We start from the raw sequence: 40,612 nt of genomic DNA, 5'->3' as shown, positions 1-40,612 counted from the left end.
GTTCCACATATTCCGAGAACGGCGGCATTGAGGCTGGACAGAGAGGTTTCGAATTCGGTGCTTCCTACACCTTCGATAAGAACATCGTTGGTAAAGCTCAGTACTTCTGGGGCAAACAGATTGGTCTCGAGAAGGACGATCAGGAGAAGAAAGTTCATGCTATCTGGACAGAGCTCTCCTTCCTGTTCTAATTCCTTCCGGAATAACAGAAGTAAACTCAACAATAAAAGCCTCGGCGAAAGCCGGGGCTTTTTTGCGCGCTTTTTTAGCCAATTCTCCCTCCATTCTGCGGCTCTTAAGCCCCCCCTCTGAGAGGGGGGTGGCAGCCGAAGGCTGTCGGTGGGAGAACACTTGCCAAAAATATATTTGTGTGGCGGCTACGATCCTTTGTGGAGAAGTGCGAAGGGGAAAGTTCTGTCGCAATAAAAATCTATATCCATAAAGCCTCGGTATGCACCGAGGTTTTTTCATGCCCATTTCTAGGTATTTGTCTCAATTTTTGTCTATTAGAATTGACAGAACAATCAATTCGTTTTATGATAATGAACTATCAAGGAACTTTCCCATACAGCGCTATATAATAGAAGGAAAAGATAAAAAGTGACAGACAGATTTTTTCTCGCAGCCCTGCTGGCTGTGCCTAAGCTGAAAAAACCTACGGTGCGTAACATCATTTCGAGATTCGAAAGGGCAGAGGACGTATGGAACGCAGACACCAAAGTCCTTGCACCGTTTATGTGCGGAGAAGAGCTCAGTGCTTTGACAGCATTCCGCTCCAAAAAGAAAAACCTTCCGGAAAAAATCTTCCGTGCCTGTGAGGAAAAGCACATAGATGTATTTGTCGAGGAGGACGAGAAATATCCTGAGATTTTGAAGGAAATATTCAATCCCCCAATGCTTCTTTTCTGCAGAGGAACATTAAAGCCTGATGCACCCCGTATAGCAATGGTGGGCTCGCGAAGGGCTACTGCCTACGGACGTCACGCGGCTGAGGAGCTTGGGGCTGAGCTTGCGTCATACGGGCTTACGATTGTAAGCGGCGCAGCCAGAGGGATAGATACCGCTTCGCACAAGGGCGCTCTCAAAACAGGGCACACAGTAGCTGTTCTCGGCTGTGGAATAGATGTGGCGTATCCTCCCGAGAATGAAAAGCTTCTTGAGCTGATTGCGGAAACAGGCGCGGTGATTTCGGAGTATGCTCCGGGCACGTCGCCACGTCCCGGATTTTTCCCTGCAAGGAACCGCATAATAAGCGGTCTTTCCATGGGTACTGTTGTGGTTGAGGCGGCTGAGCACAGCGGTTCTCTTATAACGGCAGAGCTTGCTCTTTCGGACGGAAGAGACGTGTTCGCGGTGCCGGGCAGTATATATTCTGCTCTCAGTGAAGGGACAAATCGTCTTATCCAGCAGGGAGCCAAGCTGGTGCGTTCGGGAAAAGATGTCATTTCCGAGTATCCCATGTTTTCAGATATTTTGAATGAAAATAAGTCAAAATCATATGCTGACGAAAGTATTCCTGAGGGGCTTTCGGACGAAGAAAAGAAGGTATACGGCATATTATCACCCGAACGGGGGATGACAGCCGATGAGATAATATATGCGCTCCACGGAGGAAGCGGCGCGGCTAATGTTGCGTTCCTGCTTTTGCAGATGGAGCTCAGGGGATTTATTGAAGAGGATGAAAATCACGCATATACCCGTGCGGTAAAGGAGGCACACTGATGACCACAAAGACGGCAAAGAAACCGACAAGAAAGACGGCAGCAAAGAAGGAAAGCAAAAAAGCGCAAAAGACTCTTGTTGTCGTTGAGTCCCCGGCAAAGGCGAAAACCATAGAAAAATACCTCGGACGTAATTTCGTCGTCCGTGCGTCCATGGGACATCTCCGTGACCTTCCGAAAAGTCAGTTCGGAATTGACGTTGAGAACGATTTTGAACCGAAGTATATCAATATCCGCGGCAAGGGCGACCTTATCAAGGACCTCAAAAAAGAAGCGAAGGGCGCAGGCAAAATATATCTCGCAAGCGACCCTGACCGCGAGGGAGAGGCCATTGCGTGGCATCTGGCGTATATTCTGGGGATTGATCCCGAGGAAAACTGCCGAATCATTTTCAACGAGATAACGAAGCCTGCGATTCAGGCGGCAGTAAAGGATCCACAGCCTATAAATCTCGACAGGGTTGACGCTCAGCAGGCGCGCCGTATGCTTGACCGCATTGTTGGTTACAAGCTGTCTCCGCTGCTCTGGAGAAAAATCCGCAAGGGTCTTTCGGCAGGACGCGTACAGTCTGTTACGGTAAAGCTTATCTGTGACCGTGAGAAGGAAGTACAGAATTTCGTTTCCGAGGAGTACTGGACTATTGATCTGAAGCTCAGAAAGAAACGCTCGAAGCTTTTCGAGGCTGAGCTTACTGCTATCGACGGCAAGAAGCCTGAGCTCAAAAACCGTAAAGAAGCACAGGCTGTTTCTGATGACCTTGAGAAACAGATATTCCGCGTAGACGAGGTCAAACGCAGGGAACGCCAGAGAAAACCGGCGGCTCCATTCAATACTTCGAGCCTGCAGCAGGATGCGGCGAGAAAGCTTGGCTTTACTTCCCGCAAAACGATGATGCTTGCTCAGCAGCTTTATGAAGGTCTTGCACTGGGCAAAAAAGGCCCTGTCGGTCTTATCACATATATGCGTACCGACTCCACGCGTATTTCTGATGTGGCTCTTGATGAGACACGCCAGTTCCTCAAGGAGAACTACGGCACGGCGTACGTTCCCGAAAAGCCCAATGTCTATACATCAGGTAAAAACGCGCAGGACGCCCATGAGGCAATCCGACCGACCAGCATTCTCCGCACGCCGAAGGAGGTTGAGCCGTTCCTTTCGAATGACCAGCTGAAGCTTTACACGCTTATCTGGCAGCGTTTCGCGGCCTGCCAGATGACTCCTGCCGTATATGATACTCTGAGTGTGGCTCTTTCCGCAGGCAAAAAGTATAAATGCCGTGCGTCGGGTTCGCAGATGAAGTTTGCAGGCTTTACGGCGGTATATGTGGGTGTGGAAGGCAAAAAGGAGAAGGATGTTCTTCTTCCTGAGCTTGCCGAGGGTGAGGAAGTTGACCTTTCGGCAGTTCTTCCCGAGCAGCATTTTACAGAGCCGCCTGCACGCTATAACGAAGCGTCTCTGGTAAAGACTCTGGAGGAAAAGGAAATCGGCCGTCCGAGTACCTATGCGCCTATCATTGAGACCATTCTTGCCCGCGGCTATGTTGTCCGTCAGGACAAGCATTTCCAGCCTACTGAGCTTGGCTTTGTTGTGGTTGATATGCTTGAGGAATATTTCAAGAATATCGTTGATGTGAAATTTACGGCTGACCTTGAAAATGAGCTTGATGAAATCGCTGAAGGAAAGATGGGCAAGAATGCGCTTTTGAAGGAGTTCTATGACCCCTTTGAGGAAACTCTTACGAAAGCTGACGAGGCTATCGGCCATGTGGAGCTTCCTGTTGAGGTTTCTGATGTAAAATGCGAGCTTTGCGGCCGCATGATGGTTGTAAAACAGGGACGCTTTGGCAAGTTCCTTGCCTGCCCGGGCTTCCCGGAATGCCGCAACACGAAGCCGTATCTGAAGGATACCGGGGCGAAATGCCCGAAGTGCGGCGGCAGCATTGTGGAACGCCGTACACGCCGTGCCCGTATTTTCTATGGGTGCAAGAATTATCCGGAATGCGATTTTGTGACATGGGACGCTCCTGTTGCAGAGCCGTGCAAGGTGTGCGGAGGTCTTGTACTGAAGCACCGTTTCAAAAACGGTCGTGCGCTCAACTACTGCTTTGATGATTCCTGCAAGTCCCGTATCGACCATCCGATTAACAAGGAGCTCGAACGGCTGAAGGAGAAGGCTGAAAAGGCGGCTTCGGGCGGAAAGGCTGAGAAAAAGACCGCAGCAAAGACCGCGGCGAAGAAAACGGCAGCCAAGAAACCGGCCGCAAAAAAGATTGCCGTAAAGAAAACCACGGCTAAAAAGACTGTGAAGAAAACAAAGTAAGAGAAGGGAGCGGACGCAGTGAAGAAAATCATCATCGCAGGCGCGGGGCTTGCCGGAAGCGAAGCGGCTTGGCAGGCTGCAAAACGCGGTGTGAAGGTGGAGCTCTATGAAATGCGCCCGGAGCATTCTACGCCCGCACATAAGACAGGAGATTTCGCGGAGCTGGTCTGCAGCAATTCGCTGCGAGGCGCAGGTCTCGAAAATGCGGTTGGAGTGCTCAAGGAAGAAATGAGACGCCTCGGCTCCATAGTGATGGAGGCGGCAGATGCGACGAAGGTTCCGGCAGGAGGTGCTCTTGCCGTTGACCGTCATGGGTTCAGCCGTTATATTACGGAGCATGTTTCAAATCATCCGAATGTCACAGTAATCCACAAGGAGCTTACGGAGATTCCCGTTGAGGAGGATGCCGTCACTATCGTTGCAACAGGGCCTCTTACTGCGGGGGCACTGGCTGAGGACATAAAGAACCGTATCGGTCAGGGATATTTTTATTTCTATGACGCGGCGGCTCCTATAGTGACTCTTGAGTCCGTGGATATGACCCGCGCATGGCGCGCGTCCCGTTATGACAAGGGCGAGGCGGCATACATCAACTGTCCCATGACAAAGGAAGAGTATACGGCTTTTTGGCAGGCACTTACTACAGCCGAAAAAGCGCCTACTCATGATTTTGAAAAAGAAATTTTCTTTGAGGGCTGCATGCCTGTTGAGGTTATGGCGTCACGGGGCGAGGATACGCTTCTTTTCGGTCCGCTGAAGCCTGTAGGGCTGGACGACCCGCGCACGGGCAAACGTCCCTATGCGGTTGTGCAGCTCCGCCAGGATAACGCGGAGGGAACGCTTTACAACATTGTGGGCTTTCAGACGCACCTCAAATGGCCTGAGCAGCGCAGAGTATTTGCCATGATTCCCGGGCTTGAACATGCGGAGTTCGTACGCTATGGCGTAATGCACAGAAATACCTTCATCAATTCGCCTTTGGCACTTCTTCCAACAATGCAGCTGAAGGAAGATACAAATCTTTTCTTTGCCGGACAGATGACAGGCGTTGAAGGATATGTGGAGTCAGCTTCATCGGGACTTGTGGCAGGAATCAATGCTGCACGTCTTGCCCGGGGCGGAGAACCTGTTGTATTCCCTGAGGCTACGGCGCACGGTGCTCTCTGTCACTACATTACCACGGCAGACTCAAAAAAATTTCAGCCTATGAATGTGAATTTTGGGCTGATGCCGAAGCCTGTGGAGCGAATCCGCGACAAGAAGCTCAAAAAGCAGAAAATAGCTGAAGCGGCTCTTGCGGCTCTTGATGCTTTCCTGCCGACAGTCAAGGACTGAAAATAAAAGGAGATAACGGTCATGGAAAATTCCAATGCTTTTCACGCAACGACCATAGCGGCGGTGCGTCATAACGGAAAAACTGCTATTGCGGGCGACGGTCAGGTAACCTTCGGCGAGCATACTGTCATGAAGGCCAATGCAAGAAAGGTGCGCCGCCTGTACCATGATAATGTGATTGCGGGCTTTGCAGGCTCTGTGGCAGATGCTTTTACGCTTTTTGAAAAGTTTGAGGCAAAGCTGGAGGAATATAACGGCAATCTCATGCGCGCATCTGTGGAGCTGGCAAAGGAATGGCGTACTGACCGTGTTCTGCGCAAGCTGGAGGCACTTCTTCTTGTGGCGGACAGCAATATGATTCTTATGATTTCGGGAAACGGCGAGGTAATTGAGCCGGACGGCGATGTTGCGGCTATCGGTTCGGGCGGGTTCTATGCCCTTGCCGCGGCGCGCGCCATGGTGAAGCATGCAAATGATATGACCGCGGCTGAAATCGCAAAGGAAGCTCTTTCCATTGCGGCAGATATCTGCGTCTATACGAATCACAATATCAAAGTGGAAGAGCTTGACTGAGGAGGCGTTAATCGTTGAACGAGCAGACACCAAGACAGATTGTCGATGAACTCAATAAATATATTGTCGGGCAGGACAAGGCTAAGCGTGCCGTTGCGATTGCGCTCCGCAACCGCTGGCGCAGCCGCCGCATTGATGAGTCCATGCGTGAGGACGTGATTCCGAAAAATATCCTGATGATAGGCTCCACCGGCGTTGGAAAGACGGAGATTGCACGCCGTCTCGCAAAGCTTGTAAAGGCGCCTTTTGTTAAGGTTGAGGCGACGAAATTCACAGAGGTAGGCTATGTGGGCCGTGACGTCGAGTCCATAGTCCGCGACCTTGCGGAGGTAGCTGTCCGCATGGTGAAGCAGCAGCGTATGGAAGAGGTACAGGACAAGGCGAAGGAACTTGCAGAGGAAAGAATTCTTGATGTTTTTGTCCCGGAGCCGAAGAAATTCTCAAATCCTCTGGGAAGTCTTTTCGGAGCTGCGGCAGATGTGGCAGAAAAGGAAGAGCCGGAAGGTGAGCCGAAGTACAAGGCAGGCCGTGACTGGTGCAGAAAACGCCTTGAAGCAGGCGAGCTTGAGGATGAGCTTATTGAAATCGACGTGGAGGATACTTCACGCCCCATGATAGGTATGCTCTCGGGTTCGTCTCTTGAAAATATGGGCGATGGGCTTCAGGACATGCTTTCAAGTCTCATGCCGAAGAAACACAAAAAACGCAAGGTCGCTGTTAAGGAAGCACGCAAGATTTACACGCAGGAGGAAGCGTCGAAGCTTGTTGATATGGACGAGGTTACGACGGAGGCACTCCGTACTGCAGAGACAAGCGGTATTGTTTTCCTTGATGAAATAGACAAGGTGGCAGTGAAAAACGGGCAGGGCTCCGGCCCCGATGTTTCGCGCGAGGGTGTGCAGCGCGATATTCTTCCTATCGTCGAAGGCTCTACGGTCATGACGAAGTACGGGCCGCTGAAGACAGATCATGTGCTTTTTATTGCGGCAGGAGCCTTTCACACGGCGAAGCCTTCGGACCTCATTCCTGAGCTTCAGGGACGCTTCCCGATCCGTGTTGAGCTTACTGCATTAAAAAAAGAGGATTTCAAGCGCATTCTCACAGAGCCGAGAAGCGCGCTTATCAAGCAGTACACGGCGCTTCTTGCTACGGAGGGAGTTACTCTCACCTTTGGTGATGATGCCATCGACAAGCTGGCACAGATGGCATGTGATGTAAACGCGCAGACTGAAAATATCGGAGCGCGCCGCCTTCATACACTTCTTGAGAAGCTTTTGGAGGAGGTCTCTTTTGACGCGCCTGAGCTTGAGGATAAAAACGTAGTGATTCATGCAGACTACGTTGAGGAGAAGCTGGCGGAAATTACTGTGAACCGCGATTTGAGCCAGTTTATTTTGTAAAAGAGCGGAAAGCGTTCTTCCGCTCAATCTGCTGAAGTGCCTGAAACCCTGTGTCGAAGGGCATGGACGGCAGCCGTATAAGTTCAATACTGCAGAAAATAAAAAAATTTCAAAAAATTCGAAATTTATACTATGATTGCTGTATACATTGTGTTATAATAAAAATACGATAAACGGACTTATACGAATAGATGGTATTTATAGACTATACGTGTAATGGTAAATGAAAGAAGGGGTGGTACATGGCAACTTTACTGGAGAGGGCACGGAAAATCAATCGACTTCTGCAGCGGTCAGAGAATGTAGAGTTCGACAGTATTTCGCGTGTTCTGTGCAACGTCATCGGAGCGAACGTCTACATCACGAACAAGAGCGGAAAGATTTACGGGTACGCGTTTGTAGATGACTTTGAGTGTGAGCTCATGATCGACAAGGTTATCAATCAAGGCCAGTTTCCGAAGAACTATGTGAAGTGGATGCTCAAGATTGATGAGACATCGGCTAATCTCCGTTCGAAGAGCGGCATGTGCGCTTTTGCTACACCGGAGCAGGAGTGCATGTTCAACGGAAAGAATACAACCATTGTTCCGATTTACGGGGTAGGAGAGCGAATCGGAACAATGATTGTAGCAAAGTATGACGAGATATTCACTGATGATGATCTGTTGCTGGCAGAGTACGGAGCAACTGTCGTAGGCATGGAAATGCTGAGAGACAGAACACAGCAGATTGAAATCGAGGCGCGCAAGCGCACTGCGGTTCAGATTGCGCTTTCAAATCTTTCTTTCTCGGAGATTAAGGCTGTTACGGCTATCGTCGACGGACTGAAGGATCTTGAGAAGCCGGATGAACCTCTTGTGGCATCGAAGATTGCCGACAGCGCGAAGATTACACGCTCGGTTATCGTCAATGCGCTTCGCAAGCTTGAGTCGGCGGATATCATGGAATCCAAATCGCTTGGAATGCGCGGAACCCATATCAAGATTAAGAACGAATATCTTGAGGAAGAATTGGCAAACTTTAATAGGTGATTTATGGCGCTCACAGGTTATAGGACTTGTGGGCGCCTTTTTGCAGGAATCTAGGACTTGTTGGGACATTGATACCATTTTTGAATTTGTGGGGCATATATATAGCACAGTTATATGAAAAAATGATACAATGAAAAAGAATCTATAAAAAAAATCCTCGGAAAAAAAGGATTTTTGCGCTTTTTTGTCGAATAGTAAGCTAATAGTAAAAAAACGGTTATAACTTACTGATAAATCCTAAAGCCTTTGTGTATAAGGAATAAGACGAAAGGACAGGTGAAGGGAATATATCCCCCCTGCCCCGTTTGGTCGTTGTTTTGAAAATACGCCGCGTTTGAATTCATCTGCGGCGCTGAAGGAACCATATATTTTCTAAACTTAGATAAGGAGGGGTCGCATGCTGGAACAGATTTTGATGGGTGGCGGCATGGATTACATGCAGTGCGGTGTCAATGCCGCTAATATGCGTCACGAAGTAATTGCCCATAATATAGCGAATGTCAATACGCCGCACTACAAGCGCAGTGAGGTTGAGTTTGAGCAGATGCTGGCCCGCGAGCTTTACGGAGATCTGGAGCAGGAGGGCAAGCTGAAGCTGGTCCGCACCAGGGACAATCATCTGCCCATCGGTCATCTGCCCATCCGGGCGGAAGCAAAAGAGGTCGTGGACAATACGACGATTATGCGTACCGATAAGAACAATGTGGATATTGACATTGAGATGGCGAGCCTTGCGAAGAACCACATTTATTACAACGCCCTTATGACGGAAATCGGGAGCTACATATCCCGCGTAAAGACATCCATCACTAGTACGGAAGGCTGATAAAGGAGAATTGTTATGAGCATGTTCACTGGAATTGACGCGGCAGCTTCGGGACTTACTGCTGAACGTCTTCGCATGGATGTTATTTCCAATAACCTTGCAAATGCAAATACGACGCGTACACCTGAGGGCGGTGCTTATCACCGCCGGTACGTAGTTTTTGAACCCCGTGAGCAGTGGGAGAAAAATCAGACCTTTGCGGGGTATCTTTCGAATGCTATTCAGAAGAAAATGGGAAGAAAAATAGGCAGAGGAAACGGCGTTCGTGCAATACGCATTGAAGAGGATAGGACACAGGGGCCTCTCGTATACGATCCGGGACATCCGGACGCGAATGCGGACGGCTACGTCGAGCGTCCTAACGTAAACTCTGTCGCTGAGATGGTCGATATGATTACGGCTTCCAGAGCGTATGAGGCGAATGTTACGGTGATTAACTCGGCAAAGAGTATGGCTTCTAAGGCAATGGAGATTGGCAAATAATATAGATTACCAATGAGGGGTGGAAACCATGGAGATAGAGCCTTTACAGATGACTCCGGTACGAAGCGTTAAAATGAGCGCTGAAAGCCATCTTGGCGAAACGCTTCCTGAGTCGGAGGTCAAATCGTTTGGGGAACTTTTGACAGATGCACTTAAGGAAACGAATGCACTGGAGAATAAAGCGACTGCTTTAAATGCAGCTCTTGCTGCAGGAGAGATCGATGATGTTTCACAGGTCGTTATTGCAAGCCAAAAAGCGGATATCGCGCTGAACCTTACACTTCAGGTCAGAAACCGTGCGATTTCCGCGTATCAGGAACTCATGCGCATGCAGGTCTGATAACGCACGGGGGTAAGTGAAACAAGTCGAAGGGATTGAGAAGATGGCAGAGTGGAAAGAGAGATATCTGCAGCTTTGGAATAAAACGACCAAGCAACAGCGTTATATTATGCTCGGAGCGGTCGTGCTGCTGTTTGCCCTGATTCTGGGAAGCAGTTATTTCTACGGAAGCAAGCCTGACCTTGTACCTTTGTTCACGAACATGGAAGCAAAGGATGCCGGTGAGGTTGCAGCAAAGCTGAAAGAATCGAAAATCCAATATGAGGTACAGGAGACGAAACAGGGGGTTACTATCCTTGTTCCGTCTAAAGACGTGCACGGAGCACGCCTTGACCTCGCTACGCAGGGACTCCCGCGCGGCAATAAGGGTTTTGAGATATTTGATGACAGCAAGCTCGGTGTTACCGAGTTCCAGAACAAAGTAAATTATTTGCAGGCACTGCAGGGCGAGCTGACACGCACGATTGAGCAGATTGCCGCGGTTGACAAGGCCCGGGTGCATATCGTACTTCCGGAGGACAGCCTCTATAAAAAGAATGAGAAGCCCGCTACGGCTTCCATTATGCTGAAGCTGCGTCCGGATAAAAAGCTTTCCAAGAAAGAAATCAAGGGTATTGTAAACCTCACGGCGCACAGTATCCAGAGCCTTACACCGGAAAACATTACTATTGTTGATGATACCGGAAAGATTCTCAACGATCCTGATGAGGACGAGGAGAAGAATGTAAGCAATCAGACGATATCGCAGCTTGAGATGACCCGCAAGGTCAAGGAGCGTATGCAGAAGGATGTACAGAGCCTTCTGGATCAGGCTCTCGGCGAAGGCCGTGCCTTTGTACGTGTCAATGTAGAGCTTGACTTTGACCAGCGTCAGACGGACCGTCAGATATTTACTCCGGTCGTCGACGAATCCGGAATTATCCGCAGCCAACAGGATATGAGCGAGAGCTATAACGGTACCTCGAACAATCCGGGCGGCCCTGCGGGTGTTCAGTCGAATGTTCCGGGCTATGTTGCTCAGGCTGAGACAGCAAATGCTCAGTACGAGAAGAAGGAATCGACTAAAAACTACGAAATCAACGAGGAGAAATCCAAGATTATCGCGTCGCCGGGCTCTATCCGCCGCGTGAATATCGCCGTTCTCGTCAATGATGATATTACACGGGCACAGCAGGACAGCATCCTGCGCTCGGTGTCCTCTGCCGTAGGCATAAACGCGGAACGCGGAGACACGGTTTCCGTAGAACCGCTGCCGTTCAGTACAGAGCTTGCTGACCGCCGTGCTGCTGAAGAAGCCGCAGAACGTGCTCGTCAGGACCGCAACTTCTACATGACGGTTGCCGGTGTGGTACTGCTTTTGGCACTTATTGTCGGCGCAATACTGCTCCGCCGCCGCAGACTGCGGTTGGAACGCGAGGCTTACGAGGAAGAACAGAGGCTGCTGGCTATTGCTGAGCAGGAGCGTCTGGAGGAAGAGAGACGTATGGAACAGGAACGTGCAGAGCTTATTGCTGCAGGACAGGTTCCGGAGGGACTTATCGACGAAGAACCGCAGCTTACGGAAGAGGAATTGCGTACTCTTTCGGAGCGCGAAGCGATCGAGAAACTCATCAACGAGAAGCCGGCAGAGGTGGCAATGCTCGTCAAGACCTGGCTTTCGGAGGATTGATAAACTATGCCTGATATGTATGATGAAAGTGAACAGGAGATGTCCAACCAGCAAAAGGTTGCTATCCTTTTCATAACGCTCGGACCGGAGAACTCGGCAAAGCTGTTTCAGCATATGGCTGACGATGAGATCGAGAAAATAACTCTCGAAATTGCCAGCCAGAAGCAGGTAACACCGCGTCAGAAGGCGATGGTGCTCAGCGAGTTCTACCAGATGGCGATGGCTAAGAACTATCTGTCGACCGGCGGTCTCGAGTATGCTCAGAGTGTCCTTGAGAAGGCACTCGGCTCTGAAAAGGCTGCAAACATTATCAGCCGTCTTACGACGAGTTTGCAGGTTCGTCCTTTTGATTTCCTTAAGAAGACAGATCCGTCACAGCTTTTGAACTTTATACAGAATGAGCATCCGCAGACGATTGCACTGATTATGGCGTATCTTGACCCGGATCAGGCAGCGATAATTCTGGGTTCTCTTTCACAGGAAAGACAGGCCGAGGTTGCCAAGCGTATCGCTATCATGGACCGTACTTCACCTGAGGTCATCCGTGAGGTTGAGCGCGTGCTTGAGCGCAAGCTGTCGTCTTTGGTTACGCAGGATTTCACCACGGCAGGCGGCGTAAAGGCTATTGTCGAGGTTTTGAACCGCGTCGACCGTACAACAGAGAAAACTATTATCGAAACGCTCGAGGTCGACAATCCGGAGCTCACAGAAGAAATCAAACGTCTCATGTTCGTATTCGAGGATATTGTTATGCTGGACGACCGTTCGCTGCAGATGGTGCTGCGTGAGGTCGACGGAAAAGATTTGTCGCTTGCCCTCAAGGCGACACCGAAAGAGGTCGCTACGAAGGTATTCAAGAATATGTCTACGCGTGCAGCAGAAATGCTGAAGGAAGAAATCGAGTTCATGGGTCCTGTTAAGATTCGTGACGTCGAAGAAGCTCAGCAGAAGATCGTCAATGTCATCCGTAATCTGGAGGATAAGGGCGAGATTGTTGTTTCCCGCGGAAAGGGTGACGAGATGATTGCCTAAGATTATCAAGGCGTCAGTTTGGGATGAAGCCCCATGCGTTGTCAAGGTTGATTCGCCGGCGGGGGCTAAGGCTGCCGGAACAGGCGCGGCAAATAGAAAAGGTGCCTTATCGGGTAAGCGTGAGGAGACAGCACGCCGCCGCAAGGCACATGATGAAAAAGCCACAAGCGAGGCTATGATGAAGGATGCTTTCGCCAAGAAAAAAGAGGCGGAAGCAGCTTTGGAAGAAGCCCGTGCGGCAGGAGCTATGATTAAGGCCGATGCCGAAAAAGAAAAGAATGCTATTCTTGAGGATGCTCACCAGCAGGCTGATGTAGTGCTGGAAAAAGCACGAAGCGACGGCCGTGAGGAAGGAATTCAAATCGGCCGTGAGGAAGGCATTGCTCAGATAAGAGAAGAAGAAAAACAGATTATCCTTGATGCAAACGCCAAGGCTGAAAAGACTTTGGAGGATGCAAAAAGGGAAACGCAGATGTATGTGCAGCAGGCAGAGGACCAGATTGCTCAGATGGCAATGGAAATCGTTGAGAAAATTCTGCCACAGCATTTTATAGATGTACTTACGCTGGTGCTCCCGCTGGTTCAGAAGGCGCTTTTGAAGGTCAAGGATCAGCCGTCGGTTAATGTCCGTGTTTCGCCGGACAGCTATGATTTGGTACTCATGGCACGTTCGGAGATGCAGAACCTTCTTGAAGGAAATGCGCTGCTTGAGGTATATTCAGACGAGAATCTCGGTCCCGGTGACGTGATACTGGAAACACCGAACGGGGACGTAGATGCGAGACTTTCTACTCAGCTTGAGTCAATAAGGAAAGCAATACAGGATGTCATGTCATGATTGAACCCAACCTCAAAAGATTTTCCCAGGCAATTGAAGAAAGCGAGCCAATCAAAATGAGCGGCAAGATTGTTCAGGTCATCGGACTCGTCATAGAGTCCAAGGGCCCGAATGTAAGCATGGGAGAGCTTTGCTATATAAAATCCAGATTTCCGGGGGTTGAGCCGATTCCTGCGGAGGTAGTTGGCTTCCGCGAAGGCAAGGTCCTTCTGATGCCAGTCGGTGACATGGCGGGCATCGGGCCGGGATGTGAGGTAGTCTCGGCACAAAAAACACTGCAGGTCAAGGTAGGTCCGCAGCTTCTCGGACGTGTGCTGGACGGACTGGGCAACCCGATGGACGGGAAAGGCCCTATCATCAGCAAGCTGGAGTATCCGCTGCAGGCATCGCCGCCGGATCCTTTGCTTCGTCCGCGTATTCATGAGTCCCTTTTCGTTGGGGTCCGTGCTATTGACGGGCTGATTACTTTGGGCTCCGGCCAGCGTATTGGTATCATGGCCGGAAGCGGTGTTGGTAAATCTACACTTCTGTCAATGATTGCGAGAAATACCGAGGCTGATGTCAGCGTTATCTCTCTGGTAGGAGAGCGTGGACGTGAGGTACGCGACTTTATTGAACGCGATCTTGGAGAGGAAGGCCTGAAAAGGGCTGTTGTCGTCGTTGCTACATCTGACCGCCCTGCGCTTGTGCGTATCAAGGGAGCTATGACTGCTACGGCGATAGCGGAGTATTTCAGAGACCAGGGCAAGAAGGTAGTATTAATGATGGATTCTGTCACACGCTTTGCTATGGCACAGCGTGAGGTCGGACTTACCATCGGAGAACCGCCTGCCACACGAGGGTATACTCCTTCGGTTTTCGCTTTGCTTCCGCGGCTTCTTGAGCGTGCGGGAACGAGTGATAAGGGGTCTATTACAGGTATCTATACCGTTCTTGTTGACGGTGATGATATGAACGAGCCTATTGCAGATGCCGTTCGAAGCATTCTTGACGGTCATATTGTTCTGTCGAGGGCAATCGCGGCGCAGAACCATTTCCCGGCCATTGACGTTCTTGCAAGCGTCAGCCGTGTTATGAGCGATGTCGTTGAGGATGAGCACATGGCGGCAAACCGCAATATGCGCGCGCTGCTCGCGGTATATAAGGAAGCCGAGGATTTGATTCATATCGGCGCTTATGTAAAGGGCTCGAGCAAGAAAATTGATGAGTCAATTGAAAAAATTGATGCCATCAATGAATTCCTCTGTCAGGGTGTCTTTGAAAAGACAACCTTTGAACAGACAAAACAGCAGCTTGAGGGGATTTAATCTCCAATACAAGAGCAGGGGAAGGCAATGAAGAAGTTCCGCTTTAAACTTGAAAAATATCTTGACGTCACGCGGCGCAAAAAGGAAGATGCCGAGCTGAAATTCGCAGAGGCAACACGTCTTTTGGACGAAGCGCGTGAATATCTGCAGGTGCTTTTGCAGGAGATGGCAAAAGGCCAGCGTGATTATGCGGAGCTTACGGCTGAGGGAAAGCGTATTACAGTCGGGACACTCACGACGTATAACAGCTTTTTTAACTGGAAACGTCAGCAGATCGAGCAGCAGCAGCAGGTAATACTGCAGCGTCAGGCGGACAGGCAGACATGCCTCAAGGAGCTTCTGAAGCTCATGAGCCGTCTTAAGAGCATCGAGCAGCTGAAGGAAAAACGCCTTCAGGAATACAAAGATGAAATTCTCTTTGAAGAGAACAAGATGCTTGATGAAATCGGTCTTCAGCTTTACATGAGAAATACACGTCAGGAGGCGCATGCATAATGGATTTATCATCGCTTAACGCGGTAATGCAGCGTGTTGCGGATATTGAGTACCGCGTCGGAATGCGCCGCAGACCGGGTGGAAATACAAGCTTCCAGTCCATGCTTGATGAACAGATGAAGACTTCATCTGCAAAACGGGGTTCGGACGGGAATGCTGTTAATCCGACCACAGCGGCTTCAAATACATCAAGAACGAATCCTTCAGCTCCTTTTAACGGAGTAGCCTCTGCTACAGGGCTTGATGCGGGATATCATGATGTAATCGCCGCGGCTGCGCAGAAATATAATGTAGATCCCGCGCTTGTTTCGGCTGTTGCCGAGGTTGAGTCGGGCTTCCATCAGGATGCTGTCTCGGAGGCAGGGGCGGTAGGCATAATGCAGATTATGCCGGATACGGCCGCTACTCTTGGAATAAATCCGTACGACGCACAGCAGAATATTGACGGCGGAGCGAAATATCTCAGCCAGCTTCTGCAGTCCTTCGGCGGAGATATCAAAAAGGCAGTGGCTGCGTATAATGCCGGTCCGCAGGCGGTACGCGACCATGGAGGGGTACCTCCGTATGGCGAGACAGAGGCTTATGTTGACTCTGTGCTTGACCTTTACAAATAAATGACGGCTGCCGTCATTGAAAACAGGTGAAGTTATGGCAGATAAAAAGGACGGGGAAGCGTAAATGGCAGATACAAATGGACAGCCTTCGAAAAAGCGGCGCATCCTTAAGGCGCTCGCAATGCTCTTCCTGCTTGTCCTGTTGATTGGTGCAGGTTTTTTCGTCGGAATATATCTCCGTATTTTTGATGTAGATAAAATCAATGAGAGCATGAAGCTTTATGATATGCCTGTCATCGGACAGTTTTTTGTGAAGCGTCAGGGCGGTGAAACGGAGACAGAGCAGGCGCAGACTGCTGAAGCCGATAAGGCGCAGGCTGATAAGGACAAGGCGAAGGAACCGGATAAGGACAAGGCAAAGCAGAAGCCTGAGGAATCCAAGCCGGTTGTACTTACAAAGGCTGAAATTGAGAAGCAGAAAAAGGAGCAGCAGGCCGCAGAGAAAAAGCGCGTTACGAAGCTGGCGCGTCTCTACAATGAAATGAAGCCTAAGGATGCCGCGGCTATTATGGATGCTCTTAATGATGATATTACAATTGCTATTTTGCAGCGTATGGATGAATCGCAGTGTGCGAAGATTCTCACGGCGTTTGAACCTGAAAAGTCGGCAAGGCTTACTCGGGTCATATATTCCGGAGCACGTTCCAGAATGAGTTCGCCGGGAGATGCCGAAAATGCAGAGCCCAATCCGCCGATAGAACCGGCAGAGCAATAATCAGGGCTCAGGCTGCAGAGGGGAATGAGGTAAACCGGATGATAAAGCTCACAAAATTTAATTCTGAGGTAAATAAAAAAGGAGTTTTCATACTCAATGCCGAAATAATAGAAACAATAGAGGAAACTCCTGATACAGTTGTCACTCTCATCAATGGAAAAAAGCTTATCGTTGATGAGCCGATGGATGAGGTAGTAAGGAGAGTCATGGCATACCGCCGTGCGCTGCAGAAGTATTGAGGGGATTCGGAAGCACAGCTTCCTGTATCGCATAAATTATGAAAAGAGAGTAGAGGAGTGATTGAGAATGGCAGACGAAAAGAAACCGGCAGACGCAGCCGATGAGGGTAAAGAAGCGGAGGCCCAGGCCGAGGGGAAGAAAAAGTCTCCCATTATTATTATCGCAGTCTTAGTTGTAGTCGGCCTCGTACTGGCTGCAGGTATTTCTTACTTTGTTGCGACCAAGATTCTGTCGAACTCCGTAGCGGAGGAAGGGGCACCCCGTTATCATGATCCGGGCGTGTTCATTAAGCTCGGCGACGCGAAGGATGGTCTTCTTGTCAATGTCGGAGGAATCAAGGGGGGACGTTTCCTCAAGGTTGGCATTGTTCTCGAAATGAATCCGGGAAAACAGGATAATATCAAGGAAGGCAAGCTGAATCCTGTTGCTGAGACAAAGATGCTGGATACGGTACTCCAGATTCTGCGTTCGGAGCCGCTGGACGGTTTTGATGCGCAGAAGCAGGAGGCTTTGAAAGATAAAATCAAGGTCGAGGTGAACCACACGTTGGGTGAGGGCTCAGTTTACAACGTGTACATCACAAGCTTTGTCCTCCAGTGACAGGCGAAATCCATATCAAAGGGAAGGAGGGTGAAGATTGGCAGATGACGTACTGTCTCAATCTGAGATAGATAAGCTTCTGTCTGCAATTTCAAGCGGTGATGTTTCCGCAGACGAAGTTAAGGCAGAAGAACAGCAGAAAAAAGTCAAAACATATGACTTCAAACGTCCTGATAAGTTCTCGAAGGACCAGATTCGTACATTGCAGATGCTGCATGAGAATTTCGGCCGCATGCTGAACACTTATCTGTCAACTAACCTTCGAAGTCTGGTAGATATAGAGGTCGCTTCTGTAGAACAGCTTACCTATCAGGAATTTATTCAATCATTGGGAAATCCGAGCGTTATCGGAGTCCTGGCGGTTCCGCCTCTTAAGGGCAACATAATCATGGAGCTCAATACGAGCATTGCGTTTTCCATTATTGACCGTGTGTTTGGCGGAACGGGAGCGAACACGATTAAGCCTCGTACGCTGACGGAAATAGAAGAAGCGGTTATTCGAAGAACTTTTGCGAAAGCCATTGAACATTTCCGTGAAGCATGGGCGAACGTGGTACATATAACACCGCGTCTCGAGGTTATGGAGGCAAATCCGGCATTCGTTCAAATTGTTCCACCGAGTGATATGGTTGTCATCATCACTCTGAAGATAACGATTGGCGAGGTCGAGGGATTCATGAATATTTGTATCCCGTATCTTGTTCTCGAACCGATTATGTCGAAATTGACAACGACCTTCTGGGTAGCGTCCTCCGTTTCTAAGGAGAACCACCCGGAGCAGGTTGAAATATTGCAAAAGAAGATAGCCAAAACGAAGGTGCCTTTCGTAGTAGAGCTTGGGTCAATAGAAATATCCATTCGGGAGTTCCTTACACTCGGATATGGAGATGTTCTCCAGCTTGATACGAAGGTCAAAGATGAACTGTCGTGCCTTATCGGCAAGAGGAGAAAGTTCTTCTGCAGGCCGGGTACATTCGGAAAAAGAGCTGCCGTACAGATTACGCGAGTAGCTCCAGAGGGAGATGAAGATACAGATGAGTGATGATATGATTTCGCAGGAGGAGATTGATGCCCTGCTTAACGGCGGCGGTGCAGCTCCACCGGCAGACAGCGCACCTGCGGCTGATGCAGCGGAACCCGCTGCTGATGGTGCAGCGGCTCCGGACCTGGGCAGCCCCTTGTCCGACATGGAGAAGGATGCGCTCGGCGAGATCGGCAACATTTCCATGGGCAGTGCTGCAACAACGCTTTCTGTGCTGCTTGGTCATAAGGTTTCGATTACTACGCCGACGGTATCTGTCGACACAATGAATTCTATCCGCAATACATATCCGCTGCCTTATCTCATTGTTGAGGTCGGGTACACGATTGGTATTGACGGAAATAATATTCTTGCCATTCAGGCGCAGGATGCGTGCATTATCGCAGATCTCATGATGGGCGGCGATGGAACAAATCCGCCTGAAGACCTCAATGAGATTCATATGAGCGCTGTCGGAGAGGCAATGAATCAGATGATGGGTTCTGTTTCCACGTCTCTGTCGACGATGTTCAATAAGAAGATTGATATTTCTCCACCGAAGGTAAATCTTATCGACCTCGGCTCCGAGGATAAGGTAACGGAGATTGTTGGCGGGGATGATATTGTTGCGAAGATTTCTTTCCGCATGGAGGTTGATGGACTCATCGACAGCCAGATTATGCAGATTCTTCCGCTCGATATCGCAAGGGAAATGGTTGAAAGCCTCATGAACAGCAGTAAGGCTGAGGAAGAGGTAGCAGCACCGCCTCCGGCACCGGCACCCGCACCTGCGGCTCCGCCACCGCCGCCGGCAGCTCCGGCAGCTCCGCCTCCGATGGCAGCAGCACCGCCTCCAATGGCACCTGCTCCACAGGCAGCGCCTATGATGCAGGCTCCTATGCCTTCGTATGGACAGGCTATTGCACAGGGAGTTCCTGTGCAGCCGGTACAGTTTACACCTCTGGCTACTGCTCCGGTTCAGGTCAACGATGCGAACATCGGACTTATTCTCGATGTTGCGCTTCAGGTTACGGTTGAGCTTGGCCGTACGAAAAAGTCAATTAAGGAGATTCTTGAGCTTACAAACGGCTCTATCGTCGAACTGGATAAGCTTGCCGGCGAACCGGTAGACATTCAGGTCAACGGGAAGCTCTTGGCAAAGGGTGAGGTCGTTGTTATCGACGAAAACTTCGGTGTCCGCATAACGGATATCGTAAGTCCTGAAGAGCGTGCAGCCCGTCTGCAGTGATTGTTTTTCTTGAGAAATTCCTTTATATTTTATATAATGTTAACAAGTAGAATTAGGCCATTTTTACAATGCAAAGATGAGGAGAGATGAAACATGGCAGTTAGAGTCTTAGTTGTAGATGATGCGGCATTCATGCGCATGATGGTTAAGGATATTCTTTCCAAGAACGGTTATGAGGTTGTTGGTGAAGCTGAGAACGGCGCAAAAGCTGTTGAGAAGTACCAGGAGCTCAAACCGGATCTTACTACGATGGATATCACCATGCCGGAAATGGATGGTATCAGCGCAGTTAAAGAAATCAAGAAGATTGACCCGAACGCTAAAATCGTTATGTGCAGCGCTATGGGTCAGCAGGCAATGGTTATCGAGGCTATTCAGGCAGGTGCCCGCGACTTTATCGTTAAGCCGTTCCAGGCAGACCGCGTCCTCGAGGCTGTTCGCAAAGCTGTAGGTTGATGAACGCACGTGTGCTTCGGTGCGCAGGACTGGCCTTGCTGTTGGTCCTCCTGCTGACGGGATACGTGTCGGCAGCTGCCGATGCCGCCGGAAGCGGATACCTTTCCGGCTATGCAGAGGCAGATCCCCGTCCGACCGCTGTTTCGTGGTGGTCGACGATAGCGTATCTTCTCAGCCTTTTTGCCGTGTTTGCGTTTGTCGTGGTCATGGCTTATATGGCGTCCCGCTTTTTGAGCGGCCGTTTTGCACAAACCTCTGAAGGGCAGGGAGGGCGTATACTCGCGCATCTTCCTCTGGGACCGAACCGTTCCGTCTGTGTGGTTGAACTTGCAGAACGTGTCTTCATGCTGGGAGTTACCGAGCATTCGATAACACTTCTCCGTGAAGTAACGGATGAAGATGAGATTGAGCGGCTGCATCGCCGTCAGCTTGGAAGCATGCCGTCTGCCGATGATTTGTTTTCGTCGCAGATTGGGTCGCTGGAACAGCTTGCAAAACGGATTCCGTCTATATTTAAGAACGGACCGTATCGCAAATGAGAAGGGGTTGTGCAGCGGTGATGAATAAACAGCGGGCTCTCATTTGCCTGGGAGTCCTGCTTTCTTTTTGTCTGATGCTGCCTGTGGTGCAGGCAGCGCCGATTATTCCGAGCGTTGATGTAAACGTCGGAACGGCGGATAATCCGCAGCAGGTTGCTTCTACACTGCAGATCGTCGCGGTATTGACGATTCTATCGCTGGCTCCGTCTATCATTGTGATGACAACAGCGTTCATACGTATCGTTGTCGTTCTTGGGTTTTTGAGGAATGCGCTTTCCACGCAGAACGTACCGCCTAACCAGGTGGTTATTGCGCTGTCGCTGTTCCTGACCTTCTACATAATGTCTCCTTACTGGAGCGAAGCCAACGAGCAGGGGATTCAGCCGTATCTCGCAGGGCAGATTTCACAGGAGCAGGCGCTTCAAAACACGGTTGCGCCTATGCGTGAATTCATGTTCAAGCAGACGCGCGAATCGGATTTGGCACTTTTCGTTAATTTGTCGGATGCACCCCGTCCGGATTCTCCGGATGATGTGTCAACGTTTACGTTGATTCCGGCTTATGTTATAAGTGAGCTTAAAACGGCATTTCAGATTGGCTTTATGATTTACATACCCTTCATAGTAATTGACATGATTGTGGCAAGTACGCTTATGTCAATGGGTATGATGATGCTTCCGCCGGTCATGATTTCTATGCCGTTCAAGATTTTGCTTTTCGTCATGGTTGACGGGTGGCATCTCTTGATTAAGTCTCTCATTGTCAGCTTTAAATAGGAGATGGAACGATGTCGGGAGATGTGGTTGTTCAGCTTGGACAGCAGGCTTTGATGGTCGTTCTGATGGTCGCAGCGCCTATGCTGGGGCTTGGACTCCTTGTTGGTCTGAGCGTGAGTGTGTTTCAGGCGACGACGTCGATTCAGGAGCAGACCCTCGCCTTTATTCCGAAAATTATCGCCGTTTTTGTGGCTATTTTGATTTTCGGTCCATGGATGCTCCGGATTATGGTGGAATATGTTATGAGTGTATTTACGAATATTCCGCTGTATCTTAAATGATTGGAGGAAATACATCGTGGATTTTTTTGATATTCTTCAAAATCACGCGGCTGTGTTTCTTCTTGTAGTGATGAGAATCAGTGGAATTTTCATCATGGCTCCGTTCCTTGGAAGTATAAATATTCCGCAATATGTCCGTGTCGGTACGGCTCTTGTGATTTCTATTGTGATGTTCCCATCGGTTGATGCTGTTTCGGGAACACAGCCAGTTCCGCCTACGGTCATAGGGTATGCGGCGCTTGTGCTTAAGGAGTTATTCGTCGGCTGGCTTATTGGTTTTGTGGCTTACGTTTCATTCGCGACGATCCATATGGCCGGTAAGGTCATGGATATGCAGGTAGGCTTTTCCATCGTGAATGTTATGGATCCAACTTCCGGTCAGCAGATTCCGCTTATCGGAAGTTTTCTTTATAATCTGAGCGTGATTGTCTTTCTTGTTACAAATGGGCATCATGTTCTTCTTACGGCACTGATACGCAGCTTTCAGAGCGTCCCGCTTCAGTCAATGTCAGCGGACCCTTCCATTGCGGAGCTTATTACACGGTTTACAGTAGGTATTTTCACAACGGGCATGCAGATTGCTCTTCCTGTTTCCTTCGCTATTCTTTTGACTAACGTTGGACTGGGTATACTTGCAAGGACTATGCCGCAGCTTAATATTTTTGTTGTCGGTGTTCCTTTGCAGATTGTTGTCGGTTTGTTTATGCTTTCGATTGTGGTGCCTTTTTATGTTTTATTCCTGGATGTGTTGTTCAATGAAGTGTATGGAAACATCTCCCTTGTCCTTAGGGCAGTTTGACAGGAAGTTTGTCTTCGACCTTCAGCTTTTCGCGGGTGAAAAAACAGAAGATCCTACCGCGAAACGTCAGGCGGATGCACGGAAAAAAGGACAGATACCCCGAAGCACTGAGCTCAGCGGCGCGTTTGTAATGCTTGCAGGCTTTTGGGGATTAAAGATGTTAGGCTCATCGGTATATGACGAAATATGCAACTATATGACGTATATTTTCAGTCATATGAATCAGAGCATTGATACTGAGACCGTGATGCAGCTTTTTATCGGGATTATCATTATTCTCGCTAAAACAGCGTTCCCTATCATGGGAATTATCATGGCAATCGGCCTTTTTATCAATTTCATGCAGGTAGGAATTAATTTCACAACGGAGCCGCTGGGATTCAAATTGGACAAGCTGAATCCAATCAACGGCATGGGCAGGCTTTTTTCAAAAAGAGCGCTTGTTGAGCTTGTGAAATCATTGTTTAAGATAGCAATTATAGGTTCCTTCGTTTATAACTTTCTGAAGGACGAAATTCTGCAGATACCTAAGCTTTTGTATCTGGACCTGGGAGCGAGCCTTCCTAAGATTGCGGATGTAATATTTCTGCTGGCGTTCAAAATCATAGGCGTCTACTTCATTCTTTCATGCTTCGACTATGCTTATCAGAAATGGGATAATTTCCAGTCTCTGAAGATGAGCAAGCAGGAAGTCAAGGAAGAGTTCAAGCAGATGGAAGGTGACCCGCAGATCAAGGGTAAGATCCGTTCCAAACAGCGTGAAATGGCAATGTCACGTATGATGCAGGAGGTCCCGAAGGCGGATGTCATCGTAACAAACCCGACGCATTATGCGGTTGCGCTGAAATACGAGCAGGGAATGCAGGCTCCGCAGGTTGTGGCCAAGGGGCAGGATTATGTAGCTAAGAAGATAAAAGAAAAGGCACGCGAGGCAGGCGTTACGATTGTTGAAAATCGTCCGCTGGCACGTGCGCTGTACGCTTCCGTAGAGATTGGAGATATGGTCCCTAAGGAGCTTTATAAATCAGTTGCGGAGGTTCTGGCGTATGTTTACCGCCTGAAGCACCGCCGTTACGCATAAAGATTTTGAATCCGCGCCCGCGGGTTTGAAAAGAGGAGAAAACGACAGTTATGGCAGAGAAGGGTACGGCCGGAGGGTTAATACAACGATATAGTGATGTTATTATTGCAGCAGCAATCATCACCATTGTATTGATGATGATTATTCCTCTCCCGACAATGCTGCTTGATCTTCTGCTGTGCCTCAATGTCACTTTGGCACTTACTATCGTACTTGTAACGATATATAACGTAGAGGCGCTGGATCTTTCGGTATTTCCGTCTCTGTTGCTTTTAACGACACTTTTCCGGCTGGCGCTGAACGTTTCTTCCACGCGCCTTATTCTGCTGGAAGGATACGCCGGCGAGGTCATTACTGCATTCGGCAATTTCGTTGTCGGAGGTAATGCTGTCGTCGGTTTTATTGTGTTCGTAATCCTTATCATCATTCAGTTTATTGTTATCACCAAGGGTGCTGAGCGTGTTGCAGAGGTATCGGCACGTTTCACATTGGATGCTATGCCCGGTAAGCAGATGTCTATCGACGCGGATCTGAACCAGGGGGCTATCACTGATGCCGAAGCAAGAAAGCGGCGTGAGAAGATTCAGCGTGAAGCGGATTTTTACGGAGCTATGGACGGTGCTTCCAAGTTCGTAAAAGGAGACGCGATCGCAGCTATCATAATCATTATCATAAACATTACCGGCGGTTTTATTATCGGCATGGTTCAGAGAAACATGACGGTAACACAGGCTTTGCAGAATTATACGCTGCTGACCGTCGGTGAGGGTCTGGTCAACCAGATTCCGGCGCTTATGATTTCAACTGCGACGGGTATTATTGTTACCCGTGCCGCATCCGAGGGAAATCTCGGAAGCGATCTTGTAAATCAGCTGTTCAGAAATTCCCGTGTGTTCTTTATAGTCAGCGGAGTCCTGATTCTGATGGCAATTGTTCCGGGTCTTCCGGGTATTCCGTTTACATGTCTTTCCTTGATTTCGGCGTTTATCGGCTATTCGCTGAAGAAGTCGCAGGCAGTGGCCGAAGAAACAACAACGACGGCGAAACAGGAAAAGAAGAAGCAGGAAGCAACCAAACCGGAAAATATTGTATCCCTGCTGCAGGTTGATCCGATGGAGCTTGAAATCGGCTACAGCTTGATTCCTCTGGTAGATACAGGGCAGGGCGGTGACCTTCTTGAGCGTATCGTTATGATTCGACGGCAATGCGCTCTTGAACTCGGTCTCGTTGTTCCGACCATCCGTATACGAGATAATATTCAAATTAAGCCAAATGCTTACATAATCAAGCTGAAGGGTATAGAAATAGCAAAAGGCGAGCTCATGCTGGATCATTATCTTGCAATGAATTCGGGAACTGTGTTTGAAGAGGTTCCCGGCATTGAGACAACGGAGCCGGCTTTCGGCCTTCCGGCACTCTGGATTGCAGAAACTCAGCGCGAGCAGGCAGAGCTCAATGGATATACGGTTGTTGATGCGGTATCCGTTCTTGCTACGCATCTCACTGAGGTTATTAAGGCTCATGCGGACGAGATTCTCGGACGTAAGGAGACACAGGATCTTGTGGAGAATCTCAAGAAGACAAATCCGTCTCTGGTGGACGAGGTCATTCCGGAGCTTATGAATGTAGGCGAGATCCAGAAGGTATTGTCCAATCTTTTGCGGGAACGCATTTCTATCCGCGATATGGGTACTATTTTCGAAGTGCTTGCAGATTACGGACGGGCTACAAAGGACACGGATATTCTTACCGAATATGTCCGTCACGCCATGGCGCGTCAGATTACACAGCAGAATCTGCAAAACAATGTCATTCCGTGCATTACGCTCGATCCTGCAATCGAGAACCGCATTGCAGGCGCTGTTCAGAGAACCGACCGCGGTTCTTATGTAAGCATGGAGCCGGATGTCATGCAGAGACTGCTTACAGCGCTTAACACAGAGCTTACAAAGCTTACTAATATGGGCTATCAGCCAATCGTTCTTACGAGTCCGGCGGTCCGCCCGTATTTCCATAATTTGGTGGAACGCTCAATACAGGGCATCATCGTTCTCTCTCATGCGGAGATTGAGCAGAGCGTAGAGCTTCAGATTCTTGGGGTGGTGAAAGTATAATTGCGTGTAAAAGTATTTAAAGCCGCAGACCTTAAAGAGGCAATGGCTATGGTAAAAGATGAGATGGGGCGTGATGCGGTCATCCTTCATACAAAGCGGTATCGTCAGGGTGGGTTCCTGGGATACAGAAGCAAGGAGGTAGTCGAGGTAACCGCTGCTCTTGAAGATACACCAAAGAGATCGAAGGCAAAGGCTCCAACGGTTTCAAGAATTGAGGCGCCTATCCGCCCGGCAGCTCCGGCACGTTCTTCCCGCTCCTCGCGTTCATCAAGAAATTCACGCGCGGTATCAGCTGTTCAGATGACGTCAAAGCAGGCACCGCGTCAAGTGCTTGCACAGTATAAGACTGCAGGAACAGCGGAGGGGGTTTCTCTGGCACGTACTTCAGCCGAGCTGATGGACAATATGACGCAGGCTTCTGCTAAGAACATGGATATGGGATATATGGCTCCTGAAGAGAATGTCGGATTTGTTCCAATGGAACCGCGTTCTATGGAGACAAGGACATTGAGTAATATGGAGCCCATAGAGCCGGTTCGTCCGCTTCGTGCGGTGGGTCGCACTATGCCGGTTCAGTCTGCATCTGCAGTGGCTTATGATACACAGGATTATGCGGCAGTGCCTGAACAGCCGTTGTATCAGCAGGAGCCGGTTCAGCAGGCATTTGTGCAGGGTCCTGTTCCGGTACCCTTTGAAGCTGAACCTGCGGCAGCACCTCAGGAGGAGGTCAAGCCGCATATTGTCAAACCTGAACCGGAGGCAGCAAAGCCTGCTGTGCAGCCGGAACCCCAGGTGGATAAGGGCGAAGAGAAGATACAGGCTTTGGAAGACGAGCTTGCGCAGATGCGTCTCATGCTCAAACAGGTTATGGGCCAGACGCATGCTGAGAATGAAATTGTTACGCTGCAGGATGCCCTCAAGGAGCAGGCTCTCAATGAGCAGGTCATGCAGGATGTAATCAGAAAGATTTCACCGGCAGCCCTTCTTGCCCCAAAGGATTCTGACGAGGCGATGAAAGCTCTCAGCGAGTATCTTCATTCCTCAATAAAGACAGGAGACGGTATCGGTCTGAAAGATGGCCGGCCTAAGATTGTAGCTCTTATCGGAACGACAGGTGTCGGAAAAACGACAACAATCGCGAAGATTGCAGCGAGGTTTGTTCTCGAGCGCGGAGTCAATGTAGCACTTATTACGGCAGATACTTATCGTATTTCCGCGGTCGATCAGCTAAAAACATATTCAGATATAATAGGGCTTCCTCTTGAGATTGTTTACTCGGCAGCGGAGCTTAAGCCGGCACTCAGAAAGCATAAAGGCAAACAGCTTATTCTGATAGACACGGCAGGACGCAGTCAGAATAATGATTATCAGATGCAGGAGCTTAAGGAATTCCTGGCAGTAGACCCGTCCATAGAAAAGCATCTCGTAATGAGTGCGACGACTAAAGAACGGGATGCTGAAGCTATAATGGACCGCTTCTCCATATGCAAGCCGGACAGAGTCATTTTCACAAAGACAGATGAGACAGACAGCATGGGATTTGTTGTCAACCTTCTGTATGACCGCCGCGTTGCCCTTTCGTATCTGACGAACGGACAGAGCGTGCCGGATGATATTGAACCGGCAAAACCTGAAGCATTAGCAAAACTTTTACTGAGGTAAAACGATATGGATGATCAGGCGGCAAGCCTCCGAAAGCTTGTACAGGACAAAACTGAATATGAAGCTCCGAAACAAAGCTCAGGGCAGGTATTTTTGCAGCCAAATCAGACCGGCCGTCAGACTTCACAGCAGGGTACGTCCGCAGCCGGCACACAGCCTCCGTTCTACTGGATGCAGCCAAAGCAGGCTTCCGGTGTATCAGGTGAACCGGTGAGAAATCCCATGGTATATTCGGGTTATTCCTCAGGCACGGCTCCGCAGAAGATAAATGCACAGCCCGCTGTGCAGTCGGGAGTAACTGTTTCTCCTATAACTGCACGGAAGCCGGGTGTTCCATATGTTGCTCAGCCGTTTGCACAGCCGACAGCAGCAAGCCATGTAATAGGGGTAGAACAGCGGAATTTTCAAAAGGCGGTACATGATAAAGGTGCACGTATTGTTGCGGTTACAAGCGGCAAAGGCGGTGTCGGTAAGACAAATCTTACCGTAAACCTTGCAATTGCGATGAGTATGGAAGGCAAACGGGTGCTTGTCATCGATGCTGATTTTGGAATGGCAAATGTGGATGTTGTACTGGGAACTGTTTCGAAACATCATTTGATGCATCTTCTGCAGAACGATATTACGCTTGATGATGTTATTGTGCACGGGCCATACGGCGTAAATTATATCTCCGGAGGCTCTGCAATTGAGCGTGCTGTTGAGTTTACACCGGCCGAAAGACAGATACTTTTGGAAAAACTTGGTGCTTGCGGAGACATTGCAGATGTGATTTTGATTGACACAGGCGCTGGTTTAGGTCAAAATGTAATTGAGTTTATTTTGGCTGCAGATGAAGTTGTTCTTGTTACGACTCCTGAACCTACAGCTTTGACTGATGCGTATGCGGTTATGAAGGCATATAACACGCATGCGAGGGTTAAAAACATGAAGCTGGTCGTAAACCGGATATATGACGAAAGGGAAGGCCAGGATGTTACAGCGAAGCTGAGACGTACAGCGGAAAGATTCCTGTCAATGCGTCTTCCTTCGCTTGGATATATATACGAGGACCGCAATGTAATGAACGCGGTAAAAAAGCAGGCACCTCTCTTGATTGCGTACCCGAATACGCTTGCGGCAAGGTGCGTTCATGCGGTCGCGCAGGGAATTCTTTATGGAGGAAAAAAATCCATTAACCTTGGGTGGAGAGGCTTTTTGCAGAAGCTGTTGAAATCCAACGGTAAATAGGGAAGGAGGGGAAGCATGAACAATGATACAGAGAAAGCCGAAAAAATTCTAAAAATAGGACAAAGGCTTTCCTTCTATATGGACAGCGACGAATCCTATTCGAGCCGTATAGAAGACATACAGTCCTCGGAAATGATTGTTGCGATGCCTATGGACTCAAAAAGGGTTCCAATCATTCCGCCGGACGGTGCACATCTGTACGGTGCTGTTCTTTTGGAGCACAGCCAGTTCCGCTTTTTCTCGGTTTTCAAGAAGAAAGGGATGCTGAATAACGTCCCGTGCTGGTGGATTGCAAAACCCGAGATACTTCAGCGCTACCAGAACCGCCAATTTGTTCGTGTAAAGGTCAGCCTTCCCCTTTCGGTTCAGATAATGAATGATGAGGGAGGATTTGACCCGCCGAAGATGACAAATCTTATTGATTTAAGCGGCAGTGGTCTGGCGTTTGTCTCAGACAAGAAGGTTCCGCTGGAGCGGCAGGTCATCATGGAGCTGCATAATCTTCCTGACATAGGGACTCTTCAGGTAATGGGAGTTGTGCAGAGATGCACGGAAATAGAGCTCGAGCCGAAACGTAAAATTTACCAGGTTGGTGTGAGAATGCTCGATCTTACACGTCCTATCCGAAATCGTCTGGTGCACTTCATTTTTGAGTTACAAAGAAAAGAACTTGCGAAGGGGCTTAACTTGACAGGGGTGCAGGAAACATGATTCGAGTACTTGTAGCGGATGATTCCGCATTCATGCGTATGGTTCTGTCCGACATGTTCAAGAAACAGCCGGATTTTGAGCTCGTCGATACCGCGCGAAACGGTAAAGACGCTATAGAGAAGGTCAAGAAATACAATCCTGACCTCTTGACACTGGATGTCAACATGCCGGTCATGGACGGACTTCAGGCACTTGAGATTATCATGAAGGAGTGTCCGCTTCCGGTAGTCATGTGCAGCAGCATGACAAAGGAAGGAACGGACGCTACAATCCGGGCTTTGAGCCTCGGAGCTGTTGATTTTATTAATAAGAGCGGCGGATCGGTATCAGCGATTGACACCATTGAGATGGAAATCCTGACAAAGTGCCGGGCAGCTGCCTCAGTAAAAATTAAAAAGAGAACTTGTCCTATAGTTTCGGCGGGGAAGAGAGAAGAGGCTTCACGGAAAACAGATTTTCCGCTGCGAAAGCCCTGCTTCACACCGAGACAGGCGCAGTCAATGCCTACGCAGACTGCACGGCCTACAATTACTTCTGCTGCAGTACCGCGGCCTTCGAGCGGGTCAGACCCAAGAAAGAAGATAGTTGTGCTGGGTACTTCTACAGGTGGGCCGAAAGCGCTTCAAACCGTTGTGGCAGGACTTCCAAAGGATCTGCCGTGCGGGGTCTTGATTGTTCAGCATATGCCTCCGGGATTTACAAAATCATTGTCGGACAGGCTAAACGAAATTTGCCAAATTTCCGTGAAAGAAGCTGAAAATCATGATATCATAGAGGCAGGACATGTTTATATAGCGCCGGGAAATTATCATATGACGGTAATGCCATGTTCACAGGGACGTGAGATTGTACTCAATCAGGACCCGCCTCTCGGAACGCTTCGTCCGGCGGCAGATGTTTTATTCAAGTCAGCAGTCCAATTTGGGACTGATGTGGTTTCGGTCATTTTGACCGGAATGGGGCAGGATGGTGCTGTCGGTATGAAAGAAATCAAACAGGCCGGAGGCTATATAATAGCCGAGCATGAAAGTACCTGTGTGGTTTACGGAATGCCGAAAGCTGTTGTAGACCAGGGAATAGCAGATGAAGTTCTTCCGCTTCAGGAAGTAGCACCGGCTATTGTGAGAGCAGTTAAAAACTAAGGACAGAAATAGGGGGAATAGAAATGGACACCAATCAGTACATGGAGATGTTTTTGGAAGAATCACGTGAACATTTGCAGTCGCTGAATGACGGGTTGCTCGGATTGGAGAACGATCCTGAGGACTTGTCTATCCTGAATGATATCTTCCGAAACGCACATACCATTAAGGGCATGTCCGCTACTATGGGATATACAAAAATAGCAGAACTTACGCATGACACGGAGAACCTTCTTGATATGCTCCGTAAGGAACAGCTGAAGGTTTCTGAGGATATTGTCGATACTCTTTTCAAATGCGTAGATTCACTTGAACAGATGGTTGAAAGCGTTGGAGAGGGCGGACCTGAGGACGTTGTCGATGTAAGTGAGATCGCGGCTAAACTCAGTGCAATGGTGAAGGGTGAGGCTGCACCTGCGGCAGCGCCTGCTGCTGAAGATGCTGCGGCACCTGCTGCTGCGGCTGCGCCTGCTGCACCGTCGATTGAATACGACGATACGGACAAAGACGTTATCAAACAGGCTCTTGACAGCGGAATGCGTGCGCTTCACATCAATGTAGCACTCACTGAAAGCTGCGTATTAAAATCCGCACGTTCGTATATGGTCATGAATTCGCTGGATCAGCTCGGCGATGTAGTGAAATCTGTTCCTCCTGCTGAGGATCTTGAGCAGGAGAAATTTGAGCATTCTTTTGATATCGTTTTTGTTACGGATGCAGAGCCTTCGGCAATCGAAGAAAATCTCATGACGATTTCAGAAGTTGATAAGGTAGTAATCACTGATGTTGCTGAAGAGCTTAAGGCTCAGGAAGCAGCGACAAAGACTCCGACTCCTGCGGCTGCACCTGCTGCAGCGGCGGCAGCCCCCGCTGCACCTGCTGCGTCTAAAGCAGCTCCTGCGGCTGCACCGAAGAAAGCAGCTGCTCCTGCAAAAGGACCGGAAAAGAAACCGGCTAAGGGCGGTCAGTCAGTCCGTGTTGATATTGACAAACTTGATAACCTGCTGAATCTTGTTGGAGAGCTTGTTATAAATAAGGTTCGTCTCGAGCAGATTGGTATTACGCACCGTCTTACTGAGCTCACTGAAACGCTTGAGCAGATGGACCGCGTAACGACAGATTTGCAGACGGTCGTTATGAAAGTCCGCATGGTCCCTGTCGGACAGGTATTTAACCGTTTCCCGCGTATGGTCCGTGACCTCACGAAGGAATTGGAGAAAGAAATCAACCTTACTATTGAGGGTGAGGAAACAGAGCTCGACCGTACCGTTATCGATGAGATCGGCGATCCGCTGATGCATCTTTTGAGAAACTCTCTTGATCATGGTGTTGAGCTTCCTGATGAACGTGAAGCAAAAGGCAAACCGCGTGCCGGTGAGGTTGGACTTATCGCGCGTCATGAAGGCAATAATGTTGTCATCATGGTCACTGATGATGGTAAGGGTATCAATGCCGATGTTATCCGCCGCAAGGCTGTTGAAAAAGGTATGGTTACCCAGGAAGAGGCAGACAACCTGAACGATGCGGATGCTGTCCGTCTTATCTTCATGCCGGGCTTCTCCACTGCAGAACAGATTACAGATATTTCCGGACGCGGCGTCGGTATGGACGTTGTCCGCAGCAAGATTGAAACTCTTGGCGGTCACGTAGACGTTGAAACGAAGGTTGATGAAGGCAGCGTATTCAAGATTAAGCTTCCGCTTACGCTCGCTATTATTCAGGCTCTGCTTGTCAAGGTTCAGGAAGAAATGTATGCAATTCCTCTTGGATCCATCGACAGTACGATTAATATTAAACAGGAAGACATCAAGACGGTTCAGAATAAAGAGGTCATCGTCCTCCGCGGACAGATCATTCCTATCATCCGTCTTGGCAATATCCTCAATGTTCCGGTACAGGAAGGCGAAAAGAACGATGACATTTTCGTTGTTGTCGTACACCTTGGCGAACGCAAAGCCGGCATTGTGGTCGACAATCTTATCGGACAGCAGGAAATCGTTATTAAAACGCTCGGTAAGCTGCTTGCAGGTCTTAAAGTCATTTCCGGTGCGACGGTACTCGGCGATGGCCGTGTAGCGCTGATTCTTGATGTCAGCGCATTGATGTGAGGAAAGGAGTCCTAAAGATGGCTACACCAGAGAATAATGTTCAGGTTGAGAATGAGGTTCAGGTTGTCGCTTTTAAGCTCCGCGATGAGGAGTATGGTTTTAATATTCTGAACGTAAAGGAAATCAAGGGTCTTACGGATATCACGCGTGTTCCGTTTGCGTCTGATTTTATCAAAGGCGTTATCAATCTTCGCGGAAGCGTTCTTCCTGTTATCGACCTTAAGAAACGTTTAGGTCTCCAGAATACTCCGTACACAGAGGATACACGTATCGTTATTGTTCGCAGTGACGATATTGAAGTCGGTATGATTGTTGATGCTGTAACAGAGGTTATTACTCTTGATACAGCGCACATTGATGCCGCAAAGGTAGTTGACAATGAAACCAATCGTTTTATAACAGGTATCGGCAAAGAAGATGACCGTCTGATTATAATGCTGAATCTGGATGCGATTATCGGGCTGCAGGAAGAATAACAGCCCATAACGGAAGAGAGGAGGCAGAATATGCCAGACGATATTATGCAGTTAACTCCTACGCAGATGGATGCACTGCGTGAGATTGGCAATGTCGGTGCAGGCAACTCAGCGACAGCGCTTTCGCAGATTATTAATCACCGCATAGACATGAATGTGCCGGAAGTATCTATTGTACCTCTGGGAGAAGTCCCTGACCTGGTCGGAGGCCCTGAGGCTATGGTAGTAGGCGTGTTCCTGCGTGTTTACGGGCAGGCGCCGGGCAACATTCTGTTCCTGCTGCCTGCGGAAAGTGCGTTTTATCTTGTTGACATGCTCATGGGAAAGAAACGGGGAGAGACTCAAAATCTTGATTTTTTAGATGAATCTGCTTTGATGGAAATCGGCAACATTCTTGCCGGTGCTTACCTCAATGCATTGTTCAATCTGACAAAACTTTCTCTTCTTCCTTCAATTCCGGCACTGGCAATGGACATGGCAGGAGCTATTTTGAATGTTGTCCTCATACAGCTTGGCCAGATGGGTGACCATGCATTGGTTATAGAGACTGAATTTACCACTGATGAGGAGGGAATCAAGGGGCACTTCTTCCTTGTGCCTGATCCGGGTTCCTTGGACACGATTTTGACAGCAGTAGGAGTGTAAATTATGGCAGATCTTATTAAAGTCGGCATGGCCGATTACAAGGTCGGCCGTGCTCCCGCAACGATTATAAGCTATGGGCTCGGTTCCTGTATCGGAGTGTCGCTATATGACCCACAGGCAAAAGTAGGCGGTCTTCTGCACATTATGCTTCCGGACAGCACGCAGTCTCGCGCCAGCGAGAATCCTGCGAAGTTCGCTGATACCGGTGTGCCTCTGCTCCTTAAGGATGTTCTTGCACTGGGTGCATCCCGCAGCCGTTTGGTTGCAAAAATGGCAGGCGGAGCACAGATGTTTGCGTTCGCAAAAGCAACGGACATCATGCGTGTAGGCGCAAGAAATGCAGAAGCTGTCAAAGAGCAGTTAAAATCGCTCGGCATTAAGCTTATCGCAGAAGATACCGGAGAAAACTATGGACGTACCGTACAGATTAATCTGGAAAACGGGGTATATACAGTTAAAACGATGGTAAAAGGCGAGAAGGAGATTTAAGTGAGCGAAATCAGTACTACTTCGGCGAAGGGGGAGGCCGGGATTGGTGCGAAACCGAAACTGGAGCCGCCAAAAGACAGATTGAAAGAGATGGAGCAGTACTTCAATGAAGAGGATGTCCGATTCAAGGTTGGAATTGCTCTTGTTTCTGCAGTTTCGGCAGCTGCGGTTATTATAATCTCCGGCATACATTCGGAACGTTTGCTGGAAGTTATCGCTATGCGTTCTATGGTTGGTTTTTTCCTTGCCGGCGGAATTGTATTTTTGGCCCTTTTGTGGCTGGACGATGTAGGAATACCGCTTTATGTAAGTCATAATCATGAGCTTCAGAAGGCTTGGCTCAGTGAGCCGGAGGAGGGGCTTTCGGATGATTCCGTAAAGGCTTCTGATGCACAGAAAGCTGCTGATCAGGAGACAGAAGCACCTGATAACTCCAGGGAGGAAGCACATGAAATGCAGGAAAGAGAGGAGCAGTCTTCGTTTGCTCCGCTTGATGATTCTATTGAGCATGTGCATACAGCAGAATGATGAGAAAATACTCGGTATATAACAGGCCATGAAAGGGGGAGTCGTTTTGGGAGGTTTAGAAGAACTAAGCACCATCGACTCCCTTTGGTTGTCTTTTAAGAAGGATCATTCAAAAGAAGCCAGAGACCGGATTGTTGAGTCCTATATGAATCTGGTGAATATCATAGCGGGACGTCTGGCTATCAGCCTGCCTCCGCATGTAGATCGTGATGACCTCATAAGCAGCGGTTTTTTTGGGCTTCTTGATGCGGTCGAGCGCTATGAACCTGACAGAAAGAATAAATTTGAAACGTACGCATCGGTGCGTATACGCGGAGCAATGCTTGATTATCTCCGCTCCAAGGACTGGGTACCGACGTCGGTACGCGCAAAAATAAAAAAATATGAAAACACTGTTCGAGAGCTTGAGAATTCCTTGGGGCATAATGCTTCCGATGAAGAGATAGCGGATGCGATGGGGATTACCATAGATGAATTGAATAAAACCGTATCGCAAATGAATGTTGCAACAATTATTCCGCTGGACGACTATCTGCATGCAGAAACAATACAGGAGGATTCGGACTGTCCCGGTGCGAACCTTGAAAAGCTCGAGCTCCAGGAAACGCTAGCAAAGGCCATCCATAGGCTTCCGGAAAAGGAAAAGCAGGTGGTCTCTTTGTATTATTATGAAGAACTTACGATGAAGGAAATCAGCCTTGTCCTGCATCTTTCAGAAGCCCGCGTCTGCCAGCTGCATACGAAAGCTATTTTCCGTCTGCGCGGTTTTCTGGCACGGACAAAGGATACCCTGGTCGATTGAGATAAATAAGCTTAAGGAGAGTTTTTCGGAGATAAACTCTAAACCCTAAGACATTATATATTCAATGGAGCATATTCTTGTGCGTTTATGAATATAAAACGAGGAGGATACATCATGGATGAGAATGAAAAGATCTCAGAGGTTGGAGGCGAATCAGCCGGCTATTTGTTCGAATTTAAGTCGGATGGTGTTTATCTGACCGTGTATCCGAATACCGACAGCGGAATTTTATTCGAACTCTCGGATATGAGGCAGATTTTGAAGGACTATGGCGTTGCAGATTATGATATAGAACTTCTTGCCCGTACTGTACGTACCGCTGACGGTGTTCCATGCCGTCTGGCAGAACGTTTTGTGACTCCTATTGAGGGGGAAAAACGGGAAAACGTCATGGTAGAGGAAAAGGTTCAGGAAGCTGACGATAGGGAAACCATGACCTTTTCCGTAGACGTCTCGAAAGACCGCATGACGGCAAAGATTCACATAGACCGCGATGCTGCAAAGAAGCCTCCGACAGAGGAAGCTATACTTGCAGCTCTTGCTGAGCGCAGAATAACCTTCGGTATCGACAGAGATGCCATTCGAAACGGTTTGGATCACGGCTCGGAGTTTACGGCCGCAAAGGGCGTTCCACCCGAAAACGGTGCAGATGCAAAGATTGTCAAGAATTTCAGCCTTGCGGATAAGGGCAGACCGGCAGTCAATAAATACGATCAGGTCGATTATAAAAACATGAACCTTTTCGTGCTTGCAAAAAAAGGACAGGTTCTCGCAGAGCGCATTCCACATACACAGGGCGTTCCGGGAACAAATATTTTTGGTGATGAGATACGCCCGAAACCGGGCAAACCAAAACCGGTACCTGCAGGCAAGAATACGGAAGTCCGTGAGGATAACCTTGTCGTTTCCCTGATTGAGGGACAGATTGTTGATGAAGGAAGCAAAATTTCCGTTGATCCGAAGCTTACGATTCAGGGTGATGTGGGTGTAGGCACCGGAAATATTGATTTCGTCGGCGCAGTAGACATCGGCGGAAGTGTCCTTCAGGGATTTGTTGTAAAAGCAACAGGAGATATAAATATAAAGGGTATGGTCAGCGGCGGCGTCGTGCAGGGCTACAATGTTTACATTGCAGGCGGTGTGCAGGGCATGAACCGCGGCGAAGTGCGTGCAGAAGAGGAAGTGCGGGCGGCATTTGTCGAGAATGCGAAAATTGAGGCCGGCGGTGGTATATACATCACTGATGTTGCACTTCATTCCGACCTGCGTGCAGGAAAAGTGCTCGCAGTCGAAGGCAAGCGCGGGCTTGTTACAGGCGGCTATCTGGCAGCAGGTGAAGAAATTCGTGCAAAGACTATAGGAAATACGCTTTTTGTAGCGACCAAGCTTGTTGTCGGAGTCAATCCGATGCTTCAGCGGCGGTATCAGGAAACATGCAAGCAATATGCAGAGAATAAAAAGAAACTGTCACAGCTTACAAAGGCGCTTAATACACTGGGCAAGATTGACGTATCAAAGCTGCCACCTGAACGCGCGGCACAGATCAGTCAAATGACACGTTCGCAGTTCCCATTGGCAGGGAAAATAGAGCGTGATGAAAAACTTATCCATGAGCTTGAGGCAGAGATTGCTCAAATGCGCGTCGGACGTATTCGTGTAGCAGATAAAATGTATCCGGGTACGAAAATAATCATCAACTCTATCATGAAAAATATTCAGACTGAGGAACAGCATTGTACACTCTCAGTTGAGGATGATGAAATCAAGGCAGGGCCGTATTAACCATAGTCAAGAGAAAGAGTGAGGAAGATGGATGTCAGCCCGATGAGTCTGCAGATGATTGTGCCGCGTGCCAATGATGCGGCGCAGGTGCAGCATAACCTTAATCAGCAGGTAAACGTTCAGCAGAGCTTTGCCGAGCTCCGTGATAAAGCAGAAATGCAGATGAAAATGGAAACGGTGCAGAAAAAGGACGAAGCTGAGGACGGAAAAATTAAAGACGATCCTGACCATCACAACGGTCAGGGCGGTTACCAGGGCAGCGGCCGCCAGGGTTCCCAGGAAGAAGAAGATGCTCCTCAGGAGCGTATGGCGGTGGATATGTACCGCGGACATAATATTGATATTTCATTTTAATGGATAGAGGACAGGTGGATGTCTACGGAGATTTTAGGTTTTTTTATAATAATGGGGGCCTTGGTGCTTGTTGTGCTCCGAAGAAATGACTGGCTGAAACTCCTTACGGGGGAAACTCAGCACAGTCATTTTGATGATGCGGAGGAAGCTTCCGCTAAGCTCAGATATGAGCTTCAGCATTCAGCAGACCAAATCATTTCCAGAATGGGACTGCATATTGAACGGCTCGAACATCTCGTTGCGGAAGCGGATCAGCGTTCTCATGAACTGGAAGGAAAATTAATACAGCTTGAGGAGTCATATCAGCGGCTTCTGAAAAGAACTGAAGCGGAGCCGGTAAGGCGCGCTGCCGCGCAGTCAGGACTCATAGAGCACAACAGACAGGATGCGTACGTGCAGCATCCTGTTTCGGGCGTGGAATTAAGACATATGCCTTTGGCCCAGGCTGCACCGCAGGGAATACCCGGTGAACATGGAGAACATCAGCCTTTTGCGGATATGCTTGAGGAATCTATGACATTTACCGACAGCACTGATGGCTATGAGCAGCGTGCCAGAGCCACGCACCCGGGGTATGAAATGGATCCGGAAGTATTTGTATCGCCAAGTGTTGCCGATGTGGTAGGACTTCCGCTTACTCCTGAAGAAGCGGCTGATGTGGAAGCGGCTACTGTGATTGAGCCTGCGGAAGAGATGCAGCCCATGCCTGAGGCAGATTTTGCAGCGGAACCTCGTCAGCAGATTCCGCAGAGAGTGGTTCAGCAGATGCAGCCACCTCAAATGATGCCACAGCAGCCGATGATGCAGAGCCCACAAATGGATGCACAGACACGGCAACCAATGATGCAGAGCCAACAGATGGAGGCACAGCCTCAACAGGTGTTTGCTCCTGTGGCGGCTGCGCAGCCGACAGCCGGGCAGTATGCTCCCGTTGAGGAGGAACATAAAACTGATACGTCCTATGACCTTGCGGCATCATTGAAAAATTCTGCTATGGAGACAGCGGATACTGTGCAGGAGGCTGATGAAGCAGAAGCACAGGAACCGCAGGAAGCTGAGGAAAAACAGGATAACGCCGAGCAGGAGGAAAAAGATCGTCAGGCTGTGGAGGAAGCAATTCAGCTTCATGGCGGCGGTGCTTCAGAACGGGCCCGTGAGCTGCTGGCAGAAGGGAAAAGCGTTGAGGAAGTTGCCCGTGAAGTTCATCTCGGGCGAGGTGCCGTCGAGCTTATAAAGCAGATGGAAATGAGCAGGGACAGCACGAAAAACGCTTAACTAACAATAAAAAATATTGACAAGCCAGGCTCCGAACGCTATAATATTGCTTGTTATCGGGGCATAGCGCAGTTTGGTAGCGCACCTGGCTTGGGACCAGGGGGTCGCGTGTTCGAATCACGCTGCTCCGACCATTTTTTTGCGATAGTAGCTCAGTTGGATAGAGCAACGGCCTTCTAAGCCGTGGGTCGGGGGTTCGAATCCCTCCTGTCGCACCATTTGAAATCAGAGACTTCGGGATTATCCCGGAGTCTTTTTTGTATGTGTGACATTAGTTAACAGAGGATAAAATATGTCTTTATGAACAGTGAAATCTTAAACAATAGAGATATAACAATATTTATGCTATAATGGTGTCAGGTTAAGACAATATTATAGCTTTGGGGCAGGCTGCATGGAGGCAGACTGCATGACCGATGGAAGCGGAAAGGGATATCCGCGGGAACAGCATGGAGGTAATTAAAATGTTCGAAGGAATCGGTACTATTGGGAGCTATGCGAAGCAATGGAAGCTTAAACGCATGGCTAAGACGAAAATCAGCACAGGACAGACCGTTGATTTGAATCGCAGGCAGTCTTTTTCGTCCATTATTACAAAGATTGGGACGCAGGAGCTCAGTGGGACGAAAAAGACAACAAGGTCTATGGCTGACAAGGCCAAGACAAGCTCTATCAAGCAGAAATTGAAACAGGGCAAGAAGCTTTCGGCACAGGAGCTCAATCATCTGAGAGAAAAAGAGCCTGCGCTTTACGAGAAGGCGAAAGTAATCCAGTCTGCGCGCGAAGAGCTTGAGCGTGACCTGAAACACTGCAAGACGAAGGCTGAGGTGCGAATGGCGCTTCTGCGTGCAGGTATGAAGGTAGAGTCGCAGGCGGCTATGGCAGATGCGGCAGCAGCGGGCGCTGCCATGAACGGAGCTGCTCCGTCAGCGGGAGGATCCGCAGCCGGAACTGCAGGTGCTGCGCTTAACACAGGCGGCGCGGCATCAATGGATACGGAAAATATCGGTGCGGAAGGGCAGCCGTCCCAGAACATGACCGTTGCGTGCGACGCAGAGCATGATGGTATGGCTGCCGGGAATACTGTGAACGGTACAGATGCCGCGCAGGAGAACCGGACCGCTGAACAGAAACTTGAAAATACAGCAGAGCGTATATTCAATGAAAACAAGAACTCTGCGGTCAGCACAGGGGTATTGCTGGCGGCGTTGGATGCTGCGGAAAATTCGGGAATGGATATGCCGCCGACACAGATGCTTATTATCCGCGCCCTGCAGGACGAGTACATGAAGTTTCTTCAATCTAAGGAATATGAAGAGCTTCCTGAAGATACAGCAGATGTGGAAAAAGGATACCGCATGGAGCCCGACAAGGCAGAGGCTCACAGGCTGGCTGCCGCGTGTGATATTTATCTGGGGATGGCGGGAGCAACGGACAGTAAAACTGCAGGGCTTTAAGTGGTGTATCAGACAAGCGAAAAATTCAAAACCGGGCAGCCAGCAGGCTGCCTTGTTTGACTTCGGAATGATTTTGAAGCAGTTGAATGCTACAGAT

Annotated in this window: 41 protein-coding genes, 2 tRNA genes and 1 pseudogene; all 44 read left to right on the top strand. The window is 49.1% G+C overall.

Annotation, left to right across the window (positions count from 1 at the left end):
* A pseudogene (locus ACY69O_RS04260) lies at window positions 1–191 on the top strand (hypothetical protein); the annotation flags it as partial.
* 409 nt (window positions 192–600) lie between these two features.
* Entirely contained in the window at window positions 601–1,722 is a 1,122-nt protein-coding gene (dprA, locus tag ACY69O_RS04255; protein ID WP_462332224.1) for a DNA-processing protein DprA, read from the top strand.
* Window positions 1,722–4,040, top strand: coding sequence for a type I DNA topoisomerase (topA, locus tag ACY69O_RS04250; RefSeq protein ID WP_462332223.1), 2,319 nt, complete (start codon window positions 1,722–1,724; stop codon window positions 4,038–4,040). The genes dprA and topA overlap by 1 nt, the downstream gene beginning before the upstream one ends.
* Window positions 4,041–4,058: 18 nt before the next feature.
* Window positions 4,059–5,375, top strand: coding sequence for a methylenetetrahydrofolate--tRNA-(uracil(54)-C(5))-methyltransferase (FADH(2)-oxidizing) TrmFO (gene trmFO, locus ACY69O_RS04245; protein ID WP_462332222.1), 1,317 nt, complete (start codon window positions 4,059–4,061; stop codon window positions 5,373–5,375).
* Window positions 5,376–5,396: 21 nt separating this feature from the next.
* On the top strand, window positions 5,397–5,948 hold the full coding sequence (gene hslV, locus ACY69O_RS04240) for an ATP-dependent protease subunit HslV (protein ID WP_462332221.1): 552 nt from the start codon (window positions 5,397–5,399) through the stop codon (window positions 5,946–5,948).
* A gap of 14 nt (window positions 5,949–5,962) precedes the next feature.
* The gene (hslU, locus tag ACY69O_RS04235; RefSeq protein WP_462332220.1) at window positions 5,963–7,348 is read left to right on the top strand and encodes an ATP-dependent protease ATPase subunit HslU; all 1,386 of its coding nucleotides are present in this window, start codon (window positions 5,963–5,965) and stop codon (window positions 7,346–7,348) included.
* Window positions 7,349–7,590: 242 nt separating this feature from the next.
* Window positions 7,591–8,379 carry a GTP-sensing pleiotropic transcriptional regulator CodY gene (codY, locus tag ACY69O_RS04230; protein ID WP_462332219.1) on the top strand — a complete coding sequence of 263 codons (789 nt, stop codon included), beginning with the start codon at window positions 7,591–7,593 and terminating at the stop codon, window positions 8,377–8,379.
* A 397-nt stretch (window positions 8,380–8,776) separates the two neighbouring features.
* Complete coding sequence (gene flgB / locus ACY69O_RS04225; RefSeq protein ID WP_462332218.1) at window positions 8,777–9,205, top strand: flagellar basal body rod protein FlgB; 429 nt, start codon at window positions 8,777–8,779, stop codon at window positions 9,203–9,205.
* 15 nt (window positions 9,206–9,220) lie between these two features.
* Window positions 9,221–9,688 carry a flagellar basal body rod protein FlgC gene (gene flgC / locus ACY69O_RS04220; RefSeq protein WP_462332217.1) on the top strand — a complete coding sequence of 156 codons (468 nt, stop codon included), beginning with the start codon at window positions 9,221–9,223 and terminating at the stop codon, window positions 9,686–9,688.
* 28 nt (window positions 9,689–9,716) lie between these two features.
* A complete protein-coding gene (gene fliE, locus ACY69O_RS04215; protein ID WP_462332216.1) occupies window positions 9,717–10,028 on the top strand; it encodes a flagellar hook-basal body complex protein FliE in 312 nt (103 codons plus the stop codon).
* Between the two features lie 43 nt (window positions 10,029–10,071).
* Window positions 10,072–11,697, top strand: a complete 1,626-nt coding sequence (fliF, locus tag ACY69O_RS04210) for a flagellar basal-body MS-ring/collar protein FliF (protein ID WP_462332215.1) — start codon at window positions 10,072–10,074, stop codon at window positions 11,695–11,697.
* A gap of 6 nt (window positions 11,698–11,703) precedes the next feature.
* Window positions 11,704–12,729, top strand: coding sequence for a flagellar motor switch protein FliG (fliG, locus tag ACY69O_RS04205; protein ID WP_462332214.1), 1,026 nt, complete (start codon window positions 11,704–11,706; stop codon window positions 12,727–12,729).
* The gene (locus ACY69O_RS04200) at window positions 12,722–13,567 is read left to right on the top strand and encodes a FliH/SctL family protein (RefSeq protein WP_462332213.1); all 846 of its coding nucleotides are present in this window, start codon (window positions 12,722–12,724) and stop codon (window positions 13,565–13,567) included. The genes fliG and ACY69O_RS04200 overlap by 8 nt, the downstream gene beginning before the upstream one ends.
* On the top strand, window positions 13,564–14,874 hold the full coding sequence (gene fliI / locus ACY69O_RS04195) for a flagellar protein export ATPase FliI (RefSeq protein ID WP_462332212.1): 1,311 nt from the start codon (window positions 13,564–13,566) through the stop codon (window positions 14,872–14,874). Before ACY69O_RS04200 ends, fliI begins: the two co-directional genes overlap by 4 nt.
* Window positions 14,875–14,901: 27 nt before the next feature.
* On the top strand, window positions 14,902–15,369 hold the full coding sequence (fliJ, locus tag ACY69O_RS04190; RefSeq protein ID WP_462332211.1) for a flagellar export protein FliJ: 468 nt from the start codon (window positions 14,902–14,904) through the stop codon (window positions 15,367–15,369).
* Complete coding sequence (locus ACY69O_RS04185) at window positions 15,366–15,983, top strand: lytic transglycosylase domain-containing protein (RefSeq protein WP_462332226.1); 618 nt, start codon at window positions 15,366–15,368, stop codon at window positions 15,981–15,983. Before fliJ ends, ACY69O_RS04185 begins: the two co-directional genes overlap by 4 nt.
* Before the next feature lie 64 nt (window positions 15,984–16,047).
* Window positions 16,048–16,698 carry a MotE family protein gene (locus ACY69O_RS04180; protein ID WP_462332210.1) on the top strand — a complete coding sequence of 217 codons (651 nt, stop codon included), beginning with the start codon at window positions 16,048–16,050 and terminating at the stop codon, window positions 16,696–16,698.
* Between the two features lie 38 nt (window positions 16,699–16,736).
* Window positions 16,737–16,937 carry a flagellar FlbD family protein gene (locus ACY69O_RS04175; RefSeq protein ID WP_072934537.1) on the top strand — a complete coding sequence of 67 codons (201 nt, stop codon included), beginning with the start codon at window positions 16,737–16,739 and terminating at the stop codon, window positions 16,935–16,937.
* Window positions 16,938–17,004: 67 nt separating this feature from the next.
* A complete protein-coding gene (locus ACY69O_RS04170) occupies window positions 17,005–17,538 on the top strand; it encodes a flagellar basal body-associated FliL family protein (protein WP_462332209.1) in 534 nt (177 codons plus the stop codon).
* 37 nt (window positions 17,539–17,575) lie between these two features.
* Window positions 17,576–18,580, top strand: coding sequence for a flagellar motor switch protein FliM (gene fliM / locus ACY69O_RS04165; RefSeq protein ID WP_462332208.1), 1,005 nt, complete (start codon window positions 17,576–17,578; stop codon window positions 18,578–18,580).
* Window positions 18,573–19,808, top strand: a complete 1,236-nt coding sequence (gene fliY / locus ACY69O_RS04160; RefSeq protein ID WP_462332207.1) for a flagellar motor switch phosphatase FliY — start codon at window positions 18,573–18,575, stop codon at window positions 19,806–19,808. Before fliM ends, fliY begins: the two co-directional genes overlap by 8 nt.
* 93 nt (window positions 19,809–19,901) lie before the next feature.
* Window positions 19,902–20,264, top strand: a complete 363-nt coding sequence (locus tag ACY69O_RS04155; protein ID WP_462332206.1) for a response regulator — start codon at window positions 19,902–19,904, stop codon at window positions 20,262–20,264.
* 35 nt (window positions 20,265–20,299) lie between these two features.
* Window positions 20,300–20,803 (top strand): flagellar biosynthetic protein FliO, encoded by a 504-nt coding sequence (gene fliO, locus ACY69O_RS04150; protein WP_462332205.1) that lies wholly within the window; start codon window positions 20,300–20,302, stop codon window positions 20,801–20,803.
* 74 nt (window positions 20,804–20,877) lie between these two features.
* Window positions 20,878–21,579, top strand: coding sequence for a flagellar type III secretion system pore protein FliP (gene fliP, locus ACY69O_RS04145; RefSeq protein ID WP_462332225.1), 702 nt, complete (start codon window positions 20,878–20,880; stop codon window positions 21,577–21,579).
* A gap of 11 nt (window positions 21,580–21,590) precedes the next feature.
* Window positions 21,591–21,860, top strand: a complete 270-nt coding sequence (fliQ, locus tag ACY69O_RS04140; RefSeq protein ID WP_462332204.1) for a flagellar biosynthesis protein FliQ — start codon at window positions 21,591–21,593, stop codon at window positions 21,858–21,860.
* Window positions 21,861–21,876: 16 nt separating this feature from the next.
* Entirely contained in the window at window positions 21,877–22,659 is a 783-nt protein-coding gene (fliR, locus tag ACY69O_RS04135) for a flagellar biosynthetic protein FliR (protein WP_462332203.1), read from the top strand.
* A complete protein-coding gene (gene flhB / locus ACY69O_RS04130; protein WP_462332202.1) occupies window positions 22,616–23,740 on the top strand; it encodes a flagellar biosynthesis protein FlhB in 1,125 nt (374 codons plus the stop codon). Before fliR ends, flhB begins: the two co-directional genes overlap by 44 nt.
* Before the next feature lie 50 nt (window positions 23,741–23,790).
* Window positions 23,791–25,854: a flagellar biosynthesis protein FlhA gene (gene flhA / locus ACY69O_RS04125; RefSeq protein ID WP_462332201.1), complete on the top strand. Its 2,064-nt coding sequence runs from the start codon at window positions 23,791–23,793 to the stop codon at window positions 25,852–25,854.
* On the top strand, window positions 25,855–27,516 hold the full coding sequence (locus ACY69O_RS04120) for a flagellar biosynthesis protein FlhF (RefSeq protein ID WP_462332200.1): 1,662 nt from the start codon (window positions 25,855–25,857) through the stop codon (window positions 27,514–27,516). It begins immediately after the preceding gene.
* 6 nt (window positions 27,517–27,522) lie between these two features.
* Window positions 27,523–28,746, top strand: a complete 1,224-nt coding sequence (locus ACY69O_RS04115; RefSeq protein ID WP_462332199.1) for a MinD/ParA family protein — start codon at window positions 27,523–27,525, stop codon at window positions 28,744–28,746.
* A 15-nt stretch (window positions 28,747–28,761) separates the two neighbouring features.
* Window positions 28,762–29,457: a flagellar brake protein gene (locus tag ACY69O_RS04110; protein WP_462332198.1), complete on the top strand. Its 696-nt coding sequence runs from the start codon at window positions 28,762–28,764 to the stop codon at window positions 29,455–29,457.
* Window positions 29,454–30,599, top strand: a complete 1,146-nt coding sequence (locus tag ACY69O_RS04105) for a protein-glutamate methylesterase/protein-glutamine glutaminase (protein WP_462332197.1) — start codon at window positions 29,454–29,456, stop codon at window positions 30,597–30,599. The genes ACY69O_RS04110 and ACY69O_RS04105 overlap by 4 nt, the downstream gene beginning before the upstream one ends.
* 23 nt (window positions 30,600–30,622) lie before the next feature.
* A complete protein-coding gene (locus ACY69O_RS04100) occupies window positions 30,623–32,707 on the top strand; it encodes a chemotaxis protein CheA (protein WP_462332196.1) in 2,085 nt (694 codons plus the stop codon).
* 17 nt (window positions 32,708–32,724) lie between these two features.
* Complete coding sequence (locus ACY69O_RS04095) at window positions 32,725–33,183, top strand: chemotaxis protein CheW (protein ID WP_462332195.1); 459 nt, start codon at window positions 32,725–32,727, stop codon at window positions 33,181–33,183.
* A 30-nt stretch (window positions 33,184–33,213) separates the two neighbouring features.
* Window positions 33,214–33,828, top strand: coding sequence for a chemotaxis protein CheC (locus ACY69O_RS04090; RefSeq protein WP_462332194.1), 615 nt, complete (start codon window positions 33,214–33,216; stop codon window positions 33,826–33,828).
* A gap of 3 nt (window positions 33,829–33,831) precedes the next feature.
* Window positions 33,832–34,317, top strand: a complete 486-nt coding sequence (locus tag ACY69O_RS04085) for a chemotaxis protein CheD (RefSeq protein WP_462332193.1) — start codon at window positions 33,832–33,834, stop codon at window positions 34,315–34,317.
* Entirely contained in the window at window positions 34,318–34,845 is a 528-nt protein-coding gene (locus ACY69O_RS04080; RefSeq protein WP_462332192.1) for a hypothetical protein, read from the top strand.
* A 46-nt stretch (window positions 34,846–34,891) separates the two neighbouring features.
* Window positions 34,892–35,647: a FliA/WhiG family RNA polymerase sigma factor gene (locus tag ACY69O_RS04075; protein ID WP_462332191.1), complete on the top strand. Its 756-nt coding sequence runs from the start codon at window positions 34,892–34,894 to the stop codon at window positions 35,645–35,647.
* A 114-nt stretch (window positions 35,648–35,761) separates the two neighbouring features.
* Window positions 35,762–37,429, top strand: a complete 1,668-nt coding sequence (locus tag ACY69O_RS04070; RefSeq protein WP_462332190.1) for a DUF342 domain-containing protein — start codon at window positions 35,762–35,764, stop codon at window positions 37,427–37,429.
* Window positions 37,430–37,456: 27 nt separating this feature from the next.
* Window positions 37,457–37,783, top strand: a complete 327-nt coding sequence (locus ACY69O_RS04065) for a hypothetical protein (RefSeq protein WP_462332189.1) — start codon at window positions 37,457–37,459, stop codon at window positions 37,781–37,783.
* An 18-nt stretch (window positions 37,784–37,801) separates the two neighbouring features.
* Entirely contained in the window at window positions 37,802–39,058 is a 1,257-nt protein-coding gene (locus tag ACY69O_RS04060; RefSeq protein WP_462332188.1) for a hypothetical protein, read from the top strand.
* Between the two features lie 57 nt (window positions 39,059–39,115).
* A tRNA-Pro gene (locus ACY69O_RS04055) sits at window positions 39,116–39,192 on the top strand.
* 7 nt (window positions 39,193–39,199) lie between these two features.
* Window positions 39,200–39,276, top strand: a tRNA-Arg gene (locus ACY69O_RS04050).
* Window positions 39,277–39,507: 231 nt separating this feature from the next.
* Window positions 39,508–40,515, top strand: a complete 1,008-nt coding sequence (locus ACY69O_RS04045; protein WP_462332187.1) for a hypothetical protein — start codon at window positions 39,508–39,510, stop codon at window positions 40,513–40,515.
* Window positions 40,516–40,612: the final 97 nt, after the last annotated feature.

It is taken from the genome of Schwartzia sp. (in: firmicutes) (assembly GCF_978017985.1).
The sequence above is the reverse complement of the archived record's forward strand: the minus strand, read 5'-3'. Positions and strand labels throughout refer to the sequence as shown.

Coding starts and splice junctions, on each gene's coding strand:
- fliF (WP_462332215.1), top strand. CDS start 10,072: ATGGCAGAGTGGAAAGAGAGATATCTGCAGCTTTGGAATAAAACGACC.
- fliG (WP_462332214.1), top strand. CDS start 11,704: ATGCCTGATATGTATGATGAAAGTGAACAGGAGATGTCCAACCAGCAA.
- ACY69O_RS04060 (WP_462332188.1), top strand. CDS start 37,802: ATGTCTACGGAGATTTTAGGTTTTTTTATAATAATGGGGGCCTTGGTG.
- ACY69O_RS04085 (WP_462332193.1), top strand. CDS start 33,832: ATGGCAGATCTTATTAAAGTCGGCATGGCCGATTACAAGGTCGGCCGT.
- ACY69O_RS04100 (WP_462332196.1), top strand. CDS start 30,623: ATGGACACCAATCAGTACATGGAGATGTTTTTGGAAGAATCACGTGAA.
- flhA (WP_462332201.1), top strand. CDS start 23,791: ATGGCAGAGAAGGGTACGGCCGGAGGGTTAATACAACGATATAGTGAT.
- ACY69O_RS04095 (WP_462332195.1), top strand. CDS start 32,725: ATGGCTACACCAGAGAATAATGTTCAGGTTGAGAATGAGGTTCAGGTT.
- ACY69O_RS04045 (WP_462332187.1), top strand. CDS start 39,508: ATGGAGGTAATTAAAATGTTCGAAGGAATCGGTACTATTGGGAGCTAT.
- fliY (WP_462332207.1), top strand. CDS start 18,573: ATGAGTGATGATATGATTTCGCAGGAGGAGATTGATGCCCTGCTTAAC.
- ACY69O_RS04070 (WP_462332190.1), top strand. CDS start 35,762: ATGGATGAGAATGAAAAGATCTCAGAGGTTGGAGGCGAATCAGCCGGC.
- flgC (WP_462332217.1), top strand. CDS start 9,221: ATGAGCATGTTCACTGGAATTGACGCGGCAGCTTCGGGACTTACTGCT.
- fliP (WP_462332225.1), top strand. CDS start 20,878: ATGCTGCCTGTGGTGCAGGCAGCGCCGATTATTCCGAGCGTTGATGTA.
- ACY69O_RS04175 (WP_072934537.1), top strand. CDS start 16,737: ATGATAAAGCTCACAAAATTTAATTCTGAGGTAAATAAAAAAGGAGTT.
- ACY69O_RS04110 (WP_462332198.1), top strand. CDS start 28,762: ATGAACAATGATACAGAGAAAGCCGAAAAAATTCTAAAAATAGGACAA.
- hslV (WP_462332221.1), top strand. CDS start 5,397: ATGGAAAATTCCAATGCTTTTCACGCAACGACCATAGCGGCGGTGCGT.
- ACY69O_RS04170 (WP_462332209.1), top strand. CDS start 17,005: ATGGCAGACGAAAAGAAACCGGCAGACGCAGCCGATGAGGGTAAAGAA.
- flhB (WP_462332202.1), top strand. CDS start 22,616: ATGAAGTGTATGGAAACATCTCCCTTGTCCTTAGGGCAGTTTGACAGG.
- ACY69O_RS04065 (WP_462332189.1), top strand. CDS start 37,457: ATGGATGTCAGCCCGATGAGTCTGCAGATGATTGTGCCGCGTGCCAAT.
- ACY69O_RS04115 (WP_462332199.1), top strand. CDS start 27,523: ATGGATGATCAGGCGGCAAGCCTCCGAAAGCTTGTACAGGACAAAACT.
- fliI (WP_462332212.1), top strand. CDS start 13,564: ATGATTGAACCCAACCTCAAAAGATTTTCCCAGGCAATTGAAGAAAGC.
- topA (WP_462332223.1), top strand. CDS start 1,722: ATGACCACAAAGACGGCAAAGAAACCGACAAGAAAGACGGCAGCAAAG.
- fliQ (WP_462332204.1), top strand. CDS start 21,591: ATGTCGGGAGATGTGGTTGTTCAGCTTGGACAGCAGGCTTTGATGGTC.
- ACY69O_RS04105 (WP_462332197.1), top strand. CDS start 29,454: ATGATTCGAGTACTTGTAGCGGATGATTCCGCATTCATGCGTATGGTT.
- ACY69O_RS04180 (WP_462332210.1), top strand. CDS start 16,048: ATGGCAGATACAAATGGACAGCCTTCGAAAAAGCGGCGCATCCTTAAG.
- codY (WP_462332219.1), top strand. CDS start 7,591: ATGGCAACTTTACTGGAGAGGGCACGGAAAATCAATCGACTTCTGCAG.
- fliJ (WP_462332211.1), top strand. CDS start 14,902: ATGAAGAAGTTCCGCTTTAAACTTGAAAAATATCTTGACGTCACGCGG.
- ACY69O_RS04155 (WP_462332206.1), top strand. CDS start 19,902: ATGGCAGTTAGAGTCTTAGTTGTAGATGATGCGGCATTCATGCGCATG.
- fliE (WP_462332216.1), top strand. CDS start 9,717: ATGGAGATAGAGCCTTTACAGATGACTCCGGTACGAAGCGTTAAAATG.
- flgB (WP_462332218.1), top strand. CDS start 8,777: ATGCTGGAACAGATTTTGATGGGTGGCGGCATGGATTACATGCAGTGC.
- ACY69O_RS04090 (WP_462332194.1), top strand. CDS start 33,214: ATGCCAGACGATATTATGCAGTTAACTCCTACGCAGATGGATGCACTG.